The sequence below is a fragment of the uncultured Marinobacter sp. genome (assembly GCF_913055835.1).
Taxonomy (GTDB): Bacteria; Pseudomonadota; Gammaproteobacteria; order Pseudomonadales; family Oleiphilaceae; genus Marinobacter.
The window spans coordinates 1-57,671 of the sequence record NZ_CAJXKQ010000013.1 but is presented as its reverse complement, the minus strand read 5'-3'; the positions used below and the strand labels follow the sequence as shown (position 1 = coordinate 57,671).

The following is a 57,671-nucleotide window of genomic DNA, read 5'->3' as shown; positions in this document are numbered from 1 at the left end:
CTCACGGTTCAGGAAACCCGGTTTTTCCGGGATCCCGACGCCTTCCGGCTGGTTTCCGACTATGTCCTGACCCGGCCGAGGGAGCAACTGAAAAAGCGCCCCCTGGAAGCCTGGAGTGTCGGATGTTCCACCGGAGAGGAGCCCTACACCCTGGCCATGGTGCTGAATGAATGCATGAGCCAGCTGGCGTTACAGCCACTGTTTGGCGTCACCGGCTCTGACATCAGCAAACCGGTGATCGAGAAGGCCCGGAACGGTCAGTTCAACCCCCGCAAACTGCTGGGAATGGACGAGGACATGAAATCCCGGTATTTCCGCCCGGCCGAGCGGAATACCGTAGAAATTGTGAACAGCATCCGTGACAGGGTGTGCTTTACCAGACTGAATGTTCTGGATCTTGATAAAGCCCCCATGCACGGGATGAACATCATCTTCTGCCAGAATCTGCTGATTTATTTCCGTCGCTGGCGCCGGCGGGAAATTGTCAAGCGACTTGCAGAGCGGCTGGCGCCCGGGGGGTTGCTGGTTCTGGGCCAGGGAGAGCTGACCGACTGGCAGCCTCCCGGGTTACAGAGAGTCCCCTCGGAACATGTGCTGGCGTGGATCAAACGCCAGACTGACGAAGAATAACCGGAGTGGTTATGGGCAATCACCATGACAGCATCGCCCTCGACTGGGTTCGGGGAGAGATACAGGACACGCTGACCCAGGGTCAGCATGCACTGGAAGCGTATGTCGAGAATCGTGACGACACCGCGCGCCTGCGCTTCTGCCTGAATTATCTCCATCAGGTACACGGCACCCTGCAAATGGTCGAGCTCTACGGTGCAGCCCTGCTCACCGAGGAAATGGAAAAGCTCACCCAGGCCGTGCTCAACGAAACCGTTGCCAATACCGACGAAGCCGTTGAAGTCCTGATGCAGGCCATCCTGCAGCTACCCCAATACCTTGAGCACCTGGCCAGCAGCCAGGACGATTTCCCGATGGTGCTGCTGCCACTGCTTAACGACCTTCGGGCCGCCCGTGGCGAATCCCTGCTCTCCGACACCTCGCTGTTCAAACCGGACCTGGCTCCCTCACGAATCACCGTGACTGGAAAGGTATCCCAGCGCCTGCAGGACCCGACAGTTCTGGGCCACATCCGTAAGCTGCGCCAGATGTACCAGTTCGCATTGGCTGGCGTTATACGGGAAGCGGATCTGGATGCCCATTTCGAGTACATGCAGAAGGTGATCCAGCGACTGATCCGCTTGTGCCAGAAGACGCCCAGGGGCGAGCTCTGGAAAGCGGCCAGTGCCTTTGTGGAAACGCTGCAGGCACACGTCAATCCGGTGAATGCGGCAGTGAAATCCCTGCTCCGGGAACTGGACAGTGAAATCCGCCGACTGACCGACGAGCATGCCGACATCCTCCAGCAACCGGCGCCGGAAGCACTGCTCAAACACCTGCTCTACTATGTTGCCCGGGCCCGGGACCTGGATTCACCCCAGGTCAGTGCCCTGCGGGACGCCTACCAGCTGAATCAGGCGCTGCCTTCGGAAGACGATGTTGATGCCGCTCGAACCCGGGTATCCGGTCCGGGTCGGGATGCCATCCATTCCGTGGTGGGTGCGCTCAACGAAGAGCTGGCCAAACTCAAGGACCAGCTGGACCTGTTTGTTCGCTCAGAGCTGCGTCAGAACAGTGAACTTGAGGACCTGTTGCCGGGCTTGCGTCAGGTGGCCAATACCCTGGCGGTGCTGGGTCTCGGCATACCAAGGAAAGTGGTGACCGAGCAGGTTGAACTGGTTGAAAAACTCAGCACCCAGACCGAGCAGGTTGACGATGGCACCCTGATGGACATCGCCGGCGCGCTGCTTTACGTCGAGGCCAGTCTCGCCGGCCTGGACAGTGAAGGACAGCAGGAGTCGTCCGCAGAGGAGGCTCCCGATGCCCCGGTGAACCTGGGCTCCAGGGAACTGGGCGAAGCCAGTGGTGCACTGCTCCGCGAATCCCGGAACACCCTGGAACAGGTGAAATCCGCCATCGTGAATTTCATTGCCTCGCAATGGGATACTCGGGAAATTGAGCATGTTCCGGGCCTGCTGCACAGCATTCGCGGCGGCCTCAGCCTGATCCCGCTGGACCGGGTTGCCGGCATGCTGGCCTCGGCCGAGCGTTACATTACCGATGTGTTGCTGGGCAGCAAACAGGTTCCGGACTGGAAGCAATTGGATATCCTGGCCGATGCGGTCACCAGCATCGAGTATTATCTCGAGCGCCTGGCCGAAGGGATTGGCGACAACGATTCGATCCTCCGAGTCGCTGAAGACAGTCTCGCATCCCTCGGTTTCCCGGTCGGTGCCGAGCCCACGTGGACGGAGACCACCGAGGAGGATGTACCCGTTGTTGAACCGGTTGCAGAGCACCCGGAGACCACCACAACGGCCGCCCCCGAAGAAACCAAGGGTTCGGACGCGGAACTCCTGGACGATGAAATTCTCGGTATCTTCGTTGAGGAAGCCGAGGAAGTTCTCGAAACCATCCACGAATTCTATCCCCGGCTGCGCCAGAATCACGATGACCGTGAAGCGCTCACCGAGGTTCGTCGCGCCTTCCACACACTCAAGGGCAGCGGCCGTCTCGTTGGCGCTACCAGTATTGGCGAGTTGGCATGGTCAGTGGAAAACCTGCTGAACCGTGTGATTGATCAGACCATTCGCCCCACCGACGATATGTTTACCCTGGTGGACGAGGTCAATGCCCGCATTCCCTCGCTGATCCGGGAGTTCAAGGAAGGCCAGAGCGCTGGCGATGTTGAAGCGCTCATCAGCCGTGCCGAGGCCATGGCGACAACCCGCCGGACTGACGATGAGGCTGTCGAAGCATCGGAAGTTGCAGAAGAGGAAGACACAACCTCCGAGACCCCAGAGGAAGTCCGGGAAACAGAGTTGCCCATCGAGGAGACAGACACCGAAGAGGCGGCATCTGAAGCTTCCTTTGATGAAGACGACCTGATTGACGACGAAATACTCGAAATCTTTGTTGAAGAAGCCGGTGAGGTGCTGGACACCATTCGTGAATACCTGCCGATGCTTCTGCGCCAGCACGATGACCGCAGTGCTCTGTCGGAAGTTCGCCGCGCCTTCCACACACTGAAAGGCAGTGGCCGTATGGTTGGCGCACTGGTAGTGGGTGAGCTGGCCTGGTCCGTAGAGAACATGCTGAACCGCGTTATCGACGGCAGCATCTTCATGAATGATGACATTGCCAGCCTGCTGGAGGATGTCACTTCCAACCTGCCCGCCCTGGTCGAAGATTTTGAAAAGCGCCGGTCGCCATCGGTCGACACCTCGAACCTGGAAGCCCGAGCCAACGCCCTGGCCAACGGCGAGATTCCCGATGCCAGCATGATGCCCGCGGCCGAATCGGAAGGACTGGAAACCACGTCCGAAGGCGAAACCGATACCGGCGAGCCAGAGGCCCTGGCTACTGACGAGGATGCGGTTGACCCGGTGTTGCTGGATATTTTTGAAAGCGAAACCGAGACTCATCTTCAAACGCTGAAGGATTTCCTCTCGGCCGCAGGTGACAAAACCACGGTTGCCTACACCGATGATCTTTCCCGGGCCCTGCATACGCTCAAGGGCAGTGCACATACCGCTGGCATTGCCCCGATCGCTGCCGTGATCACGCCACTGGAGCGTTTCGTCAAGGAATCCCGGGCTCAAAACAAGCGCGCCAACCGCGACGTGCTCTCGCTGATTGAATCCGCCTGCGATTTCCTGACCCAGGGCCTGGCCCAGATCCGTGAAAACCCGCAGGCTTCGCTGCCCGGCACCGAAGCCTTCCTTGAAAAGCTGCACCAACTGACGGAAGAAACACTCCGCAGTCACAGCGAGGAGGCGCCGCGCCAGCACCCGGAGCAGGCGCCGTCACAGCTGGTTCAGCTGTTCCTGAACGAAGGTCTCGACATTGTTCTCGATGCTGACCGGATTCTCGATCACTGGGCGGACAACCCCCGCGAAATGGAGTCGTTGAACCCGCTACGTTCCGAACTGGAGCAGCTGACCGCCGGCGCCTCCCAAGCCGGGCTTGGCGACGTTGCCGCGCTGTCGAGTGCCCTGAAAGAAACCTATGACGAGGCGGCAAAACACAACGAAGCGCCGAACGAGGTTTTCTTCGAGACGGTTCGTGCCGCCCACGAACAGCTCATCAACATGATGGACCAGGTGGCAGCCGGGCTTGCTACCGAATCCAGTGATGATATGGTCACCGCCCTTGAAGGGCTGAAACAGGCTCAGGCCCCGGAAAGCCAGGAACCGGATGCCTTCGAACAGGAATTCACCGGCGACCTTGAGGAGATCGATCTCAGCTTTGAGATGGACGAGAGCGAGACGCCGGCCAGTGAAGAGGCCGAGACAACCGAGCAACCGCCGCTGCCGGAAACGGCCGAAGCCGACGACGAAATGGATGAGGAGCTGGCGGAAATCTTCCTGGAGGAAGCCCGCGACCTTATCGACAGTACCGCCGAAGCGCTCCAGAGCTGGAGCGAGAATACGGCGAACCTGGATATCCTGCGTCTGCTTCAGCGGGATCTGCATACCCTCAAGGGTGGCGCACGGCTTGCGGACATCCCGGCCGTAGGCGATCTCTCCCATGAACTGGAGAACCTGTTCGAGGGATTGACCGAACAGCGGCTGTCGATCAACGACGAGCTGTCCGACCTGCTCTTCCGCTGCCACGACCGCCTGGCGGGTATGGTTGAGAATCTGGAGGCCAAGGAGCCGCCACGTCCCGCTCCGGATCTGATTGCCGAAATTCAGGCCTACATGGACAGCGCTACAGGAACCCGGCCGGTCACCAATGTGGCCAGCCTCGAAGACGAATCCGCACCGGATGCAAACGCAGAGGAGCAGGCCCCACTCCCGGAAGTGGATGAGCCTGAAGGAACTGAACTGTCCGATGAAGACGGTGAATCGGAAGACGGAGTCGCCGACCTATCGCACCTGGATCCGGAACTGGTCGGTATCTTCCTGGAAGAGGCCTACGATCTGATTAACTCAACCGGGAGTGCCTTGCACACCTGGACAGAGGATCCTTCGGACCGGAGCATTGCAGCGGAGCTGCAACGGGATGTCCATACCCTCAAGGGTGGCGCCCGTATGGCCGGGGTGGAAGCCATCGGCGATCTGACCCACGTGCTTGAAGACCTGTTTGAAAAGGTTGCGGAAGGTCAGCTGGAAGCCAGCGACTCCATGAATGACCTGCTGTTTGCCTGCCATGACAGGCTGGCGCAGATGGTCGAACAGGTGGCCACCCAGAAGCCCTGTCCACCGGCCGATGAGCTGGTTGCCCGCGTCCAGTCCATCCTGCGGGGCGAGGCAATGCCCTCTGATACCCTGGAGGAAGAGACCGAACAGCCCGTAGCGGCAGAGAAAGCCGAGCCTCCGGCCGAGGAAACGCCGGAAGGCACCAGCCTCAGCGAGACCCTGGCACAGGCCAGTGATGACGACCTGATCGGTATCTTCCTGGACGAAGGTCTGGAAATCTACGACGCCATCAGCGAATGTCTGGACCAGTGGCGCGACGAGCCCGAAGTACTCACCGGCCTGACCCAGCTTCAGCAGGAACTACACACCCTCAAGGGCGGTGCGCGGCTTTCAGATGTGGATCCCATTGCCAACCTGGCAGAGGCCTGGTCAGACGCCCTGGATCCGCTGATTTCCGGATCCAATAACCAGAAGACCCTGCTGAACCTCAGCGATCGTGCACTGGGCAGCCTCAAGTCCATGCTCGACAGCCTGGAGGAAGGCAGCAAGCCTGAACCGGATACCGGGCTTGTTGAAGACTTCCAGACTGCTCATGAGGTAGCCGCCCAAGAAAGCGCAGCTCCCCGTGCCGAATCCGAACAGGAAGCGATCGATCCGGAGGTACTGGAAATCTTCCTGGAGGAAGCCGGTGAGATCATGGACCAGCTTGAGCAGTTGCTCGATGACTGGCGCAAAGAGCCGGCAAACCACAACTTCAATCAGGAAGCCCAGCGGGCATTGCACACCCTCAAGGGCGGTGCCCGTCTGTCCCAGCTGACCCAGCTTGGCGACAGGGCGCACGCGTTTGAGACCCGCCTGATTGACCTGGGCGGCAATGCCCCTGATGAATCCCAGTGGCAGGCCATTACCGAAGACCACGACGCCATCATTGCCCTGGTTGCCGATATCCGTAAAGGCTATGAGTCAGGCACGGGTGTGCCCGCAGCGAAGGCAGAGCAACCAGCGCCTGCCCCGGCCGTCCCGGAACCGAAAACGTCTGAACAGCCGACACCGCCCGCCAAAGCGGAAAAACCGTCGGCACCGGCACCAAAGCCCGGCAAATCTCCGGCCAAGGCCCGTAAACAAGCGGCGGAGGCCCAGCGCGCGGCCCAGGAAACCATCCGGGTGTCGGCACCGCTGCTGGATGAGCTGGTCAACCTGGCCGGTGAAACCAGTATCACCCGGGGCCGCCTGGAACAGCAGACCAGCGATTTCGGTCATACCCTGGATGAAATGGCTGCCACCATCGAGCGTCTGCGTGAGCAGTTGCGCCGGATGGAAATCGAGACCGAAGCCCAGATCCTGTTCAGCGCCGAGAAAGAGCACGGCCCGGATTACGGCGACGACTTCGACCCCCTGGAAATGGACCGTTACTCGTCCATCCAGCAGCTGTCCCGGGCCCTGACCGAATCTTCCTCGGACCTCGCGGACCTGCGAGAGACCCTGTCCGACCGGGTACGTGACACCGAAACCCTGCTGGTACAGCAGTCGCGGATCAACACGGAACTCCAGGAAGGTCTGATGAAGACCCGGATGATTCCGTTCGCCTCCATGGTGCCCCGTCTGCGACGGATCGTTCGCCAGATCAGCGGCGAACTGGGCAAGAAAGTGGACTTCGATGTTCGCAATGCCGAGGGCGAGATGGACCGGAACATTCTGGAGCGCATGATCGCGCCCCTCGAACACATGCTCCGGAACGCACTGGACCACGGCATTGAAAGCCCGGCCGACCGCAAGAAGGCTGGAAAACCCGAAACCGGCGAAGTGACGCTGTCACTGACGCGGGAAGGCGGCGACGTAGTGCTGCGCATGATCGACGATGGCGCCGGCATTCCCTCCTCGGTGATTCGGGACAAGGCCATCCGTCAGGGCATGCTGCGGGAAGATGAAGACCTGTCCGAACGGGAAATCCTGCAGTTCATCCTGCAACCCGGCTTCTCCACCGCCCAGCAGGTGACCCAGATTTCCGGCCGGGGCGTGGGCATGGACGTGGTTGCCAGCGAGATCAAGCAGCTCGGCGGTAGCCTCGACATTGATTCGGCCCTGGGCCGTGGTACAACCTTCACCGTGCGTCTGCCGTTCACGGTATCCGTGAACCGGGCCCTGATGGTGTCCACGGGCGAGGACTTCTACGCCATCCCGCTGAACACCATCGAGGGTATTGTCCGGGTCAGCACCTACGAGCTCGAGGAATACTACAAGCCGGACGCACCGCTGTACGAATACGCCGGCCAGGAATACCGGCTTCAGTATCTGGGCAGCCTGCTGAACAGTGACCACCATCCGAAGCTGCAGGGTCAGGCCCTGCCACTGCCGGTGATCCTGGTACGCGGCGCCGAGCAACCCATGGCCCTGCAGGTGGACAACCTGATGGGCAGCCGGGAAATCGTTGTTAAGTCCCTTGGCCCGCAGTTCAGTTCCGTGCGGGGTGTCTCGGGTGCGACCATCCTGGGTGACGGTAACGTGGTGGTGATTCTCGACCTGCCAGCCATGATCCGTTCCGACATCCTGTCCGAACGCCAGCGCCTGGCCAATCTCGAGAAGGCCCGCGAGTCTGCCCGATACGAGGAACAGGCCACCGTGGTCATGGTGGTGGACGACTCGGTCACGGTACGGAAGGTTACTTCACGACTGCTGGAGCGTAACGGCATGGAAGTCATCACCGCCAAAGACGGCCTGGATGCGGTGGCGCAGCTTCAGGACCACAAGCCGGACATCATCCTGCTGGATATCGAGATGCCGCGGATGGACGGTTTCGAAGTTGCCAGCTTTGTGCGCCACGACGACAACCTGCGGGAAACTCCGATCTGCATGATCACCTCGCGGACCGGCGAAAAACACCGCGAACGTGCGCTGGCCATTGGTGTCAACGAGTATCTCGGCAAGCCGTTCCAGGAAACCGAGCTGCTTGAAACCATTGAGCGGCTGACCGGAAGACAGTGATGGCCGGCCAGTGTGGCCGGCCTACGGTCGGGATCGTGTCGGATGTGGTGCTGCAGCGTCATCGCCTGCAGGCCGCCACTTCCAAGTTCGGTCTCGAGGTGCGTTTCTCCGGGGATCCGGACCGGTTATTGGGCTATCCGGCGTTTCCCGATGCCAGCCTCTGGCTGGTGACCCTCGAGGACGAGGCCGACCACCCGCAACTGTTCGATCACCTGCTCGAGAATACGGAGGCACCGGTACTGTTCGGGCTGGACGAGGCCCCCAAGCCTGGAACCACCGAGTACTTTCGCTGGGAGAGGCGGCTGCTGGGCAAGCTGGAACAGCAACTGGGGCATCTTGAAGAGCTGGATTCCGAAGCCACACTGGCAGAGCTGGAGCAGGAGGTGCCGGAAGCAACACCGTCACCGGATCTGCCTCACTGGATTCCACCGGCCGTTCCCGGATCGGTGGCCGAAGAAGTCTGGATACTGGGTGCTTCCCTGGGTGGCCCGGCGGCGGTAAAGACGTTCCTGGATCACCTGCCTCCGAATCTGCCTGTGGGCTTTATCTATGCCCAGCACATTGATGGCAATTTCACCGAGGTCCTGACCCGGGTCCTGGGTCGCCACGCCCACTACCAGCTCAAGCGGGCGGAAGACGGTTACCAGGTCAAGAATGGTGATGTTGTACTGATGCCGGTGGAGCATGAGTGGAAGTTGAGCGAACAAGGCACCCTGACAGAAACCAGCAACGCCTGGCCCGGCCCCTATGGCCCTTCCATTGACCAGGTGTTGCTGAATATCGCTGATCATTACGGGCAGCGCTGCCATGCCATTCTGTTTTCCGGCATGGGCAATGATGGCGCTATTGCCGCGCCTCTGCTGAAAGCCTACGGAAGCCGGATATGGGTGCAGGAAAGCACAAGCTGTGGCAACAGCTCCATGCCCGAATCCGTGGCCGCCACCGGTTGCGCCGGTTTTTGTGGCACCCCCGAACAACTGGCCCGGGAACTGGTAAAAACCATTGAAGAATCCTGCCTGCTCAAGAGCCGGCAGAAACGGGACTCCGCCTGAGGTAACAAGCAATGAATGACAACAGCCAATCCCTCTCCTGCGTCATGATTCCCATGAGCGGACGGCAACTACTGCTGCCAAACGTCTCGATTGCAGAAGTGGTGGACTACGCCAGCTCTGATGCGGGCGCCAACACACCGGAGTGGCTGGTTGGATACCTGGACTGGCGGGGCCTCCAGCTTCCCGTGATCTCCTACGATGCGGCCAACGGTGGCTCCCTCACTGTTCCGGGCGACAATCGTGGCCGAATTGTGGTGCTCAACACCATCGGAGATCACCACAAGGAAGTCCCCTTTATGGCCCTGGTTACCCAGGGTATTCCCAGCCAGGCTCGCCTGACCGAGGATCAGGTCAGGAAACTGGAAGGCGAACCGGGCCCGGCAGACCTCATGCTGGTTGAGGTAGAGGGCGAGAACGCCTGGATCCCGAATCTGGAGTATCTGGAGTCACTGGTTCTGAAATCCCGGCACTGACCGGTTGCCCGGCCCGGTGTCGAGCATGGCAGACATTCCTGTAAATGTTATAATGTTTCAAATTTTACAGGATCCAGACCATGTCCGCCCGAGCGATTCCCTATCGGCCCCACAACCATGACGCCTGTGTCAGCCAGGCTCTGACTGACGCTCGGGCCATTTGCCAGCGCCAGAACGCCCGTCTCACCCCCATTCGGGAAAGGGTACTGGAACTGATCTGGCAGTCCCATAAGCCCCTCGGTGCCTATGATGTGCTCGCAGAGTTGTCCTCCGATGGCCATAATGCAGCCCCGCCGACGGTTTACCGTGCCCTGGATTTCCTGCAACAGCACGGCCTGGTGCACCGCATTGCCTCACTCAACGCCTTTATCGGCTGTACCCACGCCGGTGAACACCACACCGGAATGTTTCTGATCTGTCGTGCCTGTGGCAATGTGCTCGAGCTGACCGCACCTGCAGTCTCAACAGAAGTCGGCAAAGCGGCCTCCGAGGAAGGGTTCCGGGCCGAGAACACCACGCTCGAGATTGCCGGTCTGTGTCCCCGCTGCCAGGCGGAGCCGGACCATGACTGACCCCCTGGTCCGCCTGGAAAATCTCACAGTGCGCTTTGACGAACGCCCCGTGGTTGACCGGGTCAACCTGGCTATTCACCGCGGTGACATCATCACTATCATTGGCCCCAACGGTGCTGGCAAGACCACGCTGATCAAGGCGGTCCTGGGTATCCAGAAAGTATCCGCGGGCCATGTGTCGTTGAAAAAAAATCTGGTCATCGGCTATGTCCCTCAGCACCTGACGCTCGAAGCCACGCTGCCCGTGAGCGTAAAACGGTTCATGCTGCTCAGCGGCCAGTCAATCGCAGAATGTGAATCCGCTCTGGCACGAACTGGCGTTGGCCATCTGCTTCACGCCTCCGTGCACCACCTCTCCGGCGGGGAGAAACAGCGGCTGTTACTCGCCCGGGCCCTGGCCCGCAAGCCGGACCTGCTGGTGCTGGATGAACCGGCCCAGGGCGTGGATATCAATGGCCAGGCGTCGCTTTACGACCTGATTCGAGAGCTGCGGGACGACCTGAACTGCGGTGTAATCATGATCTCCCACGACCTGCATCTGGTCATGGCGGCTACCGACAAGGTTATCTGCCTGAACCAGCATGTCTGCTGCAGTGGTTATCCGGCAGACATCTCTCACGATCCCGCCTTTATCGAGACGTTTGGCCGACCGGTGGCAGAATCCCTGGCGGTTTACCACCATCACCATAACCACAGTCATGACCTGCACGGGGACGTGGTTGAGGGCGGCCACACGGAGTGTGATCATGCCCATCATTGATGCCGTCCTGGACGATTTCTTCTGGCGCGCTCTGATTGGCGGTCTTGGTGTTGCCCTCGTGGCGGGGCCACTGGGCTGCTTCGTGGTCTGGCGACGCATGGCCTATTTTGGCGATACCCTGGCGCACTCGGCGCTGCTGGGTATTGCCCTGAGCTTTCTGATCAGCGTGCCACTGAACCTTGGCGTGATCATCACCTGCGTGGTCCTGGCGATGGCACTCGTTCTGCTCTCCCGAACCAGGACGCTGGCAACGGATACCCTGCTCGGTATTCTGGCCCACAGTGCCCTGGCCATCGGCCTGGTAACGCTGAGCTTCATGCCGGATGTTCGCGTTGACCTGACTGGCCTTCTGTTCGGGGATCTGCTCGCCATGAGTCGAAACGACCTGCTGTGGATCTACGGCGGCGCTGCGCTGATCCTTGTGCTGCTTGCGGTGCTTTGGCGGGGCTTGCTGATGAGTACGATTCACGAAGAACTCGCCCGGGTGGAAGGCGTTGCTGTCGAACGGCTCCGTCTGGTTCTGATGCTGATGTTTTCCCTGGTCATTGCAGTGGCCATGAAAATCGTCGGCGTACTGCTTATTACCGCATTGCTGATCATTCCTGCGGCGACCGCCCGAAGATTGGCTCACAATCCGGAGATCATGGTGGCCATGGCGATCGGGTTCGGGTTCATTGCGGTAAGCGGCGGCCTGAGCCTGTCCTGGCACCTGGACACACCGGCCGGCCCCTCCATTGTGGTGACAGCTTTCGTCGCTTTCCTGCTGGTCTATGGTGCAGCCGGCAAAGTCCGCACCTGAACATTTCCCTCCGCAGCAGAGCTGAACTAGAGTATAGAAGTACAGTCGGTCTGGCCCAGGGGTACAGACCCAGCCGCAAAGGACGCCCGGCATGGAAAGCTCAGCTCCAGGCCGGTTCCGCAGACCGGTACTTTGGCCAGGACTCTGGATCCCCCTGCTTCTGGTCGCAGCCGGACTGCTGGTAACCGGAATCACCGCAAGTATTGAGGGTCGGCGGGCCATGGCGCTTGCTGAGGCGCGTTACTATGCCCAGCATCAGGCTCTGGTCAATCATCTGTTGGCCAACGTGCCGGACCGGTCGGTGTCGGGTGACAACAACCAACCCGTTTCGGTATGGCTCCAGGCTTTGTTCAGCGACACCCTGCCCGATTCCCTCGGCTTGCGTATTGATACCCTCGAACGACACACCAAGAGGCCACTGCTGGAGATACGAACCAACGGTTCAGTGGACCCGACGCGGGCACTGCGCACAGAAGTGTCACCACTGGACCAGCAGTGGATCCTCACCACCGTGCCCTCTCCAGAAGGGCTGGAAGAAGTCGCCCGGTCTGCCTCACAAACGGTCTGGATAGCCGGTGTCGCGCTGTCTGTGTTCGCTGCCTCGCTTGCCCTGCTCCTCAACCGCCGACTTCATCTGCAGACGCTCCATATCCGCGGCCTTGAACAGCGGGAAATTGGCGCTGATCACCAGATCGCCAACTTTCAGGTCGAGAAGTCGATACTGCGTCAGGCGCTGAATGACAGCGAACAGCGAAGTCGTGATCTGGTAGCCCTGTCTGGAGCCGTGATCTGGGAGCTGGATGAAAATGGCCGGATCGGTTTTGTTTCACCACAGATTGCCGAACTCCTGGATCGAGCGCCCACTGATCTGGTGGGGCAGCCCCTGGAAGAGATGGTTGCGCCAGCCTTTCAGGACAATTTCAGGCGGGCCTTGTCAGCCGCTCGCAGCGAGGGTTCCATTGAGCGGATCGATCTTCCGCTGCTCCACCGGGATGAGGAAAACGAGGTTCCGGTTGTGCTCAGGGTCCGGGCTCTGAAAGACCCGGTCCACGGCCTTTCAGGCTTCAGGGCAAGTACCCTGCAGCGTATGGCGCTTTAGTCGAGGGTCTTGTGGGTGCCATCGCACAAGGGAGCGTTGCCCGTTTGTTTGCACCCGCAGAACCAGACCCACTCTTTCTTTTCGGCCTCGAATTTTACCGGTGTTATCCCGGTCCCCTTATGGGAGCCATCACAGAATGGCTGGCTGCCACTGCGGCCGCAGGCACACCAGAAGTAATTCTTTCCTGCCTCCACCATGACAGAAAAAGGCGTCTTGCTGGCGATCACCGGTTTCGCATCGGACATAATCTGTTCCCCCAAGTCATGACTTTACGGAACCAGTATAGACACTGTTCCGGAAACTCTGCGTTCAGAGCGGCCTGACAACGTCGGGCAGGCGCCCGGTTTCGATGAGCTCCATAAACTCGTCGCCCAACCGGTCACTTTCGGCAATAGCCGCCTGCCAGGCCCGCTCACGACCGGCGTCATCACCAACATAGCACTCGAAATCCTTACGATCCGGAAGTTTCCGGTCAGGCAGGGATTCCAGATAGGTTTTCGAGGGTGCAACCAGCAATACATCCTGCAACCGGGTGGTATCGCCCCGCCGCCAGGGCAACGACTTGTCGAACCAGCCCGGCACCACCTTATCGGTGAAGTGTGGGTATAGCACCACACCCGGCTGTTTGTAGGGCAGATCGAGGTGGTAGTCCAGAAGACCACCGTCACGATAGACGCCCTCGGGTGCACCGGGAATATTACGGACACCGGACATCACCAGGGGAATCGACGCCGAAGCCAGAAGGGCAGGCAACAAGTTCTCGCGGGTCAGCGCCACTTCGTGGCTGGGGAAATCCACCAGCTTCGCCACCGGCGTTTTCAGGCGGGCATCGTGGATGATCCCCCGCTCCATAAAACGGCCCAAATGCCGGCGACTGACCATGTTGGCGCTGATAGCGCTCATCAGGCCAAGCCCCAACCGACCCCTGGCATCCTCCGCCAGCATGCCAAGACTGCGAACAACCACAACGTTGAGCCGGTACCAGGGATGGTTCAGGATGGTGTCTTCCCGGCCACCGAGCAGTTCCTCCAGAAACAGCACACTTTTGCGGCTCACTTCCGCGGCGCTGACACCTTTGGCAAATCGCTGGGCGGTGTAAAGTTCAGCCAGCCGGCCGAGCTGGCGTTTCGGGTCGTCGGAGGACGTCACAGCGGCGAACCGCCAGCTTCCAATGGACGAACCGATCAGTGAACGCTCCTGGGGAACCCGAGGCAGCCAGTCGCCGAATATGGCCTTGTCCAGGCCACTTATTCCCAGGGCCTTGGGGCCTCCGGCTGCGCCTGGAATCACGTGCACGTCTTCTGGTGACAACGGTTTTTCCTTGAGTCGTTGCAAGGCGCGCCGGCCGGCCCGGATGGTCAGGGCCGGTTCTCGGGTGTGAATAGCAGTCATAGGATGGTCCCTGGGCATGTCCCTGAATTAGTCCAGCGGAGTTTAGCGAAGTGGACAAGGGCGGGCCAACTGAACAAAACTAATGGTGGTCATAAACAGCGGTATCTGCTTAATTAGAGAAATGGCCATGCTAGACTTCAACACGATCCCGGCACAGGACGCGGGCGGATTCGACTCAGACAGCGGGAGTATGCTGTGAATTTTTCGGTACCACCCTCTACCCTTGCCACCAACCCGACACTCGCGGTGCTGGGCTTCAAACGCCAGCTGGTCTACCACCTGCATTTCTGGGCGTTCATCGCCGTCGCGCCCCTGGTCATGGTGCAATGGCAGCAATCCCATTACCTGCTGTCTGCGGTACTGGTCCTGTTCTGTGTCAACGCCCTTCTGGTTATCGCATTTCTGAGATTTCGTGGCACCTACTTTCTCAAAGGTCGGCTTTTCCCCCTGCTCGCCGTAGTCAGTGCCGCCTACTCCACCCACATCAATGGCCACGCCGGCCTCTACTGGGCCTACCCCGCTGCCGCGGCCCTGTTCTTCCTGCTGCCCTTGAGAGAAGCCATTGGCAGCAATATCATCTTTGTGGTGGTTATGGCTGTCGTGTCCTTCCTGCGCTTTCCCGAGGCCGATTTCTGGCGAATCACGTTTTCCCTCGGTCTGACCTGCCTGTTTGCCATGATTTTTGCCTTTCTGGTGGGCAAACTCCAGCAGGAGCTCACCCGACTGGCCACCACGGATCCATTGACCGGTTGCCTGAACCGGTCACAGCTTGCCGATATTCTCAACGGCCAGATTCAGATGCGGGAGCGGTATGAGCGGGTGTCCAGCCTGATCTTGCTGGATCTGGACTACTTCAAGACCATTAACGATCAGTGGGGCCACCTGGCCGGTGACAAGGTTCTCACGGAGATGGCGCTGCGTTTGCGAAAGCGACTCCGGGAAAGCGATCAGCTGTTCCGGATTGGCGGCGAGGAATTCATGATCGTGCTGCCGGAAACCCGCCAGAAGGATGCCGATGTACTGGCACACCAGCTTCTGACCAGCATCAGCGCCCGGCCTTTCCTTGAAGACATCAAGGTGACGGCCAGCGCCAGTGTTGCCGAGGTCAGCAAAGGCGAAACCTGGTCGGTCTGGCTCAACCGGGCGGATCAGGCGCTTTACGAAGCAAAATCCCAGGGCCGCAACCAGGTGGTCAACGCCGCCCGGCCGCTGCCGGTTGTGGGCCGGGGCGCCGAAGACATGCCCGATTCGGCTTCGGGCTGAAGCGCAGTATCGGCCAGGGTTACTGGTCGCAACGTTTACGAAATTCCCGGTAGGCGCTGAAAACCTCCCAGGGGCACTCGAAATGCGGGTAGTGCCCGATGTTCCTCAGGGTGACCACATCGCCATCGGGTATCAGTTCGCGGTACCGACGCGCCATGCCGGCTCCAGACACAGGATCGGCCGTACCGGAGATCAGTCGCATCGGTTGCGTCGCCTTCTGCAGAGCGCCAACCCAGCGGTTCCGGTGACAACGGCGCTCCTCCATGAACTGGATCAGGTGATGCAGGATGCCACGCCCGTTGTTGTAGGTCAGCAGATGCCAGAAGTCCTCCATATCCTGACGGTCCGGCGGATTCTGGTTGCCGAACAGCCGGCGGAAGTTGCGCTCGAAACTCCGTCGGGTAAGGCCTCGGCTGATCAAGCCGCCAAAGGGACTTCTCAACAGTTTCTGAATCAGCAACGGATTGTGGACTTCCGGGAAAAGGGCACCATTGAGGAAGCAGACACTGGCAATCCGGAAAGGCAGCCCGCCTTCCTGCTCCCGGGCCAGCAGCTCCTGGGCCACACTGCAGCCATAATCGTGGACCAGCAGGTGCACCGAAGGCAGGCCAAGCCCCTCAATCCAACCCTGGAAGAGGTCGGCCTGATCTTCAATGCTGTAATCGTAGTTGGAGGGCTTGTCCGAAAAGCCGAAGCCCAGCATATCCAGGGTGAGCACGTTGTTCTGCTGAACCAGCATCGGCCAGAGGCGATTCCAGTCCCAACTGGCGGTAGGAAACCCGTGAATGAGGACCAGTGGTTCTCCCGAACCCGCCATCCGACTGAAAATGGCATGCCCCTCGAAACTGAACCACTTACCTCCCTGTTGCCACCCTTCCAGGGTGCCTTCCTCGCGCCCTGCGGCGGAAACCCCACCGACGGTGGGCATCAGCTCTTCCATGTATTGTCCCCGGCGAACATTCACAGGTTGAAACTGTAAAACATCGCAGCCCACGCTGCCATAGCTCCATCGCCCAAACCAGACGGCGGGGCAGCCAAAGTGGTCTTTTCCGGCAATGCCTCCGTAAACGTAGAGATGGTGGGCAAATTGCCTTAAGCTTTGGCCCTCGTAAGACACTGCTAACCGGAAATGATTATGAGCAAACTCCTTGACGACCTCTCCGGCCATTTTCGTGCCATTATCGATGGCCTGGGCGAAGATCCGGACCGCGAGGGTCTGCAAGACACTCCAATGCGCGCCGCCAAAGCCATGCAGTTTCTCACCTGCGGGTACAAGCAGGACCTTGGCGACCTGGTAAACAACGCGGTATTCGAATCCGCCATGGACGAAATGGTCGTTGTCCAGGACATCGAACTGTACAGCATGTGTGAACACCACATGTTGCCGTTCATCGGCAAGTGCCACATCGCCTACTTGCCCGCTGGCAAGGTGCTGGGTCTTTCCAAGTTCGCCCGCATCGTCGACATGTATGCCCGCCGCCTGCAGATCCAGGAAAACCTGACCCGGCAGATTGCCGAAGCCGTCGAAAGCGTCACCGGCGCCAAAGGCGTGGCGGTGGTTATCGAGGCGCAACACATGTGCATGATGATGAGAGGCGTGGAGAAACAGAATTCCCGCATGAAGACGTCGATGATGCTCGGGCAGTTCCGCAAGTCCCAGGCTACTCGCACCGAGTTTCTGACCTTGATCAGCAACAATCGCTGAAGCACCTGACCCTAGGGAGGCCGCATGACAGACGTCCACGGGAATCACCTGGCAAAAGTCCGCATCAAGGATCTTCTTCTGAGAGCCTATATCGGCATCAAGGAGGAGGAAATCAACAATCAGCAGGACGTATTGATCAACGTTGCGCTGACTTACGATGCGTCTGAAGCGGTAAACAGGAATGAAATCTCAGCCGCCCTCAACTATCGCACCATCACCAAGCAGATCATCCATCATGTGGATGGAAACCGGTTTGCCCTGCTCGAGCGCCTGACCCATGAAGTTCTGACCATCGTGATGGAGAATGAGGCGGTTCAGTGGGCCGAAGTGGAAATCGACAAGCCTCACGCGCTACGCTACGCGGAATCCGTGTCTGTGTGTCTTCAGGCACACCGTTAATTCAACCAGGATTCCCCAGCACCATGCCGAGCAACTCCCCGGACCAGATGCGTGACATCCTGACAAGGGTCAGGACCATCGCCCTTGTTGGCGCAAGCCAGAAGACCAACCGGCCTTCCCACGAAGTCATGGAATATCTTCAGGCCCACGGCTACCGAATTCTCCCGGTGAACCCCCGTCTGGCGGGCCAGACGGTACTTGGAGAAACCGTTTACGCCGACCTGCATAGTCTGCCGGAACCGGTGGACATGGTGGATCTTTTCCTGGCACCGGAACGCACCGACGCGGTCATCAACCAGGCCATCGAACTCAACATCCCGGTGGTGTGGCTGCAGATTGGTGTGATCAATGATGAGGGTGCTGCCCGGGCAGAGGCAGCGGGACTGACAGTGGTGATGGATCGTTGTCCAAAGCAGGAAATCCCCCGCCTGGGCATTCCCAGGGTTTCAGAACACTCCTGAAACCTGATCTGAATCAGGAACTGCGTCACACTTCAGGCACTCTTCTGTAACCGGTCTGTCAGGTCTGACATAATCACCGGACATAAACAGAAGACTGGTAGAGCCATGTGGTTCCGACGTAAATCCAGCAAACAGCACCGACACCCGGTATCGGCGCACTCGGCGATAGCTGCCAACTCCGACGCCCCTGTTTCGACCCTCCAGCGTGTGAGACTGCCGGTGGATCTTCTTCAGCCCGGCATGCGCATTGTCAGCCTGGACAGGCCCTGGACCCAGGTACCGTTTCTGTTCCAGGGGTTCACCCTGACCGATGACAACCAGGCTCAGATTCTGCGGCAGTACTGTGAATGGGTACTGGTGGAGGACGAGGAAGAACGCCTGAATCCGATACTCGATCAGATTTCGGTACTGAAGCGGCGTACCAACCAACCGCTCCCCGAAACCCGTTCGCTGCAACAGGAACTGCCCAGGGCGCAGGCGACCTGGAGCCGGACCCAGGCCTTTGTGGAGGAGGTCACCCGACAGATCGAAGCCGGCAACGACCTTGATCTGCAGAGCGCCCGCCCCATCATCCGCGAATGCGTGGACAGCGTGAAGGCCAATGCCAGCGCCATGTTCTGGATGAGCCGCATCAAATCCCGGGACGCCTACACCGCTGAACACTGTCTCAGGGTGGCTATTTTCTGTGTCGCCTTCGCCCGCTTCCTGGGGATGCCGGATGAAGACCTGGAAACCGTCGGCATGTGCGGACTGTTGCACGACCTCGGCAAATTAAAGGTACCGGACGAGATCCTCAACAAACCCGGGGCCCTGACGCCGGAAGAACACGGCATCATGCGCCAGCACACCACCCTGGGTTACGAATTGCTTCGCGCCGATCCGCACCTTGATCCGATCATCTGTGATGTTTCCTGCCACCACCACGAACGCATTGATGGCCGCGGCTACCCGAAACAGCTGGCAGAATGGCAGATCAGCCGGTTTGCCCGCCTGGTTTCCATCGTCGATGCCTTCGATGCCATCACCAGCGACCGATGCTACCGGGACGGACTTCCGGCTTCAGATGCCATCCGCATCCTCTTCAGAAACCGCGGCCAGCAGTTCGATGCCACCATGGTGGAAGCATTCATCCGAATGATCGGCGTGTACCCGCCGGGCAGCCTGGTAGAACTATCCACGGGCGAAGTAGCCATCGTAGTGGCGACGCACCCCGGACGAAAGCTGAAACCCAGGGTGGAGGTGTTGCTCGATGGCGAAAAGCAACCCGTGACACCCCGGATCATGGATCTTGGATCGGTGGGGGCAGAATCTGGTCAGGCTGTACCGGACATTGTCCGGCCGTTGCCCGATGGCGCCTTTGGTGTCTCACTTCGGGACCGAATCAAGCAACTGATGGCGGTAGCCGATACAAATGCCTCATAATTGCGTGGGCAGTGCCAACTGCCCGGCACCATCGTTTCAAGTCACGGAGTAACCTGTGGATCAACCTGCATCACCCCCAAAAGCTGTTGTTTCGGGCCTTTTGAGCCCGGCATTTCCGGTGGTGATTTTCCTGGTTTTCCTGGGCCTGGCAGCCGGCCTGCGCTACGGACTGGTTCAACAGGACAAGAGCCAGGTCGAAGCAAATCTGGCCAACGAAGCCCGGGCCATGGCCAACCACCTTGAGCGGGAGTTCCTGGTCCACGCGGAGGCGATTCGGCGCATGGCCAAACGCCTTGAGGCAGACCCGGCCAAAACCGAACAGGAGTGGCGACGGGATGCCCGCAACTACCTCGACGACTTCGGCGTTTACCAGGCCATCGAATGGATTGATTCCGATTTCATCATCCGCTGGTTGGAGCCAATCTCCGACAACGAAGAGGTTATCGGCTACAACGTCGCCTTCAACGAGGAACGCCGCCAGGCACTGGAACTGGCAAAGCAGTCCGGCACCTGGGATCTTTCCGGTGTGATCGATTTGCGCCAGGGCGGCAAGGGCATGGTGATTTATGCGCCTGTCGGGGCCGGCTCTGACAACAATGGCTTCATGGCAGGCGTGTTCAGAATGGAAGTGCTGGCACGCCAGCTTCTCACCGAACGGGTGCTGGAATCCTTCCGGGTTGAAATCCGCGAAGCCGGTGAAGTGACCTATGAGCTGAACGTGTCGCAGCCAGTCAGCAGCGAATTCTCCAAAAGCCAGGCCGTTAATCTACCGACACTCAATTGGACATTGACCCTGCGCCCGTCCGTCGGTTGGGTCGACCGCCAATACAGCAACTGGCCGGCCCTTACCTTTACCACGTTCCTGTTGATGGGCCTTCTGACCAGCCTGACCACCCTACTGGTGCAGCTCATTCTTAAACGCAACCGTGCCCTGCTGAAGACCCGCCGGGAACTGGATCAGGAAATTGCACAGCGAACCGCTATCCAGAAGGATCTGGCCCGGCTTGAGTCCACCGATACCCTCACCGGTCTGGCCAACCGTCGGTTCTTCATGGAAGACCTGTCCCACACCCTGAACATTGCCGATCGCCAGATGCGGCAGGTTGCGCTGGTGATGCTGGACCTGGACCGCTTTCAGACGCTCAACGACTCCCTTGGCCACCAGTTCGGTGACGAACTGCTGATCAAAGTGTCCGAGCGGCTGAACCGTCTGAGCAACGAACGGCTCCTGGTGGCCTACTCCGGCGGCGACGAGTTCATGTTCTGTCAGCAACAGGTGGATGACATTGACGACATTATCCACCTGCTGGGTCAGATCAAGCAGAGCTTCGACCAACCCTTCGAGGTTCAGGGCCAGTCCCACAGCATTACTGCCACCATGGGCGTGGCCGTCTACCCACAAAGCGGTCTGGACGCGGATACGCTGTTGCGGAACGCAGACATTGCGCTCTATCGCGCCAAGGAACAGGGCCGGAATACCTACCAGTTCTACACCGAGGGCATGCAGGAACGGGAAGTCATGCGCCTGGAGCTGGACAAGGATCTTAGCCAGGCCCTGGCCAACAATGAATTCGTGCTCTTCTATCAGCCTCAGCTGAACCTCGACACCGGTGAAATCCAGAGTGTCGAGGCGCTGATCCGCTGGCGCCATCCCCGCCGTGGTCTTTTGCCGCCGGTGGAATTCATCCCACTGGCCGAGGAGAGTGGCCGGATCACCGATATTGGCCGCTGGGTGGTCATGGCGGCCTGTCGGCAGCTGGCGGCCTGGAAAGGCACGCCCCAGGACGGCCTGCGCATTGCGGTCAATCTCTCGGGCCGAGAGCTGGATGACGAAAATCTGGTGGATCACATTCGGGAAGCCCTGGCGGCGGAAAATGTGCCGGCGGATCGTCTGGAGGTTGAGCTGACCGAGGAGATCTTCATCCAGAACATCGAGCACAACCTGAATCAGCTGTCCCGTCTGCACCAGCTGGGTGTGCACCTGGCCATTGATGACTTCGGCGTGGGCTACTCGTCGCTCGGTTACCTGCGTGATTTCCCGGTCGACCTGCTGAAAATCGACCGTTCGTTTATCACGGAAGTCACGGAGCGCCATGACGATGCGGTGATCACCCGGGCGGTGATTAACCTGGCTCACAACCTGGGTATTGAGGTGGTGGCCGAGGGGGTTGAAACAGAGGAGCAACTGAACTTCCTCAAGAGCTACCGTTGTAACTTTGCCCAGGGTTATCTGATCAGCCGCCCGATTCCGGTTTCGGACCTTGAAAAGGCTCTGGCCTCCGGCGTTCTGGTGGCGGGTATTACGGCAGATTCCGGATTGTAATTGCAGCGAGCGGTCCCCAAGATACGGATAAACTCTTTTGGTGTGATTCTATGGCTGCGCAATACCTGACTCCGGAACAGGATGAAAAGATCCGCCAGTGGGAACGCTGGAACCGGAACTATTTTATTTTTGCCTTTGTGGCACTAACCATCATTCTGGTTTTCAGCAGCCAGCTGGGGTTGTCCAGCGGTGACAGCTGGGGCCCCCTGGGTGTTCTGATCGCGGCCCTGATCACGCCCATCATTGTTCTGCAGCTGAAGCTGGCCTGCCCGGCCTGTGGCCATAAACTTGGCTGGCAGGCGAAGCTGATGGCGCCGGACCAGTGCAAGACCTGCGGGACGTTTCTTCGCTCCCGGGATTGATAGCCTTCCTTCGATTTTCCCTCCTCGAGAAAACCTTTGACCTGTGAGTTGCTCACAGGTTTTAGTCTATTTATGGTGACTTGGAGGTCGCCGTATCGGTGCGGGGTGGGCTTCCGAAAACCGCTGCAAGTACGTCCGTGTACGCTTGCGCTGAGCCATCCGTGGCTCAGAGCATTTTCGGAAGCCCACCCCGCACCAATACTCCGCCAACGGTAGCGATATATTCCTGACAATCTCCTCATGGGGAGTTGAGGCAAATGAAAGTAAAAGAAATTGCAGACGCCGCTGGGGTAAATCCGGATACGGTGCGTTTCTACACCCGGGAGAAACTGCTTCAGCCAACCCGTAACCCGGACAACAACTACCAGCAATACGATACCGAGGACCTTCGGCGGCTTCGATTTGCCCGGAAGGCGCGCCAGCTGGGGTTTTCGTTGCCGGAGATTCGACAGATTCTGGATCAGGCGGACGACCATCATTCACCGTGCCCGATGGTTCGGGATGTGTTTCAGCACCGTCTGGCGGAAGTTGAGCGGGAGATTCGGGAGCTGCAGCAGTTGCGCAAGCGGATGACCGCGGCGCTGGCTGCCTGGCAGGACATGCCGGATGGCACGCCCGATGGCCATACCATTTGCCGGTTGATCGAACACTGGGATGATCCGGCGCCCTGTTGCGGGGCAAGCGAACAGAACGAGGAGTGATTCTGGATGACTGACACACCTGTTTTGCAAACCACGCTGAGCATTTCCGGGGCTTCCTGCCAGGGCTGCGCCAAGAAGATTCGCAATGCGCTCGAGCCGTTGACCGGCGATACCGAGCTGGTTGAAGTCGATCTGGAACAACAGACGGTGGCCTTGCCGGAGGGCGTGGATGCTGCTGAGGCAGCGCGTATTGTTACCGAGACCGGCTATCCCGCTGAGCCTGTCGAGGAAGACGCGGAGCCGGCCAGTTGCTGTGCTTCCGGGAACAAGAGCGAGAACCATACCGGTGACGATTCCGAAAACCGGGCAACAGCCGAAGAATCGGTTCCGTCGAGCCCTGAAGCGACAACAGGGGACAGCGGACAGGTCCATCTGTCGGTAACCGGTGCCACCTGTGCCTCCTGCGTCAACACGATTGAGAAGGCCCTGATGTCGGTCTCGGGTATCCGCCATGCCCATATGAACCTGGCAGACAACACCGCCACAGCCACCGGAGATGCCGATCCGGAGGCGCTGGTGAAGGCGGTTGAGAGTGCCGGTTACGGTGCCAGCGTGATTGAGGACGAGGACGAGGCCGACGATCGCAAGCAAGAGGAAGACCGGAAGCAGTACCGGACTCTGCTGGTGAAGATGGCGGTAAGTCTGGGTCTGGGGCTTGGGTTGATGGTCTGGGGCATGGGTTTCGGTACCATGATGGTCACCGACGCCAACCAGGGCACCTGGCTCGGGCTGGGTGTGCTGACACTGATCGTGATGGCCGCAACCGGTGGACATTTTTATACCGGCGCCTGGAAGGCATTCAGGCACCACAACGCCAACATGGATACCCTGATCGCCCTGGGGACCGGCACTGCCTGGCTGTATTCGATTGTTGTGGCCAGCATTCCCGGCGCGTTGCCGGAAATGGCCCGCCATGTCTACTTTGAAGCCTCTGCGATGATCATCGGTCTGATCAACCTGGGTCAGGCACTGGAGCTCCGTGCCAAAGGTAAAACCTCGGAGGCGGTGCGCCGGCTTCTGGATCTGCGGGCCAAGACCGCAAGGGTGATTCGCAACGGCGAGGAACGGGACATTCCGGTCGAGGAAGTCCAGAAAGGGGATCATATCCGGGTCCGGCCCGGAGAAAAACTTCCGGTGGATGGTGTGATTGCCGAAGGTTCCACTCGCATCGATGAGAGCATGCTCACCGGGGAGCCGATGCCAGTCAGCAAATCGGAAGGCGAAGAGGTGTCTGCGGGTACTCTGAATACCCACGGTTCGATTGTCTACGAGGCCACCCGGGTGGGCAGCGAGACCGCGCTGGCCCAGATCATCCGGCTGGTGAAGAAAGCACAGGGCTCAAAGCCTGCTATTGGGCGGCTTGCAGACAAGATCTCCTCGGTGTTTGTGCCCACGGTGATGCTGATTGCCCTGGTGGCGGCGCTGGTCTGGTACAACGTTGGGCCGGAACCCGCGGTGGTGCATATGATGGTGGCGGCCACCACGGTGCTGATCATTGCCTGCCCCTGCGCCCTGGGCCTGGCTACGCCCATGTCGGTTATGGTTGGCGTTGGCAAGGCGGCGGAATACGGCGCGCTGATCCGCCAGGGCGATGCCCTGCAAACCGCGGGCAAGCTGGATCTGGTCATACTGGATAAAACCGGCACCATTACCGAGGGCCATCCGGCGGTGACCCGGGTTCACGTCAGCGATAGCGATGAACAGCGCCTGCTGGCAATCGCGGCGGGGTTGGAACAACATTCCGAACATCCTCTGGCAGAGGCCATTCTGGCGAAGGCCAGGGAGGAAGACGTTCAGCTGGAGAAGGTCACTGGTTTTGAAGCCCTGAATGGCAAGGGCGTGCAAGGTGAACTCGACGGCGAACCCGTGCGGCTCGGCAACCGGAAGTGGCTGGAACAGGAAGGCATTGACCTGGGCGATCTGGCTGATGCCGCCCGCGCGATTACCGAAGAGGCCGGTACCCCCCTGTTCCTGGCATTGGGCGGCAAGGCGCTTGGGGTAATCGGTGTCGCCGACGCCATCAAGCCGGATTCAAAAGCCGCCATCCGGCGCCTCCATGACGCGGGCATCCGGGTGATGATGGTCACCGGCGATGTCGACGGTACGGCTAGGGCCATCGCGAAAAAGGCCGGGATCGATGATTATCGCGCGGAAGTACTGCCCGAAGACAAAGCCGAGGTAGTCAGCGAAATGCGGGGCAAAGGCTTTACCGTGGCCATGGTCGGCGATGGCATCAATGACGCCCCGGCCCTGGCTGCCGCGGATGTGGGCTTTGCCATCGGCACCGGCACCGACGTGGCCATTGAAAGCGCCGGCATTACTCTGATGCGGGGTTCACTCCATGGCGTGCCCGATGCCATCGAGATCTCCCGGGCCACGGTGAAAAATATTCACCAGAACCTGTTTGGCGCGTTCGTATACAACACAATGGGTATTCCGGTGGCTGCCGGCCTGCTCTACCCTGTCTGGGGCATACTGATGAGCCCGATTCTGGCCGGCGCTGCCATGTCCCTGTCTTCGGTCACCGTGGTCTCGAATGCCAACCGCCTGAGGTTGTTCCGAACCAGCCACCGTCCGGAACGGAACGACAGCAACAGTGATCCGAAACAGCAACAGGAGCGGAACTGATGGAAACACTACTGGTCAACGCTGGAGGTCTTGCCCTGATGGCAGCCATCGTCTGGTGGTTCTGGCTTTCCGGTTCTGACGACACAGGTTCTAATGACCATCAACATCACCACTGAGGTACTTGCCATGAAAAGACATACCCTGGCTCTTGGCCTGATGGCAGCTCTGGGTTTCAGCACCACATCGCTGGCCGCGGGCGCCGCCCAGAGCATCCACGTCTACAAATCGCCCACCTGTGGCTGTTGTGGAGACTGGATCGACCATCTCGAGGAAAATGGCTTTGATGTTTCCGCCACCGATACCAACGACATGGGCCGGATCAAAGCCGATGCGGGCCTGATTGCCGGTCTTGGCAGTTGCCATACCGCGTTTGTCGGCGATTACGTCATTGAAGGCCACGTACCTGCCGATGACATCAAACGCCTGATCAGTGAAGCGCCAAAGGCCACAGGCCTGAGCGTGCCGGGCATGCCAATCGGGTCACCCGGCATGGAGATGGGCGACCGGAAAGATCATTACAAGGTCATCCTGTTCAACGAGGCCGGACAAACCCGGATCTTCTCCCAGCACAATTAACGCGAATCACGCGGCAAGGGCCGGTATTTATCGGCCCTTGCGGTCGCTTATTCCTCCCGGTTCCAGCCTGCTCCTGTCTGTTTTTTCTACACTATGGTTACCCAGTGTTCTATCATTGGCGCCCAGAAACCCGGAAAAATCCGAGAGGGATACTCGTTGAGTCTTAAAACCCGCATCCTTGGTCTGGCCGCCAGTCTCATCATCGTGGCTTCTGTGGCTTCGTGGCTGGCCTATCGGGAGTTGTCCGAGAGCATCATCGAACGCTGGGGCCAACAGGTCGCGGAAATTCAAGTGCGCTACGACAGCGCCCGCCTGCTGCAGTCCCTGGAACGGGAGATCGGGCTCGCCAAACAAATGGCCAGTTCCTCCGCCCTGATCAACTGGGCCACCAATCCCGATGACGCCGCGCTCGAAGCTGAAGCCATCCGCCAGATGGAAAGCTTTCGTTCCAATTTCCGGGACAACAATTACTTCGTTGCCCTGGTCGAGAACGGCCACTATTACTACAACAACGAGGAAAACGAATACGCTGGTGACCAGTTCCGATATGTGCTGGATAAAGACAAGCCGGATGACGCCTGGTTTTTCCAGCTTATCGACGAAGGGCGCGACTTCCACCTCAACGTCAACCCGGATACCGAACTGGGTGTCACCAAACTCTGGATCGATGTGTTGATGCGTGATGAGTCCGGCGGAATAGTCGGCATGGTCGGTACCGGCTTGAGCCTGGACGCTTTCCTGCAGGATATTGTCGACATCGGACAGGAGGGCATCACCACTCTGTTCGTGGATTATAACGGCGCCATCCAGCTATACCGCGACCGCAACTACATCGATTTCGCCAGCATCATCAAGCCCGAAGGCCAGAAGAACACAGTCGACCTGCTGTTCGATGATCCCCAGGACAAACAGCAGATACTCGGGATGCTCCAGCTGCTTAAGAAGCGGGGCGATCAGGCCGGTCAGGTGGAGAGCGGCTTTGTGACCGTGGACGGCCGCAAGCACCTGGCCGGCGTTGCCTTCCTGCCGGCAATTGGCTGGTTCGAGATCACGCTCCTTGACCTCAATACGCTGTTACCAACCAGCTACCTTTGGCCGCTGGTAGCCGTGTTCCTGACTACCCTGTTGGTCACATTGGTGCTGTTCCACCAGATTATCCAGTCCCGGATTCTCAAGCCCATCATGAGTCTGGAGCACGCCGTGGAAAAGGTCCGGGAAGGCAGCTTCGACCTGCCACGGCTGGAGAAACCGGATAACGAGATTGGCTGGCTGGCCGACCACTTCGAGAAAATGACCCAGACCCTCGGCCACTCCACCCGCGAGCTGGAAGAAAAAGTCGCGCAGAGAACGGACGAGCTGAACCGGCTGGCCCGGATTGACCCCCTGACCGGCCTGAAAAACCGTCGCGGTCTGGATGAGGTATTGGAAGAGGAAATCCAGCGCGCCCGTCGCCAGGAGGCCGGCTTTGGTGTGATCTGGCTGGACATTGACCATTTCAAAAGCATCAACGACAACCTCGGCCACCAGGCAGGGGATCAGATCCTGTGCAGGGTCGCGCTCTGGCTGAAAGCCGGGGTTCGCCCCTACGATCACCCGGGACGCTGGGGTGGCGATGAGTTCGTGGTTTTTCTGTCACCCTGTGATCAGACCACTCTGGACCAGATTGCCAGGCGCATTCGCGAACTGGTGGAACAGGAGAGTCGCAAAACCGGTACACCAGTGACAGTCAGCGTCGGGGGCTTTTTTGCCCGTCCCGGCGACAACAGCGACACCATCCTCAGGCATGCCGACCGCGCGCTCTACCGCGCAAAAGCCGGTGGCCGTAACCAGGTCTGCATCGACACGCTGGATGATCAGACAGCCCTTTCCGAAGACTGACAGGAAAAGCCGGGGCCCAAAATCAAAGACCCCGGCAAAAAACATCAGGAATCAGTAGAGGAATGGCGCCAGGGCCAGTTCCAGGCGCGCCTGGGCAGCGTAGACATTTGCTACGGGTACGGCAGGCTGCTCAGGCGGCACGGCTGCCGGCCAGGCTTTCTGAAGTTCCTCCAGCGCCTTCACTGCATCACGCCAGGCTTCCTTGTTCTGCTTTTTCAGTGTGGCCTGATGGCTGTCCAGGTAGTCGCGCGCTGCGCCCACGAAGCCTCGCCCGTCCTGATATTCGTGGACCGCAACGAAGCGCCCATCTTCCAGTGCCTCGTCATATTCCAAAACTGCCTGCTTGGTGAGAGAGAGCACCACTTTTGAAACGGTTCCCGCGCTCTGCGCATTCTTGCTACCGGCAGCTTTAACCGCTTTCTCAAGACCTACCCAGGCGGCCTGGAATTCCTTGTTGATGTCACTCCAGCTGTCTACGTCACCTGCCTGATTCGCCAGTGCCTCCAACTGTCCGCTCAGGGCTTTTTGATTCCGGCTTTCAAGACCCGGCGCAACCATGCCGTGGAGCTCAACCCAGGGATGGGTCAGGTGAGGACGGCCGTCAGCAACCTGGCCAGCTTTGATCAATTCACGCGCCGCCATCAGATGTCCCTGCATCATCTGCAACATGGCCACATAGGCACCGTCGGAGTCGACGGCGGACACAGCGGCAGATCCGCCTTCTCCGCCTTCTCCGCCTTCTCCGCCTTCTCCACCTTCGCCACCTTCGCCACCTTCGCCACCTTCGCCACCGGCGGCAAAGTAACTGAATGCAGCTCCGGCTTCGCCACCTTCACCGCCATGATTTTCACCGCCTTCTCCACCGTGGTGTTCACCGCCTTCACCTCCGTGGTATTCGCCGCCCTCGCCGCCTTCGGCTGAGCCGGAGGACATCATGCCGTCGTGATGCTTGTCTTTGTGCTCACTGGCAATCACTCCAGAGCTGGCCATCAGGGTAGCCATACCGATACCGGTCCAGAGTTTCAGCTTTTCATTCTTCATTCTGTCCTTTCTCCTTTTAGAAACCGACTGCTGCGCGTAATCAACAACGGTAAGATTGATGGTCTGTCCGTAGTGGTGCATGATGCGCCACAGCAAACATTGATTGCAAATAATTCGTATTAAGAGTTGAGAAAATCATGATTATCTGTATCGACAAGATCCTGAGCACTGAACAGCTCCAGCGTATCCGCAGCGCTCTTGACGGCGGTCACTTCCGGGACGGGCGGAGTACGGCCGGATGGCATGCAAAGCTGGTCAAAAACAACGAACAACTGAAGGTTTCCGGAAGCCAGGCGGAAAGCCTTCGTGCTGAAGTTGAAAAGGCCCTGACTGAGCACCCCCTGTTCCAGATGGCAGTGAGGCCTGCGAAGCTGACACCGATCATGTTCAGTCGTTATCGCGATGGCATGACTTACGGTAATCACGTGGACGATCCCGTAATGGGCCGCGGGGCCGAGAGGTTGCGGACCGATGTTTCCTTCACGCTGTTCCTGGACGATCCTGAAAGCTACGATGGGGGTGAACTGGTGACCGAAACCACGGCCGGTGAGCAATCCTACAAATTACCGGCCGGCGCGGCGGTGGTCTATCCGTCCTCAACCCTGCACAGGGTCGATCCGGTCACGCGGGGCCAACGCCGTGTCGCTATTGGTTGGGCCCAGAGCACCATCCGGGAACCGGCCCAGCGGGAGGTGCTTTTTGACCTCGACACAGCCCGGCGACAACTGTTTGAACGTGAAGGCAAGACCTCCGAATTCGATCTGCTCACCAAATCACTGGCCAACCTCCAGAGATTCTGGACAGAAATCTGATTTGCGTATTCTGCTATCTGACGCATAGAGCCATAACCGTTATACTCCGCCCCATCATTCATTTTTTACCAGCCAGGTTACTTCATGCTCAATGCCGACGCCCTCAGCCAGTTGCGCCAGCTGAAATCGGATATCAAGGACAACAAGGTGGTTTTTCCCGGTACCGTCAAAGCCACCAATGGCCGTTTCGGATTCGTTGCGCTCGATGAGGGTCGGGATGTTTTCCTGCCACCCGAGGAGATGCAGAAGGTGCTGCCCGGGGACCGGGTGAATGTCACCGAGCAGGAAGTTGAGAAAGGCAAAACCCAGGGCGTGGTAGACGAACTCCTGGAAACCCGCCTGAACACCTTCGTTGGTCGTTACCTGATCAAGGGCAAAGGGCACTTCGTGGTGCCCGAGACCCCCGGCATCAACCGATGGATCTTCATTCCCCCCAAGGAGCGAATGAACGCCCAGCAAGACGATTACATCTATTGCCAGATTCACAGGCATCCAATCAGAGACGGCAAAGGCCAGGCCAAGGTATTACGGGTAATCGGCAAGGCCGGAGAACCCGGTATTGAGCGCTCTTTCACCCTGGCTACCTTTGACCTGGCAGACACCTGGCCAGACGCCGTGCGCGCTCAGGCCGACAGCCTCGGTGACAGCGACATCGAATCCCGGGAAACCGGGCGGGAAGACCGCACGGATCGCCCCTACGTTACCATCGACAGCCCGGGTACCCAGGACATGGACGATGCCCTGCTGGCCGAACCCAACGCCACGGGCTGGACCCTGTCGATTGCCATTGCCGATCCGACCGCCGTGATCGAAACCGACAGTCCCGCAGAGCAGGAAGCGTTCAATCGGGCTACCGCCATATACTTCCCGGGCGAGCCCCTGCCCATGCTGCCAGACAGCATAAGCACCCGCTTTTGCTCGTTGATGCCAGAGGTGAAGCGCCTTGCCCTGGTATGCGATCTCCAGGTCAACAACGATGGCAGCCTGGGCGACTACAGCTTTCACCAGGCGGTTATCCAGTCCAAGGGCAAACTCAGCTACGAGCTGGTCTCGAATCTGATCGAAGGTCGGGAAGACGATGAGATCAAGGCACTGCCGGACGCTGTAGCCAACAGCCTGGACCAGTTGCACCAGGCAGCGACAGCCCTGAGAAAATGGCGCAGTGAGCATGCCCTACTCAGCGGCGACCGCCCGGAATTCCGCCTCCGGCTGGATGAAAACAAACGCATCCGGCTGATCGAACCGTCCATTCAGAATGAAGCTCATCGTCTGGTGGAAGAGTGTATGGTCGCCGCCAACCGATGCGCCGCCGACTTCCTGACCAACCAGACCGCCGGGCTGTTTATCCAGCATCCCGGGCTGCGGGATGATCGCGCCGAAAACATCCGGGCCCTGATCGACAGCCATGCGCCGCATCTGTCGGGGGTTGACGCTCACCAGGCCGAAGGTTTCAGGAAGCTGATGAAGGAAACCGACGCCCTTGAAGCCGAGGTACCGGTCAAGGCCATATTGTCCCGCCAACTGGCCCGGGCCGAGCTGAGTTTCAAGCCCGCGCCTCACCAGGGCATGGGCCTGGACGCCTACACCACCTTTACCTCGCCATTGCGCAAGTTCTCGGACTTCTACGTGCACCGGCTGATCAAGGCGGCGCTCTGGGACATCCCCATGAAAGCCCTGACCGAGGATCAGCTGGAGGCGCTTCAGGCGGCCCAGATCCGCGCCCGCCAGGCGGCGAACAGTCTGGAAGCCTGGCTCAAGAGCGACTTTGCCAAAACCCTCGGCGAAGAACCCATGAGCGGCGTCATCAGCCGCACCGTGCCTGCCGGTTTCTTCGTGCGGCTGGATGCCAACGGACTGGAAGGCTTTGTCAGCTGCAAGGATCTGGATGGCAAATACAGCTTTGACCCCGTCACACTGCGCCTGATTCACAACAAGAACGGTCGCATCTTCCAGCTGGAACAACCGGTCACGGTCAGCTTTGCCGGGGTCGATGAGGAACGCAGGCAGATCAACTTCAAGCTGGTAGAAGCCCAGGAGATCCCGACCGGGAGCAGCTCCAACAACGGTTGAAAAACCACACAGGCAGGCGCATCGTAAAAAACTAGGACATGTTCCTTTGATGGAGGTGCGCCATGCCCATCAGCCCAGACGAATTTCTCAGGAAATACGGTTTCGACAAGGAAGAGGAAGAACGGGACCACAGCCTCCGCCACAACGCCATGGAGCACGCCAAACACCTGCGCAGGCCCCATGCGGGAACGCCCCATGATTGGGAAGAGTGGGAGCGTTACAAGCGGGAACATCCGGATGACGTTGAAGAGGATGATCAGTAAACGATAAACGCCTCATAACGCCTGTTTCTGGCTTGTTAACAAATTTTTGCATTGTTTTTCATTTTTCTATACTTTTCAGAAATAAGAAATTACTGCCTATATTTCATTTAGTTAGAAAATACACATTCCTAACACTTCTATTCCATTGCCAGGTATGCCTCACCTTGGTGCGCTTGGGGCGAGGCGCATTCATTAAAAATTGTTTATACCTTTACCCGAATTCCGGAGTGTCGCTGTCCCGGACTCATTTCAACCAGTGGAATTTGGGTATCAAAATGAAGTTCAGTTGTTTTCAAAACTTTCGGAAAAAAGCCGTAGCGGCCTCCGCAGTCGGGAAGGCTCTTGTCAGCCTCGTGATGGTCTTTTTACTGGCGGGATGTCAGGTCTATCAATTCGACCGGGGCAGCGTAAGCGCCAATAGCACAGGCTCCTACACGACCGGCACCGTCCCTTTCACCATTATTGGAGAGGAGCGCCCTGACTGGCTGGTTCCAGAATCTCCCGATGCGCCCCAAGTAGTCGTCTCCCGCACCACCGAAACAAAGGGATCGACAGGCTTCAACGGCGCCAGTTTCCTTGGCTACATGCTCACCCTGTCGCTGATTCCCTTCTACGATGAAGTTCAGTACGAGGATATATACGCGCTGAGCTGGCAGGGTGAAACCTTGCTTGAAAGCCGCGTGACCTATTCCATTGACTCCTACCTGTCCCTGTATTTCCCGACGCCCATGATGTTTATGGGATCACTGAACGATGAAGCCGCCGAACAGGCTGTGGCACGGGACTTCATCACCGACCATCACAAGGACAGTGTCCTGGCAGTGATTGATCAGCAGCGCACGGATTTCGAACAGGCGAATCCACAGACTGCCGCCGAAATTGCGGCTTATCTGAAGGCTGGCGGTGCAAATTCTGTCTACCGCCCGTCAGCGGTGCTCAGGCTGATTGACCTGGCCCCCGAAACCGACACGCTTGCCTATCATGCCGCCAACAGCCAGGTTCCGGGCTACGTCGATCTGCTACCGGCCCGCTACCAGGCCTGGTTGATTGGACCAAAGGATTTGCGCGGCATTGATCTGCAGACACAACTCGCCGAAGGGGTCGACACCGATCAATTACTGGTCCGCATGCTTAACGCCTATCCGGAACAGAGTGGCGACATTCAGTCCGGTTATTACACCGGCATGACCCGGTCGCATCGGGAGCTGCTGAAAGAGGCCGGTCTGCCCGCAGGGCTTGTTGATCGCATGACCAATGAAGCACCGTCTGCCCAGCTGTTGGCCGCAGCAAAAACCGGTAAACTCCGGGATGCCAGCGGAAATATACGAATTCCCACCGAAGCCGAATTGCTCGAACAACTGGTTCGCAATGACAACCTGGGCAAATACATGAGCCCGTATACCAGCGATGACGTACTTGCCGAGTGGGTGAACTCCGCCATCAACGCCAATATCGGCGCAACGGTCGGCACCGGAATCGGCGCAGCGGCCGGCGCCTATGCCGGCGAGAAAGCCCTGGAACAGATACCTTTCGTTGGCAGTTTCCTCGGTGGTGCCGTGGGAGCCGAAATCGGCAAATCTGTTGGCCGTGAAACGGCAATCAGCGCCTCAGGTGGCTGGGAAGCCATTCGCGCCTCCTCAGACCGTAGCTTTGATGATGTTCAGTCGATGGCCCGCTACCTGACCGCAAAATATGGTCACACCGGTAACTTTGCCGATGCCATGGACGCCACCCGACAGATCTACCCGGAATTGGCCGAAGCCCTCGCACGTGCCTACTGACAGACTTGGAGATATACATGTTCACCAAAAACACCTTTAAACCGGCCTGCGCTCTGGTCCTGACTTCCCTGGTCCTTTCCGGCTGTGCCAGCAAGATCGAAAACGTGCAGGGCAAGCCCAGTGTCTATGAGGACGTATCCACCACAGGTAGCGTAGGCGGCGTTGGGATCGAGAGCCAGGACGTGGTCGCGATGACCGACCAGATGATGCGCGACATGCTGGCCAACCCCATGCTCACCGGCCGTTCAACACCACCCAGGATCATTATCGATAACGAATACATCAAGAACGAAAGCACCTCGGTGATCAACACCAACATGCTGACCGATCGCCTGCGCATAGAGCTGAACCGCGCTGCGAACGGACGCATGGTCTTCGTTGGTCGTCACTTCTCCGACATGGTCCAGAAAGAACGGGACCTCAAGCGGGATGGCGCGGTAGATGGCGGTACCATTCGCCAGACCGCTGCACAGGCGGGCGCGGACTTCCGCCTCGGAGGCCGCATCTCGTCACTGGATGCCATCGATCGCAACTCCGGAACCCAGTCACGGTACAGCCAGGTGACCTTCGAAATGGTCGATCTTGAGCTGGGCACCATTGTCTGGAGCGGACTCTATGAGATGAGAAAGGCGGCCCGTGACAATGTGGTTTACCGATAAAACCTGGTTGAAGCCGGTATTGGCCACAGCCATCGCCGGCACACTGGCGGGCTGTGCCAGCGGCCCGAAAGTCTATGACCGGGCAACGTTGGCCCCGGCTGAACAGTCGCTGGTTGGCAGCAAACCGGAGATCCTACAGGCAGACTTCCAGAACCTGTTCGAGGAAGGCCGGCGCAACAAGGTCCTCAACCTGATGGAGATCGGGGTCAAGGCATACCGCGCAGGCTATCGCGAGGAGGCTAAAAACACGCTGACCCAGGCGCGTCTGGAGATCGAGAACGTCTACGCCGATACCGATGCCGCCCGCAAGGCCCGAAGTATCTGGTACGAAGAAGCCGAAAAGGACTTCAAGGGCGAGCCCTATGAGCGCGCCATGGTCTACCTGTATCTGGGCCTGATTTACCTGGAAGAAGGCGACTACGGCAACGCACGCGCCAGCTTCCTGGCTGGATTGCTGCAAGACGCGTTTGCCGAGGAGGAGCAGAACAGCACCGACTTCGCGCTGCTGCTGTACCTGGCCGGCTGGTCCGCCATGCAGATGGGCAGCGACCAGCTCGCACGGGAGCATTTCGAGGAGCTGAAGCTTTATCGGCCGGATGCACCGATTCCGGAAGCCGACGACAACGCGCTTTTGATCGTGGAAACCGGCAAGTCTCCCAGAAAGCTGGGTGACGGTGTCGGGCACTATCAGCTGGTCTATCGCCGTGGCAAGAACTTCCAGGATGTAGCTGCCGAAGTCCGCAACGGTGAGGAATGGTCCCCGCTGTACCCCATGGAAGATATTTTCTTCCAGGCCTCCACTCGCGGGGGCCGAGCTATTGATCGGATTGTCGAGGGCCAGATCCAGTTCAAGGAAAACACCCGCGCGGTCGGCTCCACGCTCAGCAGTATCAGCCAGGACAGCATGCTGGCCGGCTTCAGTAGCGCGGCAGGCGGCGCGGTCGGTGCCGGATACGCTGCCATCAGCCTGATCAGCGTTGCCGCCGAGGGTATGTCAGCGTCCGCCAATACCCGGGCAGACATCCGGTACTGGGAGGGCCTGCCCGACACCATACACCTGTTGCCCGTGACGGCCGCCGAGGGCGATCCGGTCACTGTCCGCTTCCTGGATAAAAACGGTCAGCCTGTGCCAGGCCTTGCCGACAATACCGAGTTCAAATTTGATGGTCGCGGGGCCGGCCTGGCCTTTGCCACGTCCCGCCGTCCGGATTCCGGAGGAACCCAATGAAAACACTGATTAAATCCATGGCCACGGCTGCGGTCTGTCTGGGTCTGCTGTCTGGCTGTGCCACTCAATCCGCCAGCAGCACGGACCTGATTGAGCGCACCGCGCCCATCACCATGAACTCGGTGGCATTCACCGACTACAACCTGAAGCGCACCTACAGCCGCGGTTTTGGCCAACTGGAGGACGGTGAACGCTATCGCCTGTCACTGGTCCAGCACGGCCAACGGCCGACGGCCACCGGAACCACTGAGGTGTACGTCGTTCTACGCAACCACACAGATTACGATTACCGGATCGAAGCCCGCACCCAGTTCTTCGATCAGGACGGCGTACCCACTGATGTGAAACCAACCTGGCAGCGCTCGACCATCCCGGCCAACAGCATCGCCACCTATCGTGAACTGTCTACCACCACGCAACCTCTGCAGTATCGCGTGGAAGTCCGGGAGCTCAACTGATGAAGCGATTTGCCCTGGCACTCTGCGTGCCTTTGCTGGCGCCAGGCTTTGCCCTGGCCGCCGGCCAGACTCATGAGGCAGCGCCGATGATGGCGCCGGCCCAGAAGCCGTTGACCGATGAAGACCTGAACGAAGATCGTTTGGCACCCCAGCGCACAGAAAGCGCGGACGTGATTCTCTCGCGCTTCAAAGGCGCTTTCGGCGACCAGCCACCGCGCATGGCCGTGTTCTGGAATCGCGCCTTCGACGATCAGGTCAGCGACTGGAGTAGCAATATACGGGGTGTGGTATCAACACGGGGCTCCCTTAACGGAGAAGTGCCCGACGGCAACGTCAATCTCCGGGCACAGGGCCAGGCAGCAGCCCAGGGTGAATACCGTTCAAATCGCCAGACAGGGCCAGCCGGACCGGCGTTTGAGCTCCAGAGTGGGCTTGTCAGCCAGATGGTTGAGGCCGGCGTCACGGTGGTGGATCGGGCGGCCATCATGCGCATTACCGATAACGCGCTGGAGACCGGGGAGTTCTCTCGCCTCTCTCCGGATCAGCGGCGGCTGGAAATGCGCGCACTCGGGGAACACGCGGAAATGTTACTGGTGTTTCGAAAGCTTGGCAGCGACCGATTCGAGGTGCAGGTTCTGGACATTCGCGACGGCAGCATTCGTGTAATGCTGAGCTCCAATGGCGTTCCGCCCGAGAAAGCCGGAAGCAACCAGTGGAAAGCCACGGATCGTGGATTCCAGAAAGTCGAGCAGACCGTTACGCTCGATGAAATCGGCCGTGAGCTGGCGCTGCAGACATTGGCAAGGCTGTCTTCCTGACTCAGGAAGACAGCATCCGATCCAGCTTCTCATCCTTCTGGCTCCAGATTTCTCCGAGCCAGTTCTTCACGTTTCGGCGGTGCTCCGCATCCGTTGAGTAATCCCGGCCTTTCAAGTGATCCGGGATATCAACGGTGTGGATTTCCAGTTTTACTTCCTTCACCCGGCCACAGATAAACTCCCAGAAAGTCGGTGCGCCATCCGGGTAGGCGATGGTCACGTCCACAAGGGTCTGTATGGAGTCGCCCATGGCGTCGAGTACGAAGGCCGCACCGCCAGCCTTGGGGGTCAGTAGATGCTTGTAGGGCGACTTTTGCTTGTCGTGCTTGGCCTGAGTGAAGCGGGTGCCCTCCACGAAGTTCATCACGCTCACCGGGGTATAGCGGAACTTCTCACAGGCCCTGCGGGTTGAACGAAGATCCTCGCCCCGCTTCTCCGGGTGCTTGATCAGGTATTCACGGGTGTAACGTTTCATGAAGGGGAAATCGAGCCCCCACCAGGCCAGGCCGATCACAGGCACCCAGATAAGCTGCTGCTTGAGAAAGAACTTAAGGAACGGCGCCCTATGATTGAAAACCCGCTGCATGGCAAAAATATCCACCCAGCTCTGATGATTGGCCAGCACCAGGTACCAGCTTTCACGTTTGAGGTTATCGGCGCCCTTCACATCCCATTTCGTACCATGGGTGAGCTTCATCCAGCCGGTGTTGCAGGCCACCCAGGCTTCGGCAATCCAGATAATAAACTTGGTGCATAGAACCCGGAAGCCAGTGATTGGGATGATGAGTTTCAGGATGGCTGGAATGTAAAGCAGGACGCACCAGAACAGGGTGTTGATTCCCAGCAGGATGGAATTGAGTACGCCGATAATCGGGGCGGGGAGGAAACGGAGCATGGCGGTCCTGGATATCTGGTTATTGTTGGCACTGAGGTGCAATCATATCAACCAGAGTCAGGATTGGGCAGTGGCCTGAAGTGACCGGTTTGCCCCTCAGTCTGGACGCTTCTGCCATGGTGATTTGCGCTTCACCATGGATAATCTCGATTTCTGGCCTGCAAGACGGGACATCAGAATTCGGTAATCAGTAAAGTATGCATCAAATTCTCCATGGACATTCCCATGCCCAATCTCTTCAAATCAGCCGCTGACCGGGCGGCAGGCGTTACCCGGCAAACGGCCCTTTATGCCGGCAACGCCTTCGACCGGGTATTCCGGGCAGCCAGCCTGGTCCAGGCCGGGCAGACGCCGTTTGAGACTCTGTATTCCGACGGTCTGGTCAGCCTGCGTTACTACCCGCCCCTGGCCGAGGATTTCATCGAGCTCGACGGCGAGACGATTGCCGTAGAACGCCAGGCCCACAAGACGCCGATCGTGATCGTGCCGCCACTGGCGGTAAACATGCTGATTTACGATCTGTTTCCCCAGCGCAGTCTGGTGCGGTTTCTGCGTGCCAAGGGGTTCGAGGTCTATCTGATCGACTGGGGCACGCCAACCCGGGAACACAGCCACTACAATCTGCATACCTATGTGGCCGAATTGTTGCCGGCCTACTTGAACCGGGTGCGGGAACACAGCGGAGAGCAGGAGCTGTCGCTGCATGGCTGGAGCATGGGTGGCATGTTCACGCTGTTCTATTCTGCTCTGAGCAACGATCAGCACGTTCGCAATGCCATCGTGCTGGGCTCGCCGATCGACAGTCACGCGTCGGGGATCCTGGGGTTTGTGAATCAGCGCATGGCAGATGTGGCCGGGTTCATTCGGGAGCAGACGGGATTCCGCCTACACGATGTAAAGCCCCACTGGTTTCATACTCCCGGCTGGGCCAACACCCTCGGGTTCAAGCTGACCAATCCTGTTGCCAGCGTGATGAGCTATTGGGAGTTGATTATCCGGCTGGGTGACCGGGAGTTTGTGACTAATCACGCGACGACGTCAGCGTTCCTGGACCGCATGGTGGCCTATCCTGGCGGTATTGTTCAGGACACGGTAGTGCGGGTATGGATCGATAACCAACTTTCGAAGGGCGAGATCCAGATCGGCGAGGATATTGCCAGGCTGGACAATGTGAGTGCCAACTTACTGGCCATTGCCGGCGGCGACGATACGCTCGTGACGCCGGGTGCGGCCAAGCGGGTGATGGACCATGTGAGCTCTACGGACAAGACGTTTCGGGTTGTGCCGGGGGGCCATATGGGCATTCTTGCCGGGAGCAAGGCTCCGCGTCAGAGTTGGCTGGAGTTGGCGGAGTGGCTAGCTGTTCGGTCGGACTGATGCTTTGAGATTGGAGATTGCCGGCAGGTGTCGGGAGGGCTTTCCAAAACACGCTCCTTGCGGCACGTCCATGTGACGCTTGACTGTCGCCATCCATGGCGACAGACAGTTTTGGAAAGCCCTCCCGACACCTGCCTCCGCTAGCTTCAGAGGTTCTTCAAGGTTGCTTCTAGTTCTGAAAGACCATTGATGACTGCTGAAGGCTGTATGCCCCAGTCTTCAAAAACCTTATCCCGATCCCTCTGTACCCAGATGGCGAATAATCCGGCAGCCCGGGCACCGATGACATCCCAGGCATTACTTGAAACCAGACACAAGGGTTTCTCCCAACAGCCCGTAGCCCGACGGGCATGGGTGTAGACAGCCGGATCGGGCTTGAAGCTTTTGATGTCGTCTACCGACACCAGGCCTTCAAACTGGTCCAACAGATCGTTATGCCCTAATACCTTCTCCAGCGCGGGATAACTTCCATTGGAAAACGCGAACAGCGGATACTGCCCTTTCAGGGTTTTCAGTGCCGGCAAGGCATCGTCGAAGGCGGGAAGAGAAAGGTAGGCCGCCATCAGGGCGTTTTCGCGTTCTTCGGACAGGGTCAGTTTGTGGGTGGCCATGGCGTAGCGCAGGGCTTGGCGGGTGCAGACACCGAAATCTTCGTAGACTTTCATGAGGCCCTTTCGGAACGAGAACTCCAGCTGCTTCTCCCGCCAAAGCGCGGCCACGGCTTCTGCGCTATCGCCCGCATCTTCCGCCAGCAGGCGGGACATGCCCATGGGGTCAACGAGTGTTCCGTAGACATCGAAAGCAAGGGTCATGCTCATCGGTGGGGCTCCTCATCCGGAAGGGGGTTTCGAGTCGTATACTGAACTCACAGTATCGGGATTTGAACGATCACTCAATACAATCGGCTATGACTAACCTCAGGAATCTACTCGTTTTACTGGCATTGGCCTCAACCGCCGCCTGCGCCACCAGCACTCAACTCTACTCGCCAGGGCCATCGACGTTGGGGGCCGAACCGGTTACGGATTTCGACCGTTATGTGGAATCTGTCAAAGCCTATGTCGAGACGAACCTGGTTCCGGTGGAGGGCTTTGATCGGGGCCAGCAGGTGCTTTGGAACCTGCCTTACAGGCTGGCACCGGCGGCAGGTTGCGAGTCCGGAGACAGTACCGGGATATTGCTGGTTCACGGCTTGAGCGATTCGCCCTTCGTGTTCCGGGATCTGGCCCGGTACCTGGCAGATCGGTGCATAGAGGTCCGGACCCTGTTGCTGCAGGGGCACGGCACACGGCCAGGCGATATGGTGACGGCCAGCGCGAAGGTCTGGCGCACTCAGGTTCGAAATCACTTTGTAGCCCTTTCAAGGGATGTCGACCGGGCGTTTATCGGCGGCTTTTCACTGGGTGGCGCACTGGCGACTGGATATGCGTTGGGGGAAGCCGGTCCGCGGCCGGCGGGGCTTGTTGCGGTTGCACCTGCGTGGCAACTCAACGGTTTGCGGGATTACCTCTGGCTTGCCCCGATTGCCGATGTGTTTGGCGATTTCGTGGAGAAAGAGCCTGAGCTCAATCCGGTCAAATACGAGTCTTTTTCTTTCAACGCCGGCAGTCAGATCGGCGATGTCATCTCGGCAGCCCAGAGCCGGATAAACCAGCAGGAAAGCATTGATATACCGCTGTTCCTGGCGGCGACGGAAGCGGATTCGGTGATCAATCTCAACTATCTCGTCACTCAGTTTCGAGAGAGGTTTACCAATTCCGGAAACGCCATGATGATTTTTCGGGATACCCGTGAACCCTGGCCGGATACACAGGCCGACGATCGGATCCGTTTTCTGAACAGCTATCTGCCTGACAGCAATATCCTCGAGTTTTCTCACCAGTCCCTGCTAATTGCGCCGGACAACGAACTCTATGGTCTGGGCGCGCCTTTGCAACGGTGCCTGGAACCGAACAACATTTCCCTTGAGGATTGTCGGCAGCTGTCGAAGAAGGATCTCTGGTTCAGCGCCTGGCACGACACGGAGCGGCCAGTGTTTACCAGCCGGCTGACCTACAACCCCTGGTTCGATGATCTGGCACAGGCCATTGGTTCCTTTATCCAGGCGAATGAGTCTACCAAGGCGCCGTAGCGCCACCGCAGTCAGCGGGTTACACTGCGATTCATGAACCCGATTGATAAATTTAACCTGGATTTCCGGGCCCTGAGTACTTTTCTGGCAGTGCTGGATGAAGGCAGTGTGTCCCGTGCCGCTGTCCGGCTGGGCGTTACCCAGTCGGCGGTGAGCCACACGCTGGAGCGCCTGCGGCAGGCTCTGGGGGATCCCCTGTTCGTTAAATCCGGGCGGGGCATTGTTCCAACCCGCTACGCACTGCAGGCGGGACCGCATATTCGTCAGATCCTGGATGACCTGCAGTCGCTGTCTTCGGGCCCACCCTTCAGCCCCGCCACGGCCGAGTTCACGTTTACGATTGCTGCCAATGACTACCAGCGGGATCTGCTGTTGCCCGGTCTGGTGAGGACGCTGCGGCAAGAGGCTCCGGGTATCAGCCTCCAGGTTATCCCCTCCGGTATCCCCCGGGCCGACCTGTTGCGAAAGGATGTCTGTGACCTGGTGATTTCTCCCCACGCGCCGGAGGCGACGGACATCATGCAGCGGGGCCTGATGGCCGATCGGATGGTGGTGTTCTACGATCCCGAGTTCCGGAAACCGCCAGCGGATCTGCCGGAATATCTGAAGGCAGACCACATCGCCCTGTTGTTTGCCACGGGGGAGAAACCTACTGTGGAAACCGCCATGGAAGCCCGGGGCCTGGTTCGTCGCAATGTGGTGACGGTGTCCAACTTTTCCGGCCTGCCGGAATTTCTTCGGGGCACGGACATGCTGGCCACGGCGCCTCAAGGCATGAGCAAACACTTACTTCGCGACTTCGCCTGGATTCCCCTGCCCTTTGATTTCAAGCCTTTTACCCTGCTGATGTTGTGGCATCGCCGAAATCAGAACGATCCTGCCCACAAGTGGCTGCGCAACCAGGTGAATGCCGTGGCCGCTACGCTTAACGGTCTGAAAAGCTAATCAATTAGTTTTTCTCATAGGTTGTATGAGCTTTGCCGGCGTTATCTTCTTACCTCCTCTCACCTAGACTGCCATTACTCAGCGGTCGGCCAGGTTGGGAAAGGCTTTCCAAAACACGCTACAAGCACATCCCTGTGCGCTTGTTTCGGGCCATCCTTGGCCCTCTACAGTTTTGGAAAGCCTTTCCCAACCTGACCTGTCGTAACTCTTTCGGTAACTCTCTGACAAAGCATTAGGAAAACCATGCTGACTTTAACCAGTGTCTGGACAACGATACTTCTCGCCGCCGCCGTGGCCCTTGGGCCGCTGGCGACGGACATGTATTTGCCGGCACTGCCACAGATTGGTTCAGACTTCGCAACCGGTACCGATCAGGTTCAGCTGACTCTGAGCCTTTATCTGGTGGGCTTTGCCATTGCCCAGCTGATTTGCGGTCCGTTGGCGGACCGGTTTGGTCGCAAGCCGATCATGATTGGTGGTTTCGTGCTTTTCGCCATTGCCAGTATTGGCTGTGCGCTGGCAACCAATATTGAAACCTTGATCCTGTGCCGTTTCCTGCAAGCCCTTGGCGGGTCTGCCGGCCCGGTTCTGGGGCGGGCAGCCATTCGTGATATCTATACACCCCGCGAAGCAGCCAAGATTCTCGCCATCCTGGCCAGTATTATGGCCCTGGCGCCGGCAGTCGCGCCGACCATCGGTGGCTTGCTGACGGCCAACCTGGGCTGGGCTTCGGTATTCCTCGCTCTGGGTGGCTACGCCCTGGTCATGGCGGTGGTGGTGGCCTTTGGTATTCCCGAACCGATGCGGCCAGAGTATCGCCAGTCCCTGAAACTCTGCAGTCTGCTGCGTAACTACCGGACTATTGCGAGGGACATCAGTTTCCTGGGTTACACCCTGACCAACGCGCTGATTTTCTCTGGCCTGTTCGCGTTTCTATCCGGCTCGTCGTTTGTTCTCATTGATTTCCTGGGCGTGCCGACAGAACAGTTCGGTCTGTATTTCGCCTGCATGGTGGCCGGGTACATTATCGGTAATCTCACTGCCGTTCGCCTGGGGCGCAGTCTGCTACCCGATCAGATCCTGATTCGTGGCCTGATTATCGCCGTCGGCGGCGGCAGCCTGATGGCCCTACTGGCATTGAGCGAAGTGTTCAATGTCTGGGCGGTGATCCTGCCCCAGGCCCTGTTCATGGTCGGTACCGGAATGGTTCTGCCCCAGACCATGGCCGGCGCCCTGGCGAACTTCCCGACCATGGCCGGCTCAGCCTCTGCCCTGTTCGGTTTCACCCAGATGGCCGTCGCAGCCGTTGCCGGTATGCTGGTGGGCCACCTGCACGATGGCACCTCCCTGGTCATGGCCACCATCATCGCAGCCTGCGCCGCCATTGCCATGGGCTGTTATCTGGTGCTGGTTCAGCGTTATCCTGCCAAGGGTTTCGAGCCACAAGGCGCGACCGGCAATTAAGGCAAAATCATCCAAAGTGGTCTACACAGAGTACTTAACACTCTAACCCAGACACCGAGGAGCAAATACTATGAGCAGCGTAAACCTGGACGGCAATCCCATAGAATTGAGCGGTAAATTTCCCCAAACAGGGGACAATGCGCCTCCCTTTACCCTGACCAACAGCGGCCTGGAAGAAGTCAAACTCGACAACTGGGCCGGCAAGCGCAAGATCCTGAACATCATCCCCAGCATCGACACCGGCGTGTGCGCTGCCTCCACCCGTAAGTTCAACGAAAAGGCCGGCAGCCTCGACAACACCGTGGTCCTCGTCGTTTCCGCCGACCTGCCCTTCGCGGCTGCCCGGTTCTGCGGCGCCGAAGGCCTGAAAAACGTCGAAACCCTCTCCACCTTCCGGAACTACAGCTTCCAGCAGGACTACGGCGTCGCCATCCAGGACGGTCCCCTGGCCGGTCTCTGCGCCCGGGCGGTGGTTGTTCTGGACGAGAACAACAAGGTTATCCACAGCCAACTGGTCGATGAGATCAAGGACGAGCCGGATTACGATGCGGCCTTGAAGGCGCTTTGATCGTTTTCTCCAAAACCGAGCAGTTGGCTTAACCGCCAATTGCCGGGGGCAGCCGGATGGGGGCGGCTTTCTGAAACCGTGCGGAGCCAGGGATGGCGGAGCCGAGCGTACATGGACGTATTTACAGCGTGTTTCAGAAAGTCGCCCCCATCTGGCTGCATGCACCCTAAGCCGCGCCGACGGGCCTGCTAACACCGAAGCCAGGACCTGTTAGAATCCCCGCCCAAAGCCCGAATCTCAACCGAAGGCCCACACCACCCCGTGCAGACCACCACCCAGAACCCATCCCTGGCCCGCCAGCTCTACAGCATGACCTGGCCCATGCTGTTCGGCGTGTTATCCCTGATGACCTTCCAGCTGGCCGACAGTGCCTTCGTGGGTCAGCTTGGCCGGGATCCGCTGGCGGCGCTGGGCTTTACCCTGCCTATGCAGCAACTGATCATCGGCCTTCAGGTGGGTCTGGGGATTGCTACCACGGCGATTGTCTCCCGCACGCTGGGTGCCGGGGATGAGCTGCGGGCTTACCGGCTGGGCGGTCTGATTATTACCGTTGGCGGCAGCCTCGTTTTTGTTATCTGCGTCGCTCTGTGGTTTCTGCAGGGGCAGATCATGACTGCGCTTGGCGCGGAAGACTCGCTGCTGCCGCTGATCCGGCAATACTGGGTGCCCTGGCTGATGGCCGCCTGGACGGGGGCCTTCCTGTACTTCGGCTACAGCGTTTGCCGGTCCCACGGCGATACCAAATTGCCCGGGTACATGATGGTGGCCACGAGCCTGACCAACATCGCCCTGGACCCGCTCTATATCTTTGTTTTCGGCTGGGGCCTGCCCGGTGCCGCCTGGGCCACCATTACCTCTTTTGGTATCGGCTGCCTGGTGATCTACCCGAAGCTCCTGAAACGCCATTGGGTGCGCTTTGATCTCCAGGAGCTTGCGCTCTGGAAGGCCCTGAAGCAGCTCAACAGCATCATGGCCCCCGCCATGGTCAGCCAGCTTATGCCTGCGGTTTCGGCCATGCTGGCGACGGCCCTGGTGGCCGGGTTTGGTTCTGCAGCGGTCGCCGCCTGGGGCCTGGGTACCCGCCTGGAATTCTTCTCCATTGTGGTGGTGCTCGCCCTGACGATGTCTATGCCACCGATGATCGGCCGGATGCTGGGCGCGGGGGATATCGAGCAGATCCGCAAACTGGTACGCCTGGCCGTGCGTTTCGTGGTGCTCTGGCAGTTGGCCATTGGCTTGATCTGGCTGGTGGCCTCCGGGCTGGTATCCGAGCTGTTCTCCAGCGACCGCGCCGTTCAGGGAGTGCTGGCCGGTTATCTGGTTCGAGTGCCGCTGAGTTACAGCGGTCTGGGGGTCTGTATGCTGATGGTGTCGGTGTGCAATGCGCTGGGGCTGGCGATGCGGGCCCTGCTGGTGTCCACCCTGCGGCTGTTTCTCTGCTTTCTGCCACTGCTCTGGATTGGTAGCCAGATCAATGGCATCTATGGGCTTATGAGTGGTGCGCTAGTGGGCAATCTGTTTGCAGGCGCCATGGCTTACAGCTTTTACCGTGCCGGCATGACGCGTTTGAAGGCGGAGCTCGCCTCAGGCAAAGCGTGAGCGGAAGCTCTCGGGCACGGGCACCACTTCCTTGCGGTGGTAGTTAAAGAAGACGAAGCCATACTTCGCCAGCGCCACGGGCTGGCCGCTTTCGGCCTTGGTGACCCGGAACACGAAGTCCCCCCCATACTTGTTGAAGTCCATAACGCCCACTTCAAAGCGCAGCATTTCCGGGAAGAAGGATTCGGACTGGTACATGGTGGCCAGGTCGGTGACGATAATGCCGGTGCCGTCCTTGCTGGCTTCCTGGATGCCGTAGTTGACCAGGAATTGGGCCCGGGCTTCGGAAAGCATGGAGATGAGGGCGTCATTGCCCAGGTGGTTGGCGCCGTTGATGTCGGTGATTCTGACCGGCATCCTGGTTTCGAAGCAGAAGACGTCATCCGGGAAGGAGAGTTTGATTCGGGCCACGGGGGTTCCTGTTTTCGTTTCGTATCTTGGGGCGAATCATACGCTGTTCGACTTTAGTGTTCATCTTGGGATCTTGCCCTTCAAATGGGTTATCTTGGTTTCATGTCCATGCGCGTTGAGGTTTGGCGGAGCGATGGCTGGGAAAGGCCTTCCAAAACGCGCTCCTTGCGGCACGTCCATGTGACGCTTGACTGTCGCCATCCTTGGCGACAGACAGTTTTGGAAGGCCTTTCCCAACCATCGTTCGTACTTTGTTCGCGCACCGAATAATAACGAACGTATCTGGAGTCTTATGGAAATTCGTCCTGCTGCCACACTGGTTCTGGTTCGTGATACTTCCGATGGCCTTGAAGTCCTGCTGTTGCAACGGACCTGGGACGCTGTGTTTATGCCCGGCTATTTTGTGTTTCCCGGCGGAAGGGTCGAGGAAGACGAGACTCATGGGCAGGACCATATAATCGGCACCGTAGACGCCGAGATCAGTCAGATCATGAGTGTCGATGAGGGCGGCGCGGACTATATGCTGGCGGCGGTTCGGGAGTGTTTCGAGGAGTCCGGGGTTCTGGTTGCCGTGGATAAGCAGGGCAATCCCGTATCCGGCGATCACCCTGTTCACGCTGACCGGAAGTCTGTGTTCGACGGCGAGCTTTCTCTGGCCAATCTGTGTGAAAAGCATGGGTTGGCAATTCCGCTCGACAGGTTGGCTTACCTTGGCCACTGGATCACACCACCGGGGCCGCCACGGCGTTTCGATACGCGGTTTTTTGTAACGCCCGCGCCGGAAGGTCAACTGGCCGGTCACGACGGGGTGGAAACGATTGATCATGTCTGGATCCGCCCGGAGCAGGCTCTTGAGGATCATCGGAACGGCCAGCGGTTGCTGGGGCTGCCGACGATCCGGACGTTGCGGGTGCTCAACGGTTTTGAAACCATCGAAGCGCTGATGCGCTATGCCCACGCCAATCCTCCCGAGCCCTACCCCAATCAGCCCTGGCCGGCGACGAAGAAGGACAAGCCAGTGATACTGGAACCCGGGGCGCCGGCCTATGATGAGGCGGCGAAGCTGGATCCGGAGGGTGAAGGTTCCACGCAGGCGGAGATTATTCCCGGTGAAGCGGTTGAGGTTGCGGCCCGGGTGATCCGGCTGACGGCGCCCAATCCGGGCATGATGACCGGGCCGGGCACCAACACCTATATCCTGGGCCATGAGCGCTTCACGGTGATTGATCCAGGCCCCGCCAACGAGTCTCATATCGAGCGGATTCTGGAGGTGACCGGTGGCGTGATTGATCAGGTTCTGGTGACCCACACGCACCAGGACCATTCGCCAGCGGTGGCCGCCCTGAAAGAGCGCACCGGTTGCCGGGTGTTCGGTTGGCCAGCGCCCCCGGGTGCCGGGCAGGACCAGACGTTCCGCGCCGACGACGAGCCGGACCACGGCGATCTGATTGTGACCGAAGCCGGGGTTCTGAAGGTGCTGCATACCCCGGGCCATGCCTCGAACCATCTGTGTTTTCTGCTGACCGACCAGAAGCTGTTGTTTTCCGGCGACCACATCATGCAGGGCTCGACGGTGGTGATTAATCCGCCGGACGGAGATATGAAGGCGTATATCGAGTCACTTTACGAGTTGCTGGCCGAGTCCGTTCGTTTCATTGCGCCGGCGCACGGGTTCCTTATGGGGCACCCTGAAGCGGTGATCGATTTCCTGATCACCCACCGCCTGTCCCGTGAGCACAAGGTGGCTCGGGCGCTGGAGGCCCTCGCTCCGGTAGATCTGAAAGCCCTCACGGCAAAAGCCTATGACGATGTTCCTGCGGCCATCCATGGCCTTGCGGCGCGATCAGCACTGGCGCATTTGCTAAAACTGGAGGCCGAGCACCGGGCGTTCCGGGAGGACGATCTCTGGCATGCCGTTCACGACAGCTAACGCGGGAGTAACGAAAGCACACCGGATTTCGCAAAAAGCCCATACTGTTCATCACGTTTCCGGCGTATAACAGGATTCGTTATAACTTGCCCGGATTTCATGAAAGTGGCATTAAACCTTTGTCACAGCAGTATTCATGACCGCCAGAGGCACTCTATCCTTGAGCGCACACTGACGAACCGTGAGGAAATATGCTGTTTGAGCGGCTTCAAAAACCGTCCCCCCGGATCCTGCTGATCAGTCTGGTTATCCCCTGGCTGTCGGCACCGCTTTCGGCCGAAACTGATTCGGCAAAAACCAGTAAAAAATCCGAAGTGCTGATTGCCGAGCTGGCCGAGGACGAGAGCGTCGAGGACGTTGAGCATTCGGTACCCCTGCAGACAAAAGAGCAGGAACCCGAGGCCCGGAGGCCGGTGGCCACGCAGAGCGGTGCCGGTATTGACACGCCCTCAGCAGCGTCACGGAAGGTGGCCCCGAATATCGATCTGAAACAGGTTGCACCACCACCTGAGGCGCAGGCCTCAACGCCGGCTGAAACGGATGCAGACGCTGCCGAATCCGAGGTCATGGCAACGGAAGCCTTGGCCGAACCCGAACCGCAACCCGAGATTCGCGAGGGCAAGGTATTTACCCTGCTCGACAACGATGTCATGCCCGGCACCTCTACCCGCCTGGCCTGGACACCCGGCATTCAGATTGCCGGTCTGTCCCAGACAACGCCGGTTCTGGTGGTCAATGGTATCAACGCCGGCCCGACGCTTTGCCTCACCGGTGCTATTCACGGGGATGAGTTGAACGGCATCGAAATCATCCGCCAGACCATGTATGACCTGAACCCGGAGAAACTCTCGGGCACGGTCGTGGGCGTGCCGATTGTGAACCTGCCGGGATTCCAGCAGGGCAGTCGGTATCTGCCCGATCGTCGCGATCTCAACCGGCATTTCCCGGGCAGCCCCAACGGCAGCCTGGCCGACCGTATTGCCCACTCGCTGTTCGAAAACGTCATCCGCAAGTGCGACATGCTGGTGGATATTCACACCGGCTCACTGAAGCGCACCAACCTGCCGCAACTTCGTGCCGACATGAACAACCCGGATGTGGCGGAATTTACCCGCGGCTTTGACCGCATGGCGGTGGTGCACAGCTCCGGTTCCGCAGGCATGTTGCGCACGGCCGCCGTGGCGGCCGGCATTCGAACGGTCACCCTGGAAGCGGGCGAGTCCCACCGCATCCAGCAACACCAGATTAGCGCAGGTGTGAACAGCCTCACCAGCCTGATGGAACGTCAGGGCATGATCTCCCGGATGTTCGTGTGGGGCGATCCGGAACCGGTCTACTACGATTCCGACTGGATCCGGGCGGACCATGGCGGCATCCTGTTCAGCGAAATTGAGCTGGGGGCAAATGTATCAGAAGGAGAGATTCTCGGTTACGTCTCCGACCCGATCACCAATGCCCAGCACCCCATCCGCTCCACCATTGATGGCCGGGTTATCGGCATGGCCGTGGATCAGGTGGTGATGGCCGGCTTTGCCGCCTACCACATTGGTACGGAGGCAGAAGTTCCCGGAGAGTAGTATGCTAGGCTTTTTTCGGGCATCACCAACCCAGAAGGAGCCTTTGTGTCTTCCGAGAACGCCGGAGTCTTGTCGCGAATTCCCGGCCTGGCCTACATCGGGCTGGTTCTTACTCCGCTGTTCTGGGCCGGCAACGCGGTTGTCGCCCGGGGCACCGTAGAAAACATTCCGCCGCTCTCCATGTCGTTCTGGCGCTGGGTGATCGCCCTGGCGATCCTGTTGCCTTTCGGGCTTCCGGGTATCTGGCGCCACCGCCAGGTGATCCGCGAGCGGTTCGGTTCCATGCTGGCCCTGGCGACCTTCAGCGTGGGCGCATTCAATACCCTGCTGTACCTGGCGGCCACCACAACCACCGCCACCAATATTGCCCTTATCAACGCGACCATCCCCATTTTCGTGGCTTTACTCGCCTGGATACTGCTCGGCGACCGGACCTGGCCGATTCAGGCACTGGGCATCGCGCTGGCCATTTCTGGCATCGTTACCGTTATCGCCCGCGGCGATCTCTCGGTGCTGACCAGCCTTGAGGCCCAGCCGGGAGATCTGATCATGGTGGCGGCGGTATTCAGCTGGGGCCTGTTTTCGGTACTCTTGCGACGACAGGCCGTACCTCTGCCAGCGTTAACCTTTCTGACCACGCAGATCCTGTTGGGCACGCTGGTTGTCCTGCCATTCTACCTGGCCGATCTGATTTTCTTTTCCGGGGGCTTTGAACTGTCACAAAGCACCGCAGTGCCGTTGCTGTACTTTGCCATTTTCCCGGGAATACTGGCCTATGGATTCTGGAACCACGGTGTGCATAAAATTGGCCCGGCCAGGGCGGCCATCTTTATGTACCTGACCCCTGTCTTTGCCTCGATTCTGGCAGGTATTTTCCTGGCCGAATCCCTCGGGATGTTTCATGTTATCGGTGGTGTACTGATTCTTGCCGGGCTCGTCCTGGCCACACAGACCCGACTACGCACAAACTATCCACTCTCTGGACAGCAAGCAAAAGGAGACTCTCATGGTTGAATACGCAGTCAGAAACGCTCGTGGCTTCTTTTGCCTGATTCTTGTGTTGTTAACCGCCGGCCTCTCGACCGCGGCGACGGCGGAACCCTGTGATCCGGAAGAGTCTAAGTGGGTCCCTACCCGTTATTATCCAGCCGGTGCTACGGTCTTTCATAAAGGCAGTTGGTACGAGTCCCGTGAGCTGCATGAGGGCCTGGAGCCCGGCATTACCTTCGACTGGAAAAAGCTGGATTCAGTGCCGGACTGCGAGGATCACAAGCAAACCGCCAATCAGGCCCAGACCGGAGACGGGCAGCAAGAAGCCGAAGCTGCCGGTGCCGGTAAAACCGTCGGCAAGAGCAAACGGGGCGAGACTGCTTCCGGGATGTGTGTGCGGCCGGACCCGTGGTTATTTTCCAAGAGCTACACGGTTGGTAGCCTGGTTACCCACGGCGGCCAGATCTGGGAGGCTATCCGGGCGACCAACGGCGATATGCCCGGCATGAACAAACCTCCGCGCTGGCAGCTGGTGGAGGATCATTGCTCCCTGGGGCAACAGTAACCGGGAGCGGGCTGCCAGTCAGAGCGCCGCTTCGATGCGGTCGATGACCTGCTCAAGGACGGACCTCGGGCAGCCGATATTCAACCGCATAAAGCCACTGCCCGGGTCTCCGAAGGAGATGCCGGGATTCATACCCACACCGGCTTCCCGGACAAAGAAGCGTTTCAAACCCGCATCGTCCAGGCCCAGTTCGCGGCAATCCAGCCACAAGAGATAGGTGCCTTCCGGAGCGGACACGCGAATGCCGGGCAGGCGCTGGCCAACAGCCTCCAAAACATAATCCCGGTTTGCCTGCAAATAGGCCATCAGATCGTCCAGCCACGGGCCACCGTGACGATAGCCCGCCTCGAAGCCGGCAATACTGAACGGATTACACTGGGGCAGGTGCATGGATTCAAACACGGCCTTCATGGCTTTGCGCCGGTCCGCGTCGGGGATCACCAGCGCCGACAAACCCAACCCGGGCATGTTGAAACTCTTGCTGGGTGCCACCGCCGTAACCAGTGCGTCTTCAGGGCCGGCCAGGTTCGCCAGCATCGTGTGGCGAGGCTTATCCGGGAAGGTCAGATCGCAATGGATTTCGTCGGAAACCACCACCAGCTGGTGCCGGCGTGCGATATCCAGCACCGCCCCCAGTTCTTCCTCCGACCAGACCCGGCCAACCGGATTATGGGGCGAGCACAGCAGCAGGATCCGGGCATCGGGGCGGGCAGCACACTGCTCCAGATGATCCAGATCCATGCGGTAGTGGCCCGGGTCTCCGGTATCCGGATCCTCCGGCACCAGCGGGTTCTCGATCACCACCCGGCCACTGTGGCGCACCGAACTGAAGAACGGCGGATAGACCGGCGGCTGGATGATGACACCCTCACCGGGCCCGGCGTAGGCCATGCACGCGGCGTTGATGGACGGCACCACGCCAGGGGCCATCAGAATCCACTCGCGCCGGATCTCCCAGCCATGGCGGCTGGCAAACCAGTCAATCATCGACTGGTAAAGACTGTCCGGGAACAACGTGTAACCATAAACCGGGTGTGCGGCCCGCTCGGCCAGTGCGCGGGTGACCGCCTCGGGAGCCGCGAAGTCCATATCGGCAACCCAGACCGGAATTACATCCTCGGTGCCAAAAACCGCCTTGCGGGCATCGAACTTCACCGAACAGGTATTTTCACGGGAAACCGGTTGATCAAACGAACTGGACACAAGGACTCTCCAGGGCAGATAACAACATTGGAAGCCGTTATTGTGGTGGGCCCAATCAGGCTCCGCAAGCGCCTGAACGAACACGACCACCGTGTTCGTCTCCGGCTTTGGTCGAACATTATCGATTAGTGCTTGCCCAAACGGGCTGATACTTGCGAACCTAACGTTTTATCCAATAAAAACTTCCAGATATTTCTCCCGGAGCCTGTTCAATGATTGGCCAGATCCTGTCCACCATGTTGCCGGTGTTCCTGATCGCAGGATGCGGCGCCCTTTATGGCCGCTACCGGACGCCCGACATCCAGGGGCTGAACGTTCTCAACATGGAACTGTTTGTACCCATGCTGGTCTTTGCCGTTCTTGCTGACCAGCAGGCTCCCCTGCAGGAGTATGCCAGGCTGGCATTGGCGGCCACCGTGGTTGTACTCGGATCGGGCATTGTCCTGTATCCGCTGGCCAAGGTGATGAAGCTCAACTTGAAGACCTTCCTGCCACCGATGATGTTCAATAATTCCGGCAACATGGGCATTCCGCTGCTGGTGCTGGCCTTCGGCGATGCAGCCCTGCCGGCGGCCATCGTGCTGTTTATCGTGGAAATGCTGCTGCACTTTTCGGTGGGGCTGTACATGCTGGACCCCCATACGTCTATCGTAAAACGCCTGAAGCTACCCATCGTGTTTGCCAGTATCGCCGGGCTGTCAGTGAATCTCGGGGGCGTGCCTTTGCCGGAGTGGCTGCTGGAAACCCTGAACATGCTTGGGGGCGTCTGTATCCCGCTGATGCTCTTTGCCCTCGGCGTGCGCATGCTCGATATCGATTTCAGTGACTGGAAACTGGGAATGCTGGGTGCCATTGCCTGCCCCGCCAGTGGTCTGATCCTGGCCTGGCCGATGATTGCCGTTCTGGATCTGCCCGGGATGCAAGTGGCGGCGCTGTGGGTATTTGCGGCCCTACCGCCAGCCGTACTCAACTACATGGTGGCAGAACAGTATCGGCAGGAGCCACACAAGGTCGCGTCGCTGGTATTATTGAGCAACCTGGGCAGCCTGGTGGTGATGCCGGTTGTCCTCGGTCTGGTGTTTGCCGCTGGCTACGTTCCATCAGCCGGCTGATTGAAAGCTCTGTTCCCCCTGGAAGGACCCGATGTCTGAAACCGTTGCGGTGGTGCGCGCCTCCCGCCCCAATTTTCTGGTGCTTGCACCGCTGTGTGCCGGCCTTGGCGTGGCGGTAGCCTGGCAACAGGGCGAGCCACCGGCTCTGCTCAACACCCTGCTGGTGCTGATTGGCGCCCTACTCGCTCACGCTGCCGTCAATCTGCTCAACGAGTACGAGGACTTCGTCTCCGGACTGGATTTGATCACCCGACGCACACCGTTCTCCGGCGGCAGTGGTGCCCTGCCGGAAGTGCCGTCGGCCGCCAGACAGGTTCTGCTAGCCGCCTTTGGTACCCTGGGACTGGTTGTGGCCATCGGCCTCTACTTTCTCTGGCTCCGGGGCCTGCCCATGCTGGTTCTGGGCGCCGCCGGCGTGATGTTGGTTCTCACCTACACCCGCTGGATAACCCGTTCGCCTCTGATTTGTCTGCTGGCTCCGGGGCTGGGGTTCGGCCCGGTAATGATTCTGGGCAGTCTGATTGCCCTGGGAGCCCGGCTGGATGCGACCGCCCTGACCGTTTCCGCCATTGGCCTGCTGCTGGTCAGTGAGTTGCTGTTGATCAACCAGATTCCGGATGCGGATGCCGACCGCAAAGTTGGCCGTCGGCATCTGGTCATTACCCTGGGACAGCCGGCCGCAGCCCGTCTGGTGGCGCTGCTGTTACTGAGCAGCTATGGCATTCTTGAGGCGGCAATCTGGATCGGCTGGTTGCCGGTGTGGACCGCTCTCGCCCTTGCGCCTCTGCCGGCAGCGATCTGGGTATGCGTCAAGCTGCCAGGCGCGCTCGGCAACCCGGGACAGCTGAACACCCTTCTGGGCATCAACGTCGCGGTGCTGCTGGCAACCCTGGCGCTACTGATCTGTGGCCTCAGCCTCTAATCCGGAACACACTGACGCGTGAACGCAGCTGCTCTGCCAGCACTGCCAGATCCCGGCTGGCCCCGGCGACCTGTTCCGAACCGGCTGACGTTTCAACCGTGGCATCGTGGATGCGGCTGATGTTGCGGTTGACCTCTTCCGCAACCGAACTCTGCTCCTCGGAGGCGCTGGCAATCTGGGCATTCATGTCGTTGATGGCGCCGACTTCGCTGCGGATTCTGGCCAGGGCAGCTTCCGCCTCGCTGGTCTTGTCCACCGTGTTGCGTGCCAGTTCCCGACTGCTTTCCATGACGCTGGTCGCCTGACCGGCACCGGTCTGCAGGTTACCGATCATTTCCTGGATTTCCCGGGTTGAATCCTGGGTCCTGGATGCCAGTGAGCGAACCTCATCCGCTACCACCGCAAAGCCCCGGCCATGGGTGCCAGCACGGGCTGCCTCGATCGCGGCATTCAACGCCAGCAGGTTGGTCTGTTCGGCGATGCCATTGATTACTTCTATGATCTTCTCGATGTTGGCGCTGTCTTCCGATACCCGTTGCACGGTCTGGGTTGCCTGTTCCAGGGTTTCCGCCAACTCGCCAATAGAGGCTGCGGTTTCCTGCACCACCCGATTGCCGCTCTCCACTTCGCTATCGGCTTTCTGGGTAGCCGTTGCGGCGCTGGCGGCAAAGCCGGCCACTTCATTCACCGTGGCGGCCATCTGGTTAACGGCCGTGGCCATCTGTTCCGCTTCACTGGCCTGGAGGCGGATCTGCCGGCTATTGTTGTCCGAGGTGCTCTCAAGTTCAGACGAGGAATTGGAAAGCTCCTCAGCCGCCGACCGAACCTCCCGGATAATACCGCCCAGTCGCTCAACGGTATTCTGCAACGCGCCCATCACACTGTCCGGGTAACGGGTTCGAATATCCTGGTCCAGCTCCCCGTTGGCCAGCTGGCGAATCGCCTCGGCTACATCCTCCGGCTCACCGCCAAGAATCTTCTTCAGCCTGCGGATGATCACCAGGGCGACCAGGGCACCGAGAACCACCGCAAGACCGGTTACTGACAGGTTCAATGCGTTGAATGTGCTGGCGGCCTCGCGTACTTCATCCACGCCCGTCGTGACCACGTCTTCCTGGTAATCAATAAAGGCGTTGACCCGTTTGAGCCACTCCGAATAGGCACCGGAGACATCGCTGAGCAAAAAGGCCCTTGCCTGATCGATGTTGCCGGCCAGTCGCAGCTCGAGGAGTTCATCGGTCAGGGTCAGGGCCCTGAGTTCAATTTCCTTGATCGCGGCCAGCAGCTCCTCTTCCCGGCTGGTGGCACCTTCTTCCCGGAACATCGCATCCATGGGGCCGGCGGAATCACGGTAGAACGCTTTCAATCGCTCGATATCGGCAAGGTGTCTTTGCAGATCGCGGTTGTTTTCCACCAGCACCGCATCGCGAATCGCTATGGCCCGATCGTGGACACTGCCGCGGAAATTGATCGCATACCGCTGTTTCACCGCGGCACCGTCTCCCACATCGGTCAGTGTCCGGTCGATAAAGCCGACCCGCTGGTTGCCAATCAGGCTGACTGCAATTACCAGGGACAGAATCAGGCCAAAGCCAAGGGCTAGGCGTTTCGCAACGGTGAGCTGGCCAAACATGTTTACACTCCGGACACTTTTTATTGAATGAGGCTATGTGTTCTCCCAAAGTTGCAGTTTGGATCAATCAATAGCGCCCTCGGCCCGGCTTTTTGACAATACTTTTCATTACTGCAATCAATATTTACATAGCGCCCCCGAACCCCTTGCAACAGCATGGACTTTGACCGATGGTTAAAGTTGATTCTGAGCGATTGCATTCACGATACGGAGGTCTCCCCATGAGTGTTCTTCTCCTGTTGGTCAGCGCCCTGGTGCTGATCTATCTGGGTATAGGCGGCACCACAGCCGCTGCCATCATGTCCATTGCGACCGTTGTGGGCCTGTTTCAGGATGAATGGCATCTGATCAGCATTCTGTTTGGCGGTGCCCTGCTAGCCCTGGCGTTGATCCTGGTGATTCCCGGCGACCTGCGCCTCGACAAGCTCAGCCGCCCGCTACTGGGTTGGGTGCGCAGCCGATTGCCCAAACTCTCGGATACCGAAGCCGAAGCCCTGAAATCCGGCTCGGTAGACTGGGACGGCGAGCTCTTTTCTGGCAAGCCAAAGTGGAGCAAGCTCCTGGACGCGAAGCCGGCACACCTCACCAGCGAGGAACAGGCCTTCCTGGATGGTCCGGTGGAAAAGCTCTGCGCCATGCTCGACGACTGGAAGATCACCCACGAGCAGTACGACCTGCCGGACAAGGTCTGGAAGTTCATCCGTGAGAACGGCTTTTTCGGGCTGGTGATTCCAAAGGAAGACGGTGGCCTGGGCTTCTCCAACACCGCCCATTCCGAGATCGTGATGAAGATTTCCACCCGCAGCGTGTCGGCGGCCGTGACCGTAATGGTGCCGAACTCCCTCGGCCCGGGCGAGCTGCTGATGCACTACGGCACCGATGAGCAGAAACAGCACTATTTGCCCAGACTGGCCGGCGGCGACGAGATTCCCTGTTTCGCCCTCACCTCCCCCGTGGCCGGCTCCGACGCCGGCGCCATTCCGGACAAGGGCATCGTCTGCAAGGGCAAATGGAACGGCAAGGAAGTGCTGGGCCTGAAAGTCACCTGGAACAAGCGCTACATCACCCTGGCGCCGGTCGCTACGCTGATTGGCCTCGCCATCAAGGTTTACGACCCCGA

Annotated in this window: 49 protein-coding genes (1 of these 49 running past the window's edge); 40 read left to right on the top strand and 9 right to left on the bottom strand. The window is 59.1% G+C overall.

Features of this window, described 5'->3' with window-relative positions; all coding sequences use genetic code 11:
- The 8 genes from QZ534_RS09275 to QZ534_RS09240 form a co-directional block, all read left to right on the top strand.
- Nucleotides 1-630, top strand: the 3' portion of a protein-coding gene (locus QZ534_RS09275) for a protein-glutamate O-methyltransferase CheR (RefSeq protein ID WP_064229598.1). It extends 270 nt beyond the left edge of the window; only the last 630 of its 900 coding nucleotides appear in the window; its start codon lies off the left edge, out of view; it ends in the stop codon at nucleotides 628-630.
- Nucleotides 631-641: 11 nt separating this feature from the next.
- On the top strand, nucleotides 642-8,234 hold the full coding sequence (locus QZ534_RS09270; RefSeq protein WP_296933908.1) for an Hpt domain-containing protein: 7,593 nt from the start codon (nucleotides 642-644) through the stop codon (nucleotides 8,232-8,234).
- Entirely contained in the window at nucleotides 8,234-9,286 is a 1,053-nt protein-coding gene (locus QZ534_RS09265) for a chemotaxis protein CheB (protein ID WP_296933907.1), read from the top strand. Before QZ534_RS09270 ends, QZ534_RS09265 begins: the two co-directional genes overlap by 1 nt.
- 11 nt (nucleotides 9,287-9,297) lie before the next feature.
- A complete protein-coding gene (locus QZ534_RS09260; RefSeq protein WP_296933905.1) occupies nucleotides 9,298-9,759 on the top strand; it encodes a chemotaxis protein CheW in 462 nt (153 codons plus the stop codon).
- Between the two features lie 80 nt (nucleotides 9,760-9,839).
- The gene (locus QZ534_RS09255) at nucleotides 9,840-10,331 is read left to right on the top strand and encodes a Fur family transcriptional regulator (protein WP_296933903.1); all 492 of its coding nucleotides are present in this window, start codon (nucleotides 9,840-9,842) and stop codon (nucleotides 10,329-10,331) included.
- Nucleotides 10,324-11,091, top strand: coding sequence for a zinc ABC transporter ATP-binding protein ZnuC (gene znuC, locus QZ534_RS09250; protein WP_296933901.1), 768 nt, complete (start codon nucleotides 10,324-10,326; stop codon nucleotides 11,089-11,091). The genes QZ534_RS09255 and znuC overlap by 8 nt, the downstream gene beginning before the upstream one ends.
- Nucleotides 11,078-11,890: an iron chelate uptake ABC transporter family permease subunit gene (locus QZ534_RS09245; protein ID WP_296933899.1), complete on the top strand. Its 813-nt coding sequence runs from the start codon at nucleotides 11,078-11,080 to the stop codon at nucleotides 11,888-11,890. The genes znuC and QZ534_RS09245 overlap by 14 nt, the downstream gene beginning before the upstream one ends.
- Nucleotides 11,891-11,981: 91 nt before the next feature.
- Nucleotides 11,982-12,989 carry a PAS domain-containing protein gene (locus QZ534_RS09240; protein ID WP_296933897.1) on the top strand — a complete coding sequence of 336 codons (1,008 nt, stop codon included), beginning with the start codon at nucleotides 11,982-11,984 and terminating at the stop codon, nucleotides 12,987-12,989.
- Here the strand turns inward: QZ534_RS09240 and QZ534_RS09235 are convergent.
- The gene (locus QZ534_RS09235) at nucleotides 12,986-13,234 is read right to left on the bottom strand and encodes a CDGSH iron-sulfur domain-containing protein (RefSeq protein WP_296933895.1); all 249 of its coding nucleotides are present in this window, start codon (nucleotides 13,232-13,234) and stop codon (nucleotides 12,986-12,988) included. The genes QZ534_RS09240 and QZ534_RS09235 overlap by 4 nt on opposite strands.
- 64 nt (nucleotides 13,235-13,298) lie before the next feature.
- On the bottom strand, nucleotides 13,299-14,381 hold the full coding sequence (locus tag QZ534_RS09230; protein ID WP_296933894.1) for a patatin-like phospholipase family protein: 1,083 nt from the start codon (nucleotides 14,379-14,381) through the stop codon (nucleotides 13,299-13,301).
- Nucleotides 14,382-14,576: 195 nt separating this feature from the next.
- Between QZ534_RS09230 and QZ534_RS09225 the strand changes: the two genes are divergently transcribed.
- Complete coding sequence (locus QZ534_RS09225) at nucleotides 14,577-15,644, top strand: GGDEF domain-containing protein (protein ID WP_296933892.1); 1,068 nt, start codon at nucleotides 14,577-14,579, stop codon at nucleotides 15,642-15,644.
- Between the two features lie 19 nt (nucleotides 15,645-15,663).
- Here the strand turns inward: QZ534_RS09225 and QZ534_RS09220 are convergent, their stop codons facing one another.
- Complete coding sequence (locus tag QZ534_RS09220) at nucleotides 15,664-16,584, bottom strand: alpha/beta hydrolase (RefSeq protein ID WP_296933890.1); 921 nt, start codon at nucleotides 16,582-16,584, stop codon at nucleotides 15,664-15,666.
- Between the two features lie 189 nt (nucleotides 16,585-16,773).
- On the opposite strand from QZ534_RS09220, the gene folE reads away from it, so the two are divergent.
- From folE to QZ534_RS09170, 10 genes are all read left to right on the top strand, one after another.
- The gene (folE, locus tag QZ534_RS09215) at nucleotides 16,774-17,349 is read left to right on the top strand and encodes a GTP cyclohydrolase I FolE (protein WP_296933888.1); all 576 of its coding nucleotides are present in this window, start codon (nucleotides 16,774-16,776) and stop codon (nucleotides 17,347-17,349) included.
- 24 nt (nucleotides 17,350-17,373) lie between these two features.
- The gene (gene folX / locus QZ534_RS09210; protein ID WP_296933886.1) at nucleotides 17,374-17,748 is read left to right on the top strand and encodes a dihydroneopterin triphosphate 2'-epimerase; all 375 of its coding nucleotides are present in this window, start codon (nucleotides 17,374-17,376) and stop codon (nucleotides 17,746-17,748) included.
- 23 nt (nucleotides 17,749-17,771) lie between these two features.
- Nucleotides 17,772-18,209 (top strand): CoA-binding protein, encoded by a 438-nt coding sequence (locus QZ534_RS09205; protein ID WP_296933884.1) that lies wholly within the window; start codon nucleotides 17,772-17,774, stop codon nucleotides 18,207-18,209.
- A gap of 105 nt (nucleotides 18,210-18,314) precedes the next feature.
- Nucleotides 18,315-19,631 carry an HD-GYP domain-containing protein gene (locus tag QZ534_RS09200; protein ID WP_296933883.1) on the top strand — a complete coding sequence of 439 codons (1,317 nt, stop codon included), beginning with the start codon at nucleotides 18,315-18,317 and terminating at the stop codon, nucleotides 19,629-19,631.
- Between the two features lie 55 nt (nucleotides 19,632-19,686).
- On the top strand, nucleotides 19,687-21,954 hold the full coding sequence (locus tag QZ534_RS09195) for an EAL domain-containing protein (protein ID WP_296933882.1): 2,268 nt from the start codon (nucleotides 19,687-19,689) through the stop codon (nucleotides 21,952-21,954).
- 50 nt (nucleotides 21,955-22,004) lie between these two features.
- Complete coding sequence (locus QZ534_RS09190) at nucleotides 22,005-22,316, top strand: hypothetical protein (protein ID WP_296933880.1); 312 nt, start codon at nucleotides 22,005-22,007, stop codon at nucleotides 22,314-22,316.
- 257 nt (nucleotides 22,317-22,573) lie between these two features.
- On the top strand, nucleotides 22,574-23,017 hold the full coding sequence (locus QZ534_RS09185) for a MerR family DNA-binding protein (protein ID WP_296933879.1): 444 nt from the start codon (nucleotides 22,574-22,576) through the stop codon (nucleotides 23,015-23,017).
- Between the two features lie 6 nt (nucleotides 23,018-23,023).
- Nucleotides 23,024-25,645, top strand: coding sequence for a heavy metal translocating P-type ATPase (locus QZ534_RS09180; RefSeq protein ID WP_296933876.1), 2,622 nt, complete (start codon nucleotides 23,024-23,026; stop codon nucleotides 25,643-25,645).
- Nucleotides 25,646-25,771: 126 nt separating this feature from the next.
- Nucleotides 25,772-26,221 (top strand): DUF411 domain-containing protein, encoded by a 450-nt coding sequence (locus tag QZ534_RS09175; protein WP_296933874.1) that lies wholly within the window; start codon nucleotides 25,772-25,774, stop codon nucleotides 26,219-26,221.
- Between the two features lie 156 nt (nucleotides 26,222-26,377).
- The gene (locus tag QZ534_RS09170) at nucleotides 26,378-28,099 is read left to right on the top strand and encodes a GGDEF domain-containing protein (protein ID WP_296933872.1); all 1,722 of its coding nucleotides are present in this window, start codon (nucleotides 26,378-26,380) and stop codon (nucleotides 28,097-28,099) included.
- A gap of 51 nt (nucleotides 28,100-28,150) precedes the next feature.
- Here the strand turns inward: QZ534_RS09170 and QZ534_RS09165 are convergent, their stop codons facing one another.
- Nucleotides 28,151-29,140, bottom strand: a complete 990-nt coding sequence (locus QZ534_RS09165; protein ID WP_296933871.1) for a hypothetical protein — start codon at nucleotides 29,138-29,140, stop codon at nucleotides 28,151-28,153.
- A 137-nt stretch (nucleotides 29,141-29,277) separates the two neighbouring features.
- On the opposite strand from QZ534_RS09165, the gene QZ534_RS09160 reads away from it, so the two are divergent.
- From QZ534_RS09160 to QZ534_RS09125, 8 genes are all read left to right on the top strand, one after another.
- On the top strand, nucleotides 29,278-29,952 hold the full coding sequence (locus QZ534_RS09160) for a Fe2+-dependent dioxygenase (RefSeq protein ID WP_296933869.1): 675 nt from the start codon (nucleotides 29,278-29,280) through the stop codon (nucleotides 29,950-29,952).
- A gap of 84 nt (nucleotides 29,953-30,036) precedes the next feature.
- The gene (locus tag QZ534_RS09155; RefSeq protein WP_296933867.1) at nucleotides 30,037-32,022 is read left to right on the top strand and encodes a ribonuclease R family protein; all 1,986 of its coding nucleotides are present in this window, start codon (nucleotides 30,037-30,039) and stop codon (nucleotides 32,020-32,022) included.
- 62 nt (nucleotides 32,023-32,084) lie between these two features.
- A complete protein-coding gene (locus QZ534_RS09150; RefSeq protein WP_296933865.1) occupies nucleotides 32,085-32,285 on the top strand; it encodes a hypothetical protein in 201 nt (66 codons plus the stop codon).
- Between the two features lie 356 nt (nucleotides 32,286-32,641).
- Nucleotides 32,642-34,066, top strand: a complete 1,425-nt coding sequence (locus QZ534_RS09145; RefSeq protein ID WP_296934000.1) for a carboxyl-terminal protease-like protein — start codon at nucleotides 32,642-32,644, stop codon at nucleotides 34,064-34,066.
- A 17-nt stretch (nucleotides 34,067-34,083) separates the two neighbouring features.
- Nucleotides 34,084-34,725 carry a penicillin-binding protein activator LpoB gene (locus QZ534_RS09140; RefSeq protein ID WP_296933863.1) on the top strand — a complete coding sequence of 214 codons (642 nt, stop codon included), beginning with the start codon at nucleotides 34,084-34,086 and terminating at the stop codon, nucleotides 34,723-34,725.
- Nucleotides 34,709-35,953 (top strand): hypothetical protein, encoded by a 1,245-nt coding sequence (locus QZ534_RS09135; protein WP_296933862.1) that lies wholly within the window; start codon nucleotides 34,709-34,711, stop codon nucleotides 35,951-35,953. The genes QZ534_RS09140 and QZ534_RS09135 overlap by 17 nt, the downstream gene beginning before the upstream one ends.
- Nucleotides 35,950-36,411 (top strand): YcfL family protein, encoded by a 462-nt coding sequence (locus QZ534_RS09130; RefSeq protein ID WP_296933860.1) that lies wholly within the window; start codon nucleotides 35,950-35,952, stop codon nucleotides 36,409-36,411. Before QZ534_RS09135 ends, QZ534_RS09130 begins: the two co-directional genes overlap by 4 nt.
- Nucleotides 36,411-37,229, top strand: coding sequence for a hypothetical protein (locus QZ534_RS09125; RefSeq protein WP_296933859.1), 819 nt, complete (start codon nucleotides 36,411-36,413; stop codon nucleotides 37,227-37,229). The genes QZ534_RS09130 and QZ534_RS09125 overlap by 1 nt, the downstream gene beginning before the upstream one ends.
- Nucleotide 37,230: 1 nt before the next feature.
- Here QZ534_RS09125 and QZ534_RS09120 read toward each other — a convergent pair whose 3' ends face one another.
- Nucleotides 37,231-38,124, bottom strand: coding sequence for an acyltransferase (locus QZ534_RS09120; protein ID WP_296933857.1), 894 nt, complete (start codon nucleotides 38,122-38,124; stop codon nucleotides 37,231-37,233).
- A 225-nt stretch (nucleotides 38,125-38,349) separates the two neighbouring features.
- Between QZ534_RS09120 and QZ534_RS09115 the strand changes: the two genes are divergently transcribed.
- The gene (locus tag QZ534_RS09115) at nucleotides 38,350-39,501 is read left to right on the top strand and encodes an alpha/beta fold hydrolase (protein WP_296933856.1); all 1,152 of its coding nucleotides are present in this window, start codon (nucleotides 38,350-38,352) and stop codon (nucleotides 39,499-39,501) included.
- A 146-nt stretch (nucleotides 39,502-39,647) separates the two neighbouring features.
- Here the strand turns inward: QZ534_RS09115 and QZ534_RS09110 are convergent, their stop codons facing one another.
- Nucleotides 39,648-40,319 (bottom strand): haloacid dehalogenase type II, encoded by a 672-nt coding sequence (locus tag QZ534_RS09110; RefSeq protein ID WP_296933853.1) that lies wholly within the window; start codon nucleotides 40,317-40,319, stop codon nucleotides 39,648-39,650.
- 89 nt (nucleotides 40,320-40,408) lie between these two features.
- On the opposite strand from QZ534_RS09110, the gene QZ534_RS09105 reads away from it, so the two are divergent.
- The 5 genes from QZ534_RS09105 to QZ534_RS09085 all read left to right on the top strand — a co-directional run bounded on the left by QZ534_RS09105 (nucleotide 40,409) and on the right by QZ534_RS09085 (nucleotide 46,208).
- Nucleotides 40,409-41,632, top strand: coding sequence for an alpha/beta fold hydrolase (locus tag QZ534_RS09105; protein WP_296933851.1), 1,224 nt, complete (start codon nucleotides 40,409-40,411; stop codon nucleotides 41,630-41,632).
- Nucleotides 41,633-41,665: 33 nt separating this feature from the next.
- Entirely contained in the window at nucleotides 41,666-42,577 is a 912-nt protein-coding gene (locus QZ534_RS09100) for a LysR family transcriptional regulator (RefSeq protein WP_296933849.1), read from the top strand.
- A 243-nt stretch (nucleotides 42,578-42,820) separates the two neighbouring features.
- Nucleotides 42,821-44,041, top strand: a complete 1,221-nt coding sequence (locus tag QZ534_RS09095; protein WP_296933848.1) for a multidrug effflux MFS transporter — start codon at nucleotides 42,821-42,823, stop codon at nucleotides 44,039-44,041.
- Nucleotides 44,042-44,111: 70 nt separating this feature from the next.
- Entirely contained in the window at nucleotides 44,112-44,609 is a 498-nt protein-coding gene (gene tpx, locus QZ534_RS09090; protein WP_296933847.1) for a thiol peroxidase, read from the top strand.
- A 261-nt stretch (nucleotides 44,610-44,870) separates the two neighbouring features.
- On the top strand, nucleotides 44,871-46,208 hold the full coding sequence (locus tag QZ534_RS09085; RefSeq protein WP_296933846.1) for an MATE family efflux transporter: 1,338 nt from the start codon (nucleotides 44,871-44,873) through the stop codon (nucleotides 46,206-46,208).
- Here QZ534_RS09085 and QZ534_RS09080 read toward each other — a convergent pair.
- Nucleotides 46,194-46,619: a thioesterase family protein gene (locus QZ534_RS09080; RefSeq protein ID WP_296933844.1), complete on the bottom strand. Its 426-nt coding sequence runs from the start codon at nucleotides 46,617-46,619 to the stop codon at nucleotides 46,194-46,196. The genes QZ534_RS09085 and QZ534_RS09080 overlap by 15 nt on opposite strands.
- A gap of 292 nt (nucleotides 46,620-46,911) precedes the next feature.
- Here QZ534_RS09080 and QZ534_RS09075 point away from each other — a divergent pair, with 292 nt between their 5' ends.
- The 4 genes from QZ534_RS09075 to QZ534_RS09060 all read left to right on the top strand — a co-directional run bounded on the left by QZ534_RS09075 (nucleotide 46,912) and on the right by QZ534_RS09060 (nucleotide 51,681).
- The gene (locus tag QZ534_RS09075; RefSeq protein ID WP_296933843.1) at nucleotides 46,912-48,549 is read left to right on the top strand and encodes an MBL fold metallo-hydrolase; all 1,638 of its coding nucleotides are present in this window, start codon (nucleotides 46,912-46,914) and stop codon (nucleotides 48,547-48,549) included.
- Nucleotides 48,550-48,740: 191 nt separating this feature from the next.
- Nucleotides 48,741-50,126 carry a succinylglutamate desuccinylase/aspartoacylase family protein gene (locus tag QZ534_RS09070; protein ID WP_296933841.1) on the top strand — a complete coding sequence of 462 codons (1,386 nt, stop codon included), beginning with the start codon at nucleotides 48,741-48,743 and terminating at the stop codon, nucleotides 50,124-50,126.
- Nucleotides 50,127-50,171: 45 nt separating this feature from the next.
- Complete coding sequence (locus QZ534_RS09065) at nucleotides 50,172-51,140, top strand: DMT family transporter (RefSeq protein WP_296933839.1); 969 nt, start codon at nucleotides 50,172-50,174, stop codon at nucleotides 51,138-51,140.
- Entirely contained in the window at nucleotides 51,133-51,681 is a 549-nt protein-coding gene (locus tag QZ534_RS09060) for a carbohydrate-binding protein (RefSeq protein WP_296933834.1), read from the top strand. Before QZ534_RS09065 ends, QZ534_RS09060 begins: the two co-directional genes overlap by 8 nt.
- Before the next feature lie 18 nt (nucleotides 51,682-51,699).
- On the opposite strand, the gene QZ534_RS09055 is transcribed toward QZ534_RS09060, so the two are convergent.
- Nucleotides 51,700-52,884: a MalY/PatB family protein gene (locus tag QZ534_RS09055; RefSeq protein ID WP_296933832.1), complete on the bottom strand. Its 1,185-nt coding sequence runs from the start codon at nucleotides 52,882-52,884 to the stop codon at nucleotides 51,700-51,702.
- A 212-nt stretch (nucleotides 52,885-53,096) separates the two neighbouring features.
- Here QZ534_RS09055 and QZ534_RS09050 point away from each other — a divergent pair, with 212 nt between their 5' ends.
- Together QZ534_RS09050 and QZ534_RS09045 are read left to right on the top strand one after the other, a co-directional pair.
- Entirely contained in the window at nucleotides 53,097-53,996 is a 900-nt protein-coding gene (locus tag QZ534_RS09050) for an AEC family transporter (protein WP_296933831.1), read from the top strand.
- 31 nt (nucleotides 53,997-54,027) lie between these two features.
- On the top strand, nucleotides 54,028-54,918 hold the full coding sequence (locus QZ534_RS09045) for a prenyltransferase (protein ID WP_296933828.1): 891 nt from the start codon (nucleotides 54,028-54,030) through the stop codon (nucleotides 54,916-54,918).
- Here the strand turns inward: QZ534_RS09045 and QZ534_RS09040 are convergent.
- Nucleotides 54,908-56,551, bottom strand: coding sequence for a methyl-accepting chemotaxis protein (locus QZ534_RS09040; protein ID WP_296933827.1), 1,644 nt, complete (start codon nucleotides 56,549-56,551; stop codon nucleotides 54,908-54,910). The two genes, QZ534_RS09045 and QZ534_RS09040, sit on opposite strands and share 11 nt — an antisense overlap.
- 221 nt (nucleotides 56,552-56,772) lie before the next feature.
- On the opposite strand from QZ534_RS09040, the gene QZ534_RS09035 reads away from it, so the two are divergent.
- A partial coding sequence (locus tag QZ534_RS09035; RefSeq protein WP_296933825.1) for an acyl-CoA dehydrogenase family protein occupies nucleotides 56,773-57,671 on the top strand: 899 nt, incomplete at its 3' end.

Excerpts from the sequence above, each read along its gene's own strand:
- QZ534_RS09270 (WP_296933908.1), top strand. The coding sequence starts at position 642 with ATGGGCAATCACCATGACAGCATCGCCCTCGACTGGGTTCGGGGAGAG.
- QZ534_RS09265 (WP_296933907.1), top strand. The coding sequence starts at position 8,234 with ATGGCCGGCCAGTGTGGCCGGCCTACGGTCGGGATCGTGTCGGATGTG.
- QZ534_RS09260 (WP_296933905.1), top strand. The coding sequence starts at position 9,298 with ATGAATGACAACAGCCAATCCCTCTCCTGCGTCATGATTCCCATGAGC.
- QZ534_RS09255 (WP_296933903.1), top strand. The coding sequence starts at position 9,840 with ATGTCCGCCCGAGCGATTCCCTATCGGCCCCACAACCATGACGCCTGT.
- znuC (WP_296933901.1), top strand. The coding sequence starts at position 10,324 with ATGACTGACCCCCTGGTCCGCCTGGAAAATCTCACAGTGCGCTTTGAC.
- QZ534_RS09245 (WP_296933899.1), top strand. The coding sequence starts at position 11,078 with ATGCCCATCATTGATGCCGTCCTGGACGATTTCTTCTGGCGCGCTCTG.
- QZ534_RS09240 (WP_296933897.1), top strand. The coding sequence starts at position 11,982 with ATGGAAAGCTCAGCTCCAGGCCGGTTCCGCAGACCGGTACTTTGGCCA.
- QZ534_RS09235 (WP_296933895.1), bottom strand. The coding sequence starts at position 13,234 with ATGTCCGATGCGAAACCGGTGATCGCCAGCAAGACGCCTTTTTCTGTC.
- QZ534_RS09230 (WP_296933894.1), bottom strand. The coding sequence starts at position 14,381 with ATGACTGCTATTCACACCCGAGAACCGGCCCTGACCATCCGGGCCGGC.
- QZ534_RS09220 (WP_296933890.1), bottom strand. The coding sequence starts at position 16,584 with ATGGAAGAGCTGATGCCCACCGTCGGTGGGGTTTCCGCCGCAGGGCGC.
- folE (WP_296933888.1), top strand. The coding sequence starts at position 16,774 with ATGATTATGAGCAAACTCCTTGACGACCTCTCCGGCCATTTTCGTGCC.
- folX (WP_296933886.1), top strand. The coding sequence starts at position 17,374 with ATGACAGACGTCCACGGGAATCACCTGGCAAAAGTCCGCATCAAGGAT.
- QZ534_RS09205 (WP_296933884.1), top strand. The coding sequence starts at position 17,772 with ATGCCGAGCAACTCCCCGGACCAGATGCGTGACATCCTGACAAGGGTC.
- QZ534_RS09200 (WP_296933883.1), top strand. The coding sequence starts at position 18,315 with ATGTGGTTCCGACGTAAATCCAGCAAACAGCACCGACACCCGGTATCG.
- QZ534_RS09190 (WP_296933880.1), top strand. The coding sequence starts at position 22,005 with ATGGCTGCGCAATACCTGACTCCGGAACAGGATGAAAAGATCCGCCAG.
- QZ534_RS09185 (WP_296933879.1), top strand. The coding sequence starts at position 22,574 with ATGAAAGTAAAAGAAATTGCAGACGCCGCTGGGGTAAATCCGGATACG.
- QZ534_RS09180 (WP_296933876.1), top strand. The coding sequence starts at position 23,024 with ATGACTGACACACCTGTTTTGCAAACCACGCTGAGCATTTCCGGGGCT.
- QZ534_RS09175 (WP_296933874.1), top strand. The coding sequence starts at position 25,772 with ATGAAAAGACATACCCTGGCTCTTGGCCTGATGGCAGCTCTGGGTTTC.
- QZ534_RS09165 (WP_296933871.1), bottom strand. The coding sequence starts at position 29,140 with ATGAAGAATGAAAAGCTGAAACTCTGGACCGGTATCGGTATGGCTACC.
- QZ534_RS09160 (WP_296933869.1), top strand. The coding sequence starts at position 29,278 with ATGATTATCTGTATCGACAAGATCCTGAGCACTGAACAGCTCCAGCGT.
- QZ534_RS09155 (WP_296933867.1), top strand. The coding sequence starts at position 30,037 with ATGCTCAATGCCGACGCCCTCAGCCAGTTGCGCCAGCTGAAATCGGAT.
- QZ534_RS09150 (WP_296933865.1), top strand. The coding sequence starts at position 32,085 with ATGCCCATCAGCCCAGACGAATTTCTCAGGAAATACGGTTTCGACAAG.
- QZ534_RS09145 (WP_296934000.1), top strand. The coding sequence starts at position 32,642 with ATGGTCTTTTTACTGGCGGGATGTCAGGTCTATCAATTCGACCGGGGC.
- QZ534_RS09140 (WP_296933863.1), top strand. The coding sequence starts at position 34,084 with ATGTTCACCAAAAACACCTTTAAACCGGCCTGCGCTCTGGTCCTGACT.
- QZ534_RS09135 (WP_296933862.1), top strand. The coding sequence starts at position 34,709 with ATGTGGTTTACCGATAAAACCTGGTTGAAGCCGGTATTGGCCACAGCC.
- QZ534_RS09130 (WP_296933860.1), top strand. The coding sequence starts at position 35,950 with ATGAAAACACTGATTAAATCCATGGCCACGGCTGCGGTCTGTCTGGGT.
- QZ534_RS09125 (WP_296933859.1), top strand. The coding sequence starts at position 36,411 with ATGAAGCGATTTGCCCTGGCACTCTGCGTGCCTTTGCTGGCGCCAGGC.
- QZ534_RS09120 (WP_296933857.1), bottom strand. The coding sequence starts at position 38,124 with ATGCTCCGTTTCCTCCCCGCCCCGATTATCGGCGTACTCAATTCCATC.
- QZ534_RS09115 (WP_296933856.1), top strand. The coding sequence starts at position 38,350 with ATGCCCAATCTCTTCAAATCAGCCGCTGACCGGGCGGCAGGCGTTACC.
- QZ534_RS09110 (WP_296933853.1), bottom strand. The coding sequence starts at position 40,319 with ATGAGCATGACCCTTGCTTTCGATGTCTACGGAACACTCGTTGACCCC.
- QZ534_RS09105 (WP_296933851.1), top strand. The coding sequence starts at position 40,409 with ATGACTAACCTCAGGAATCTACTCGTTTTACTGGCATTGGCCTCAACC.
- QZ534_RS09100 (WP_296933849.1), top strand. The coding sequence starts at position 41,666 with ATGAACCCGATTGATAAATTTAACCTGGATTTCCGGGCCCTGAGTACT.
- QZ534_RS09095 (WP_296933848.1), top strand. The coding sequence starts at position 42,821 with ATGCTGACTTTAACCAGTGTCTGGACAACGATACTTCTCGCCGCCGCC.
- tpx (WP_296933847.1), top strand. The coding sequence starts at position 44,112 with ATGAGCAGCGTAAACCTGGACGGCAATCCCATAGAATTGAGCGGTAAA.
- QZ534_RS09075 (WP_296933843.1), top strand. The coding sequence starts at position 46,912 with ATGGAAATTCGTCCTGCTGCCACACTGGTTCTGGTTCGTGATACTTCC.
- QZ534_RS09070 (WP_296933841.1), top strand. The coding sequence starts at position 48,741 with ATGCTGTTTGAGCGGCTTCAAAAACCGTCCCCCCGGATCCTGCTGATC.
- QZ534_RS09060 (WP_296933834.1), top strand. The coding sequence starts at position 51,133 with ATGGTTGAATACGCAGTCAGAAACGCTCGTGGCTTCTTTTGCCTGATT.
- QZ534_RS09050 (WP_296933831.1), top strand. The coding sequence starts at position 53,097 with ATGATTGGCCAGATCCTGTCCACCATGTTGCCGGTGTTCCTGATCGCA.
- QZ534_RS09045 (WP_296933828.1), top strand. The coding sequence starts at position 54,028 with ATGTCTGAAACCGTTGCGGTGGTGCGCGCCTCCCGCCCCAATTTTCTG.
- QZ534_RS09040 (WP_296933827.1), bottom strand. The coding sequence starts at position 56,551 with ATGTTTGGCCAGCTCACCGTTGCGAAACGCCTAGCCCTTGGCTTTGGC.